This window comes from Chromobacterium phragmitis, assembly GCF_003325475.1.
Classification (GTDB): Bacteria; Pseudomonadota; Gammaproteobacteria; order Burkholderiales; family Chromobacteriaceae; genus Chromobacterium; species Chromobacterium phragmitis.
Genome location: NZ_CP029495.1, coordinates 2,866,664 through 2,921,474 on the forward strand (window position 1 = coordinate 2,866,664; position 54,811 = coordinate 2,921,474).

Below are 54,811 nucleotides of genomic sequence, written 5' to 3' on the forward strand. Positions count from 1 at the left end.
TTCGCCTACCTTCACCGCCACGCGGCGGGCGATGGCGCGGTACAGCTCGGCCGGCTTGCCTTCCGGGTCGGCGGCCACGCTGGGCTTGCCTTCGTCCACCGCCAGGCGGATGGCCAGGTCGAGCGGCAGCGAGCCCAACAGCTCCACGCCGAAGTCCTGCGCCATCTTGGCCGCGCCGCCCTCGCCGAAGATGTGTTCGGCGTGGCCGCAGTGGGAGCAGATGTGGATGGCCATGTTCTCCACCAGGCCCAGGATGGGCACGCCCACCTTCTGGAACATGGTGACGCCCTTGCGCGCGTCCAAGAGGGCGATGTCCTGTGGCGTGGTGACGATCAGCGCGCCGGTGACCGGCACTTTTTGCGACAGCGTCAGCTGCACGTCGCCGGTGCCCGGCGGCATATCGATGACCAGATAGTCCAAATCGTCCCAGCGGGTGTCGTTCAACAGCTGCTGCAGCGCCTGGCTGACCATCGGGCCGCGCCATACCATGGCCTGGTCGGCGTCCACCAGGTAGCCGATGGACATGGTCTGCACGCCGTGATTGGACAGTGGCGTCAGCTTGCCTTCGACCGATTCCGGACGCTGGCCCTGCAAGCCCATCATCAGCGGTTGCGACGGGCCGTAAATGTCCGCGTCCAACAGGCCGACGCGCGCGCCCTCTGCGGCCAGCGCCAGCGCCAGGTTGGCCGCGGTGGTGGATTTGCCGACGCCGCCCTTGCCGGAGGCGACGGCGATCACGTTCTTCACGCCGGGCAGCAGCGGCACGCCGCGCTGGGCGGAGTGGCTGGCGATCTGGCTGCTCACCGCCACCTTGACGGCGCGGCCTTCCGCCAATGGCGCCAGCGCCGCCTCGAACTGCTGGCGGACGGCGTCGAACTGGCTCTTGGCCGGGTAGGCCAGCACCACGTCCAGGCTGATCTCGGCGTCGCCGCACTTGAGGTTCTTGACGTTTTTGGCCGCTACGTAGCTTTTGCCGGTATTGGCGTCGATCAGCGGCTTCAGGATTTCGAGGATCTGGTTTTCGAGCTGTGCCATGGTTTCGTTCTGGGTGGCCCGGTCGGCTTGGCCGCCGAACAGGCGGGTGAGTTTGGAGAACATGCGAGGGTCCGGATGGATATTTCCGACAATTTTAATCGGATTTCGTCTCGGGCGCACCGCGCTCCGCGATGTCCGCATCTTACTCCTGCGGGCTCCCGTCGGTCAGGGAATTTATTGTGTATCAGGGCTTGGTTTATAAGTTTTTTTTGATAAAAGTCTTTGAAAAGCGTAGTATTACCGGTTCTTTACGCAATGCGCGACGCTTGCGTTCCAAGGCTCGGCCCCGTCAGGCCGCGGGCCCTGCTCTTTGATCGAAAGGCTTTCTCCGCTTTATGCAGTCCAAACACGCCAAGCTTACCTGGGCCAATCTGCTGTTCCCGCTGGCCCTGGTCCTGTTCGAATTCGCCGTCTACATCTGCAATGATATGGTCCAGCCCGCGATGCTGGCCGTGACCCGCGAGTTCCTGGTCGACGCCTCCTGGGCGCCGACGTCGATGACCGCCTTCCTGATTGGCGGCGCGCTGCTGCCGTGGCTGACCGGCCCGCTGTCCGACCGCATCGGCCGCCGTCCGGTGCTGCTGTTCGGCGTCGCTTATTTCACCGTCGCCTGCCTGGCCACCTATCTGGTCAGCTCGATCGAGGCCTTCATCGCGCTGCGTTTGCTGCAGGGCGTGGGCCTGTGCTTCATCAATGCGGTGGGCTACGCCTCGCTGCAGGAGTCGTTCGAGGAAACCGCCGCGGTGCGCGTCACCGCGCTGATGGCCAATGTGGCGCTGATCGCGCCGCTGGTCGGCCCGCTGGCCGGCGCTGCGCTGCTGGAACTGGCGCCGTGGCGCAGCGGCTTCCTGTTCATCGCCGGCCTGTCCTTCCTGGCCTTGATCGGCCTGTTCCTGCGGATGCCGGAAACCGTCGCGCCCAGCCATGAGAAGCTGCCGCTGTCCAGCATGGGCCGCGACTACCTGAAGGTGTTCGGCCACAACCGCTTCGTGCTGGCCGCGCTGTGCATTCCGCTGCTGGCGCTGCCGCTGATGGGCTGGATCGCGCTGTCGCCGGTGCTGCTGGTGCGCGACTTGCATATGAGCACCGTCGAATACGGCCTGATGCAGCTGCCGGTGTTCGGCGGCTTGATCGCCGGCAACCTGGCGCTGGCCGTGATCGCCGATCGCTGGCCGCTGGGCCGTTCCGCGCTGGTGGGCATGTGGCCCATCGTTGGCGGCCTGGCCGTGATGGTTGGCGGTGTGCTGTTTTCGTCGGTGCCGCAGTACTGGATGGTGGCCGGCATGAGCCTGATGGCCTTTGGCGAGGGCATGGCCTTTGGCGTGCTGTACCGCTTCGCGCTGATGTCCTGCGACCTGGCCGGCCGCGGCACCATCTCCGCCAGCATGAGCATGATCTCGATGGCCGGCTATGCGGTGGGCATCGAGCTGTTCCGCCAGGTGTACCAGGCTAGCGGCCTCACCGGTTTCGCGGTGCTGTCCTTGTGCTTCTCGCTGGCCTACGTGCTGCTGGGCCGCAAGATGGTGGGCGTTGCGATGGCCGAGCGCGCCGCGCCGGCCGAGCCTAAGGGCGAATGGGCGAATCAGGGCGCCTGAGCCGCCGTTTTCTCCGCCGCGAGCCCGGACGCCCAGCGTTCCGGGCTTGTGTTTTTTGTGCGCGGCAATAAGGGCGGCGCGGCGCGATGGCCGCCCGTCCGTTCTGTCTCTATAATCGATCGCTTGAGATTGCCTGATTAGGGAATGATTCGAATGACCAAACGCAAGATTCTGGTGACCAGCGCGCTGCCTTACGCCAACGCGGGGCTGCACCTGGGCCACATGCTGGAACAGATCCAGACCGACATCTGGGTGCGCTTCCAGAAGATGCGCGGACACGAGTGCTACTATGTGTGCGCCGACGATACCCACGGCGCCCCCATCATGCTGGCCGCCGAGAAGCGCGGCATCACGCCCGAGCAGCTGGTGAACGAAGTGCGCGAGCTGCACGTCGCCGATTCGCAGGGCTTCCTGATCGGCCACGACAACTACTACAGCACCAACAGCCCGGAAAACAAGGCGCTGGCGGAGCAGGTCTACCTGGCGCTGAAGGCCGACGACAAGATTGCCTGCCGCACCATCGAGCAGTTGTTCGACCCGGAAAAGCAGATGTTCCTGCCGGACCGCTTCGTCAAGGGCGAATGCCCGAAGTGTTCCGCCAAGGACCAGTACGGCGACAACTGCGAAGTGTGCGGCGCCACCTACGCGCCGACCGAGCTGAAGAACCCGTACTCGGCGGTGTCCGGCGCCAAGCCGGTGCTGAAGACCTCCGAACACTACTTCTTCCGCCTGGGCGATTGCGCCGACTTCCTGAAGGCCTGGACCAGCGGCTCCAGCCGCCGCGCCGACGGCGCCGTGCAGCCGCACCTGCAGCCGGAATCGCTGAACAAGATGAACGAGTGGATCGGCGGCGGCCTGCAGGACTGGGACATCAGCCGCGACGCGCCGTACTTCGGCTTCGAGATTCCGGGCGCGCCGGGCAAGTACTTCTATGTGTGGCTGGACGCGCCGATCGGCTACATGGCCAGCTTCAAGAATCTGTGCGAGCGCCTGAACCTGAATTTCGACGAGTGGTTCGCCAAGGACAGCCAGACCGAGATGTACCACTTCATCGGCAAGGACATCCTGTACTTCCACGCGCTGTTCTGGCCGGCGATGCTGAACTATTCCGGCCTGCGCGCGCCGACCGGCGTGTTCGCGCACGGCTTCCTGACCGTGGACGGACAGAAGATGTCCAAGTCGCGCGGCACCTTCATCCAGGCCAAGAGCTATCTGGATTGCGGCCTGAATCCGGAGTGGATGCGCTACTACATCGCCGCCAAGCTGAACGGCCGCATCGAGGACATCGACCTCAACCTGAACGACTTCGTCGCGCGGGTGAACTCGGACCTGGTGGGCAAGTTCGTCAACATCGCCAGCCGCTCCGCCGGCTTCATCGCCAAGCGTTTCGACGGCATGCTGGCCGCTCAGGTGTCCGATGGCGACATTCTGGTCAAGCTGCAGGCCGCGGCTGAAGAGCTGGCCGCCGCCTACGAGGCGCGCGAATACGCGAAGGCGCTGCGCGACGTGATGGCGCTTGCCGACGTGGTCAACGGCTACGTGGACGCCAACAAGCCGTGGGAGCTGGCCAAGCAGGAAGGCCAGGACGCGCGCCTGCAGGACGTCTGCACCGTGCTGGTCAACGCCTTCCGCCTGTTGGCCATCTACCTGAAGCCGGTGCTGCCGAAGCTGGCCGAAGGCGTGGAAGCCTTCCTGGACGTGGCGCCGCTGTCCTGGAGCGACGCGGAAACCCTGCTGTTGGGCAAAAAGATCAATGCCTACCAGCACCTGATGCAGCGCATCGACCCGGCGCTGATCGACAAATTGATAGAAGCGAACAAACAGAATATGCAAGCTACCCAAGACGCGCCGGCCGCAGCCGCGCACGAGCCGCTGGCCGAAACCATCAAGATCGACGACTTCGCCAAGGTGGACCTGCGCGTAGGCAAAGTGCTGGAGTGCAACTTCGTCGAAGGCTCGGACAAGCTGCTGCAGTTCAAGGTGGATCTGGGCTTCGAGACCCGCAATATCTTCTCCGGCATCCGCAAGGCTTACCAGGAGCCGGAAAAGCTGGTGGGCCGCCACGTGATCGTGGTCGCCAACCTGGCCGAGCGCAAGATGCGCTTCGGCGTGTCGCAGGGCATGATCGTCTGCGCGTCCGGCGTGGACGACAGTGAAGGCTTGTTCCTGCTGGACGTGGATGCCGGAGTGAAGCCCGGCATGCGCGTAGGCTGATGCTGCTGTCAGGTATTGATCTAGATCATGGCGGTTAAGTAGTATCACCAGGTATCTTGATGATGCTTGGTTATCTGAACCCTGGTTGCCATATTGGTAGCTGGGGTTCTTGTTTTAGGCGGGTGGCGGCTAGACTTGCCCTGACAACGCTTGTCAGGTTTACTGACGAAAGTCTTGCTGAAGCGGCGGGAGAACTGCTTTAGCATGGACGATTGGTCTGATGGAGCATCCCCTGTCTGAATGAGCGTGACGGCGGTTTTCGGTCACGGCGCTGTCATTCTTGCCTGCTAGATTGACGCAGGCGGCTGTTTGAACATGAGCTGGCTGGAACTTTTTCTGGCAGCTACGGACAAATAGCAAATATCCATCTGTTTTTTATCGAGAAAAAGAATAAGGATTGAATTATGAAAATCTCGCAACTGAAGCCAGGCTACAAAGTTTTCGAACATAAGGACTGCGGTGGCGTGGTCCATTATGAAGTGATCAGCGTACGCCAGGTTGGCAAGATGTTTGAAGTGACTTTCAAGTCGGCGCTGGGTTTGGCCAGCGCGATGTATCCGGCAAACGGATTCATTCAGGCCGCTGCCTGAGTCTTCCCGATTCAACCGATTGCCGGCTAGGTGTGTCGGCGTCAGAAAACCCCGCCTCGCGCGGGGTTTGGCTTTTCCGGCGGCGCCATGTTGGTTTACATTTCATTGACAATGGCATGATTGCCCGGCACCTTAACGTTTTCCCTCAGAGTGCTTCCCATGTCCCGACGCGTCTCTCTATTGGCGGAGTTAATCGTCAATTTCTTGTTGCCTTGGCTTTGCTATCGCTGGGGCAAGCCGCATTGGGGCGAGATGGGAGGTTTGCTGCTATCCGCCGCTCCGCCTATCGTCTGGAGCTTGTGGGAGCTCTGGAGAAATCGGCGCGTGGACGCCTTGAGCATGCTGGTATTGCTGGGCATCGCATTATCGTTGCTGGCGATGTTGTTGGGTGGCAGCGAAAAAATGATGCTGCTGCGGGAGTCGTTGTTGAGCGGTTTGTTTGGCGGGGCGTTTCTGTTGTCTCTGCTGTTTCCTCGCCCGCTGGTGTTTTATCTGGCTCGCGCCACGATAGAGCGACGAGAGGAGGGGGGGCGAGAGCGATGTGATCGGTTGTGGGGGCAGGCGGAGTTTCGGCGGGTGATTCGGTTTATGACGGCGATGTGGGGTGTGGGGCTTTTGGCCGAGATGGCGCTGCGCAGCTGGTTGGCTTGGCATTGGCCGGTAGAGCGTTCGCTGTTGCTATTGCCGTGGATCAGCTATGGTGTAATGGGCCTGCTGACGGCAGCTACTTGGTTGATGCGCAAGCGCTTGGCGCGCGCTATCCCGCGCGAGGCTGCGGGATAGCGCATTCGGCTAGCGTGCGGGGAGTGGTGGAATGACAGGCGGGCATTGTCGAAGGGGAAATCATGCAAGGAAGACCATGAGGCAATCCCGGATGCGGCGGCGCTAGCGCCTGTACTATGCCCGGCACTGGATCAGCAGGGCATGGCGTTCCGCAGCTTAAGACATAAAGAACTGGTATCTCATTGGCATTTTATATTTACTTGGTATAGACTTGAGCCAATTCTATAAAAAAAGAGGGCCGCGCTAGGCGGCCCGAAGTTCCGTGATGAACACTTAGGAGAACAGGCACCGCCATGACTGTTTGCGCTGGCAGTCGCATTCAGTTTGCAATACCTGTCAAAATGCACAGGCCGGTTGGCTCTCCACCAGGTTGGCAGACCTGAATGCAAAGCTGGCCGCCTTTGCTTACGCATCGGCGCCGACCACGATGTCAATGTAGCGGTTTTTTGTTGATCGCTTATGTTTTTGCTACTGGCATCTGTTAAAGATTATGAAGTGCGTCGGACGGCATGATGAAAATAAAAATTCATAAAACTATTGACGCGTGATGCGTGATGTCTTATAGTTCACTCCTCTGCACGAAACGCAGAGCAGAACACAGACGCGGGGTGGAGCAGTCTGGTAGCTCGTCGGGCTCATAACCCGAAGGTCGTAGGTTCGAATCCTGCCCCCGCAACCAATATCAAGAAGCCAACTTCACAAATGAAGTTGGCTTCTTGTATTTTTAGTCTTGGCGCGCGCCCGAATCCGGGATGGCATACGCAATTACATGCGTCGTCCGCTAGGCAGCGGGTCAGTTCGCTAGCGTTCGGGCTTCAACTCGCTTCTCTAGTTTTTGCCTGTCCTCCAGCTTGCTGGCCGGTTTATTGATGGCCGGATTGTCATTCTTATTTCGGAATTTCACTGGACTTCAATTCGTCCAGGAGTTCGATTTCATCGGTAGTCACGTGTCCTCCTTTTCATCGGCAGATGGCCGAGAGCCTATAGCTTGGCATAAGTCGCCAGCTGCGAAGCGGGTCAGGGCGGTACCGTCGATTCGATAGTAGATTTTGTCCTCGACGATGCTTGCGCCCTGACGGTGATAAAACGCCACCGCTTCGGCGTTGCCCCTTTCCGCCGTCCAATCCAATCGCGTGCAGCCAAGCACCAGCGCATGGCGGGCCAGTGCTTGCAGCAAGGCCTTGCCGGCGCCGCAGCCGCGGGCTTCGGGGATGGTGAACAAATCCTTCATGAACACTTGGCCGCCGTAGTCCGGCGCAGGGTAGAGCAGCGCAAATGTCGCCAGGCCTACGGCTTCCCGATTGCGCTCCGCCAGCATGACGCGCACGCCGCAATGCGGCTGGAACAGGTTGGCCGCGGCATAGCGGGCGGATGCCTCGCGGCTGGCTCGCGCCGGGCCGAAGTAATGCAGGTCTATCCGATAGAAGAGCTCTGCCAGGACGGCGGCGTCGTCTGGCGTGGCGAGGCGGGTGGAGATCATGTCAGGCGCCACTGCGCAAAAGACATGATCATAATGATGAAGGTATGCTTTGGCCAGAGCGCTCAGGCCGGCTCGCGGCGGAATACCCAATGGGTTTCGCTGGAGGCTGCGGGATCGAAAGCGTAGCCTTCGCTATCGAAGCCGCGTAGTTGCTCCGGATCGACGACGCCGCGCTCGGCGGCCCAGCGCGCCATCAGGCCTCGCGCGCGCTTGGCGTAGAAGCTGATGATCTTGTACTGGCCGTTTTTCTTGTCCTGGAACACCGGGGTCACGATTGCGGCGTTCAGCGCTTTCGGCTTCACCGACTTGAAGTACTCGTCGGAGGCCAGGTTGACCAGCGCGCGTTGGTCCAGCGCTTCCAGCTGTTCGTTCAACTTGGCTGTGACGGTTTCCCCCCAGAATTCATACAGATTCTTGCCGCGGGCATTGGCCAGGCGAGTTCCCATTTCCAGCCGGTACGCCTGCATCAGGTCCAGCGGCCGCAACACGCCGTACAGTCCGGAGAGGATGCGCAGACGGTCTTGCAGGTAGTTGATGGCCGGGCGCGGCAGGCTGGCGGCGTCCAAGCCTTCATAGACATCGCCCATGAAGGCGTAAACTGCCTGCTTGGCGTTGCCGGGAGTGAATGGGCGCTGCCAGTCGGCGTAGCGGCCGACGTTGAGATTGGCCAGCGCATCGCTGATCGACATCATTTGGGAGATGTCCAGCGGGCTCTTTTGGCGGAGAACGTCTATCAGCTCCGCGCTATGGTCCAGCAGGTCCGGCTGGCTGTATTGGTCGACGGCGGGCGGTGTTTGGTAGTCCAGCGTTTTGGCCGGCGAGATGACCATCAACATGCGGCGATTCCTTTCCTTGAACAGGCGCTATTGTACCGAAGCGCGGCGGCTCGCGCCCGCGCAGGCGGATTGGATAGAATGAAGCCAGTCTTACGATGAGGAACATTCGAATGCGGGTATTGGTGCAAAGGGTCAGCCAGGCAGCGGTGACAGTGGAGGGCGTGGTCAGTGGGGAGATCGGCGCGGGCGCGTTGCTGCTGGTGGGCGTGGAGGAGGCGGATGGGCCGGACGACATCGCCTGGCTGGTGCGCAAGATCAGCCAGTTGCGCATCTTCAACGATGAGGCCGGGGTGATGAACCGCAGCCTGCTGGATTGTGGAGGCGAGGCGCTGGCCGTCAGCCAGTTCACGCTGCACGCCAGCGTGAAGAAGGGCAACCGGCCATCGTATTCGCGGGCCGCGCGCGGCGAGATCTCGCAGCCCGTATTCGAGCGCTTCGTGGCTGAGCTGGCGGCCGCATTGGGCAAACCCGTTCCGACGGGCGTGTTCGGCGCGGACATGCGGGTCAGCCTGGTCAACGACGGCCCGGTCACCATCTGGCTGGACAGCAAGAATCCGGAGTAAGCGGCATGTCTGGAAAATGGCAACATCCCTGGCGGGTTCTGGTGGTGCCTTACTATTTGAACCGCTATGCGCGCCAGGTGCATGTGTTGAGAGTGGCGTCGGCTTTTCTCGCCGGCTTGATGCTGGTGTTGGCCAGCCGCATTCCGCATGGCGGCTGGGCGCTGGTGACGATCTTGATCGTGCTGGGCGGGGCGCCGCACTGGGGTGGTGTGAGGCGCAAGGCGATGGAACGCATGGGTGGCTCGCTGCTGGGCGCGCTGGCTGGCTTGGCCGCCATCGTTTTGCACGGGGCCTCTCCTTGGCTGTGTTATGCCTGGATGCTGGCTGTGGTGGCGCTCAGTAGCTGGCACGCGCAAGGAAGGGGCGGTTATCTGGCGTTGCTGACTGGGATCACGCTGGTGATCGTAGGCGGGGTGGGCGACGAGCCGATCAACGAGGCATTGTGGCGCAGCTGCAATGTGCTGATCGGCTCGCTGATCGGCATGGCAGCCGCCGCGACGTTGCCATTGCGGGCGCTGGATAGCTGGCGTTTTTTGCTGGCGGACAATCTGCGCGAGGCTGCCATGTTGTACAACCGCATCGCGCGGCGCTTGCCGGTGGACGGCGACGCGGCGCTGGATCAGTTCAATGCTCGACTGATCCGTCTGCGAGGCCTTTTGGCATCGGTCACCCAGGAGTCCGCTTTGACTCACCGCGAGTTGGACCAAGTGCAGCGTTGTCAGCGCGGCATCTGGACTTTGCTGGACCGGATGGGCGAGGTGTCGGCCAGCACGCCGGCTTTGGCCGAGGACGCTTCTCCGCGGCGAGCCATCGTTCGCACGCTGCTGCGCGCTTCCCATGCATTGCGCTTCAACCAGCCGCAGTTGCTGGCAGAGTCGCTGCCGGCGGCGGACAACCCGGCGCGCATGCGCGAGCCGACGCATTGCCACTGGCTGGTCGCGGAGCTGTCTCTAACTGTGGAGGATTTGAGGACGCAACTGCACGCCATCCTGCCGCGTTTGATTGAAGCGCCTCCGCCTGCTCGCGGCCTGGTGAGGGCGATGCGCGACGGCGGCCGGCGGCGCTGACCGAACAAAGAAGCGACCCGACGAGTGCCGGGCCATTTTCGTATGCTGGGAGTTGATTACAGGCCGACGATCTTGACTTTTTGGCCCGGTTGCAAATGGCTGGTCTGGCGTCCGCCGTTCACCTGCTGGATGTCGTGGTGGGTCACCCCGAAGCGGCGGGCGATGCTGAACAGGGTATCGCCGCGGCGAACCACGTATTCGGTGCTGTGGCGGGGCTGAGTGGCGGCGGGGCGGCGCTCGGCGACCTGAACCAGCGCAGAATCGGCGTTGCCGCCATCGCTCGCGGTGGCAATCGCATCCGCAGAGGAGTCGGCTTTCAGCCTCAGTTTCTGGCCTACCTGAACCAGATTGCCATCCAGCTGATTCAGAGATTTCAGATCGCTGACGCTGAGATTGCTGCGGCGGGCGATGCTGAACAGCGTGTCGCCGCTGGCGACGGTGTAGCTGCCCAAGTCTCGGGTAGCCAGCGACTTGGCTGCGGCGCCGTCTTCTCCTGGCGCGGTAGCGCTGGCAAGCAGCACGGCTTGGCGAGCGGCGAGGCCTGCGTCGGCCAAGGGTTGGGAGGCTGCCGGAGCCGGCGGGGCCGCAGAGGCGATTGGTTGCGGGGCTTGAGCTGGGGCCTGGGCGATCTGGACAACGGAGGCTTGCGGCGCGGTGGACTGGGAGGGCGCTTCCGCCTGGGCGATCATGGTGGCGCCTGCGCTTGCCGGGGCGTCGCCTATCGGCGTATCTACCGATTCGACCGGCTGACCATCGTTCAGCGGCTTGTTCATCGCCACCAGCACAGGCTGGCCAGCCTTCAGAGTGCCGCCGCCTATGCGATTGGCCGCAATCAGCTGGCTGGTGCTCATGCCATGCTGGTTGGCGATTTCGCTGGCGCTCTCGTCACCCTTGGGAATATAGACTTCCCAGGTCAGCAAGGGCTTGTCCCACTTGTTCAGGTTGGCTTCGAATCTATCCACCTTGGACGCGGGCAGCAGCATCTGGCGCCCGGCCTTATAGGCGAAGACCGGCAGGTTGAACGCGGGGTTCAGCTCCTTGAACTCGGACACGGAGATGCCGGCCAGTTTGGCGGCGATGTCGATATTCATGTGCTTGCCGGTGCTGACGGCCACGAAGTAGGGCTTGTTGGGGAACTTGTCCAGATGGACGCCGAAGCGCTCCGGATGTTCCAGAATATTACGAACCGCCAGCAGCTTGGGCACGTAGTTGCGCGTCTCGTTGGGCAGGCGGATGTTTTCGTAGGTGGGTTCCAAGCCGCTGGCCTGGGCCTTGGCGATGGCTCGGGACAGATTGCCTTCGCCCCAGTTGTAGGCGGCCAAGGCCAGGTTCCAGTCGCCGAACTGAGCGTACAGGTTCTGCAGGTAATCGAGCGCGGCGCGGGTGGCGTCGGTCACGTCGCGGCGGCCGTCGTACCACCAGGTCTGTTCCAGCCCGTAGTGTCGGCCGGTGGCGGGCATGAATTGCCACAGCCCGGCGGCGCCGACGCGCGAATTGGCAGTGGGCACGAAGGCGCTCTCCACCATCGGCAGCAGTGCGATCTCCGTCGGCATGCCGCGGCGTTCGACTTCGTTCATGATGTGGAACAGGTATTTCCGGCTACGGTCCAGCGTGCGTTTGAAGTATTCGGGGCGGCTGGCGTAAAGGCGTTCCTGGCGGCGAACCACGTCGGCATTGACTTCGTCCAGCTGAAACCCTTCCCGCGCGCGCTTCCACACATCGTCGCCGTTGCGCAGCAGACTGGAGTTCAGCAGCATCATGTCGAGGCCGGCGGCCATCGCTTCGTCGACGCCGGACGAAGGCGTTGGGGCCGCCTGGGCCGACGATGCGAAAAGCAATGCGAGCGACACGGCGAGTGTCAATGGAGTGAAGCGTTTCATTCAGACGGGCCCGTAATTCTGATTCCGGCTGATGCTAAACATGCGCCAGGGGGGTGTCAATCGAAAAAGGCAAACCATTTCATGCGCTTTTATTGCTTATAGCTCATTTCACCAGCAAGTGAAGGGCTTTGCGAAAGCACCTCGGAAACTTACGTATCTCGCATGCCTTTTCAGCGAAAATCGTTCTTCCATTCCCTCAGCCGCGCGAAACAGGCTTCCTCGCTGTCTCCCGATTTGCCGCCGCGCGGTTCCAGCGTTTTTCGCAATGCAGGCTCGCCGCTGCGCAGGAAGGGATTGCTGGCGGTTTCCAGCGCGATGGTGCTCGGCAGAGTCGGCAGTCCGCGCTGGCGCAGCGCGCTATCCCGGCTCAGGCGCATCGCGAGTATCGGATTATGCTGATCGGCGGCCAACGCGAAGCGCAGGTTGGAAAGCGTGTATTCGTGAGCCGGGTAAACCTTGGTTTGCGGCGGCAATCTGGCCAGTTTTTTCAGAGAGGCCAGCATCTGCCACGGGGTGCCTTCGAATACCCTGCCGCAGCCCGCCGCGAACAGCGTGTCGCCGCAAAACAGCACGTCTTCTATCAGGTATGCAAGGTGATCGAGCGTGTGGCCCGGCACTTCCAGTACGCTGGCTTGTCCCATGCCGAGCGCGATGACATCGCCTTCGCGTACGGGGTGGCTGATGCCGGGGATGCCTGCCGGTCCGTAGACGGGTGTGTCCGGCCAGACTTGCAGCAGTTCCGTCAGCCCGCCGCAATGGTCGGCGTGGTGATGGGTGATCAAGATGGCTTCCAGCGCCAGTTTTTCCGACTCCAGATGGCGCAGCAACGGCGCGGCGTCGCCGGGGTCCACGGCGACTGCGCGAGCGTCCTGGCTCAAAACCCAGATATAATTGTCTGAGAATGCCCCCACGGGGGCGATGCTAAACGTGGCTGCCATAAGGCTTTTCTCCATGAAAAATTCGTTTGGCGCCTGGCTGACCGGCACCGAGCTCGGGCGTTATCTGCTGGAGCGGGAGCAGGACTATTTCGAACGCGCGGTGACAGACGCCTTCGGTTACCACGCGGTGCAGGTCGGCGTTCCGGAAATGGATTGCCTGCGCGGCAACCGCATCCCCTGGCAATGCAAGGCCGCGGAGGCCGGAGCGGTGGACGTGCGCTGCGATCCGGCTTTTTTGCCGTTCGAAACCCGAAGTCTGGATCTGCTGGTGATGCCCCATGTGCTGGATTTTACCACCCAGCCGCACCAGGTATTGCGCGAAGCGGATCGTGTGCTGATGCCGGAGGGCCGGCTGGTCTTGACAGGCTTCAACCCGCTGTCGCTATGGGGCGTGCGCCGTCTGATCCAGGGGAAAGAGTCGGCGCCGTGGAACGGCAACTTCTTCACCCAGTTGCGAATCAAGGACTGGCTGGCGTTGTTGGACCTGGAGCTGGATGACGGCGCCTTCATCGGCTACGCGCCGCCTTTCGCCCGGCAGGACTGGCTGGCACGCTGCGACTTCCTCGAGGATGCCGGCGAGCGCTGGTGGCCGCTGGCCGGCGGCGTGTATGGCATCGAAGCGGTCAAGCGCCAGCGCGGCATGCGGCTGATCACACCCAACTGGAAGCAGCCGGTCAAGAAGAAGGGCGCGTTGGGCGTGGTGGCGGGCAATGAGCGGCAGCGCGCGCACAGGAAGACGGAAACAACCGAGCGGGACGGCGTATCGTCCTGCCAATAAATGAGACAGCATGACGACAGAAGACAAGGTCGAGATTTACACCGATGGCGCTTGCAAGGGCAACCCCGGTCCCGGAGGCTGGGGCGCTTTGCTGCGTTACAAGGGCAAGGAAAAGGAACTGTTCGGCGGCGAGCGAGGCACCACCAACAACCGCATGGAAATCATGGCGGTAATCCGGGGCCTGGGGGCGTTGAACCGGCCGTGCCGGGTGGTGGTCTACACCGACTCCCAGTATGTGCAAAAAGGCATTTCCGAATGGATACACGGCTGGAAGGCGCGCGGCTGGAAAACCGCGGCCAAGGAGCCGGTGAAGAACGCCGACCTGTGGCAGGAACTGGACGCCGCGCGCAATCGCCATCTGGATGTGGAGTGGCGTTGGGTCAAGGGCCACTCTGGCCACGAATTCAACGAGAGAGCCGATCAACTCGCCAACAAGGGCGTGGAGTCGGTCTGACCAGAAGACACGCCGCGGCGCCGACGATTCGGCTTCGCGGGCAGGACGCAGCATGAGACAAATTATCCTCGATACCGAAACCACCGGTCTCGATCCGCAGCAGGGCCATCGCATCATCGAATTCGCCGGCCTGGAAATGGTCGGCCGCAAGCTGACCGGCAAGCACCTTCATCTATATATACATCCGCAGCGCGCGATCGACCCCGAGGCGCAGCGCGTGCACGGGATCTCGCTGGAGTTTCTGGAGGGCAAGCCGGCGTTCGCCGCGGTGGGGCGGGAGATCGCCGATTTCCTGCGCGACGCCGAGCTGATCATCCACAACGCGCCGTTCGACGTCGGCTTCCTCAACGCCGAGTTCGCCAAGGTGGGCATCGAGCCGGTGGGCCAGCTGTGCGCCAACGTGATCGACACGCTGGCCGAGGCGCGCGACATGTTCCCCGGCAAGCGCAACAGTCTGGACGCGCTGTGCGACCGTTTCGAGATCGACCGCTCCAACCGGACGCTGCACGGCGCGCTGGTGGACTGCGAGTTGCTGTCCGAAGTCTACTTGTGGATGACGCGCGGCCAGGAAAGCCTGGCGATGGACATCGAGGTGGAGCTGCCCGGCGGCGACGCCGGCGCCATCCAGTTCGAACGCAAGCCGCTGAAGGTGCTGGGCGCGAACGAGGCCGAAGAGGCCGAGCACCGGGCGTATCTCGACGCGCTGGACAAGACGGTGAAGGGCGCCTGCGTGTGGCGCGTCCTGGAACAAGCCGCGCAGGCGGAGGGCTGAGGCGATGGCCAGAATGATAGCGCTGGTGCCGGCAGCCGGCACCGGCAGCCGTTTCGGCGCGCCCAGCCCCAAGCAATACCTGCAATTGAACGGCAAGCCGCTGATGTGGCACACGCTGGCCGCGCTGGCGGCGACGCCGGGCGTGGACGAGGTGGCGGTGGTGATTTCGCCGCAGGACGAGTGGTTCGACGATTTCGATTGGGATCTGCCCAAATTGTCGGTCCACCGCGTCGGCGGCTCCTGCCGCGCCGAAAGCGTGGCCAATGGCCTGGGGGCGCTGGCGTGCGAGGCGGAGGACTGGGTGCTGGTGCACGACGCCGCGCGCTGTTGCGTGCCGGTGGCCGCGGTGGAGCGGCTGATCGCCGCGCTGGCCGGCCACGAGGTGGGCGGGCTGCTGGCGCTGCCGGTGCCCGACACCGTCAAACGCGCCGACGCCGACGGTCAGGTCGCGGTCACCGTGCCGCGCAAGGGGTTGTGGCTGGCGCAGACGCCGCAGATGTTCCGCGCCGGCCTGCTGGCCAAGGCGCTGCTGGGCATGGCGGCCGAAGACATCACCGACGAGGCGTCCGCGATCGAGCGCTTGGGGCTGAAGCCCTTGCTGGTTGAGGGCGACGCCCAGAACTTCAAGGTCACTTATCCGCGCGACCTGGCGCTGGCACGCGCCATCCTGGCCGCGCGCGAAGAACGCTGAAAGACAAGGAATCCTATGTTTCGCATCGGACAAGGCTATGACGTGCACCAGCTGGTGGAAGGCCGGCCGCTGATTCTGGGCGGGGTGGACGTCCCGCACGACAAGGGCCTGCTCGGCCATTCCGACGCCGACGCGCTGCTGCACGCGATCACCGACGCCTTGCTGGGCGCGGCCGCGCTGGGCGACATCGGCCGCCACTTCCCGGACACCGCGGCCGAATTCAAGGGCGCGGACAGCCGCGCGTTGCTGCGCGAGGCGGCGGCGCGGGTGCGGGCCGCCGGCTGGCGGCCGGTCAATGTGGACAGCACGTTGATCGCGCAGCGGCCTAAATTGGCGCCGCACATCGACGCGATGCGCGCCAACATCGCCGCCGACCTGGGCCTGGACGTCGGCGCGGTCAACGTCAAGGGCAAGACCAACGAGAAGCTGGGCTATCTGGGCCGCTGCGAGGCGATAGAGGCGCAGGCCGTCTGCCTGCTGATGCCGGCCTAGCGCCCTGGGCATGCCGGTTCGGCACGCTTGTGGGATAATCGCGCATCATCGCCCATGCCGGCCATGGGCGGCACAACACCAACAGGAGGCCTCATCATGCTGACTCAGGATCAACTGAAACTCGCCGTCGCCAAGAAAGCGCTGGAATTCGTACCGGAAGACGCCGTCATCGGGGTGGGCACCGGCAGCACCGTCAACCTGTTCATCGAAGAGCTGGCCGGCATCAAGGGCCGCATCAAGGGCGCGGTGTCCAGCTCCGAGGCCTCCACAGCCCGGCTGAAGGCGCACCATATTCCGGTGTTCGACCTGAACGAAGTGGAAAAGCTGCCGATCTACGTCGACGGCGCCGACGAGATCAACCACCACCTGCACATGATCAAGGGCGGCGGCGCGGCGCTGACGCGCGAGAAGATCGTCGCCGGCGTGGCCGACGAATTTATTTGCATCGCCGACGAAAAGAAGTACGTGGCCATGCTGGGCGCCTTCCCGCTGCCGATCGAGGTGATTCCGATGGCGCGCAGCTACGTCGCCCGCGAACTGGTGCGTTTGGGCGGCCATCCGGAACTGCGCCAGGGCGTGACCACCGACAACGGCAACGTGATCATCGACGTGCACGGCCTGCAGATCATGAAGCCGGTGGAGCTGGAGGAAACCATCAACCACATCGCCGGCGTCGTCACTTGCGGCCTGTTCGCCCGCCGCCGCGCCGACGTGCTGCTGCTGGGCAAGCAGGACGGGGTGGACGTGCTGCGCTAAGCGTTGCCGGAAGCATCTTGAAGCCGCGCCGCGGCCGGATGGCGCATTCGGCCCGCGGCGCGCGGGGCGGAAAGATGGCATGTCACGCGGCTGTCATCTGACTGTCTTACAATCCACCATTTTCGCAAGACCCCGAGGCAAACATGGCAGAACACATTTCCAAGCAGTTCGATCTGGAACTGGAAACCATCCGGACCCGTGTGCTGCAGATGGGCGGCCTGGTGGAGCAGCAAATCCTGTCCGCCATCGATGCCCTGATGGCCGGCGACGTGCCGCGCCTGGACAAGGTGATGGCCGAGGACGCGCTGGTCAACGCGATGGAAGTGGGCATCGACGACGACTGCCTGCACATCATCGCCCGCCGCCAGCCGGCGGCCAGCGACCTGCGCATCGTCTTCACCGTGATCAAGATCATCACCGATCTGGAACGCATCGGCGACGAGGCCTCCAAGATCGCGCGCATGGGCAAGACCATCCACCAGTCCGAGCGCTTCCAGATGCCGCGCTTCCGCGAGATCGAGAAGATGGCCGACGCGGCGCTGGCGATGCTGCGCCGCGCGCTGGATGCCTTCGCCCGGCTGGACACCAGCGCCGCGCTGGAGCTGGCCGAGGAAGACCAGTTGCTGGACGAAAACTTCGCGTCCGAACTGCGCCAACTGATCACCTTCATGATGGAGGACCCCCGCACCATCAGCATGTCCATCGACACCCTGTTCATCTCCAAGGCGATCGAACGGATCGGCGACCACGCCAAGAACATCTCCGAATACGTGGTGTACCTGGTCAAGGGCAAGGACATCCGCCACACCACGCTGGAAGACATCAAGCGCGAAACCATGGGGCGCTGAGCGGCGCGGTCCGGACATGACGCTGAGCGCAAAATGGCGGTAACATCTCGCGGTTACCGCCATTTTGCTTGCCGGGCGCGCCGGGCGTTGTTCGCTCCGCTGCGGCCCCGCGGGCGCAACCGAACAAGAAAAGGGGTGTCCTTGACACACGCCGCGCCCCCGCACACCGTGCTGGCCACCATCGATCTGGGTTCCAACAGCTTCCGGCTGCAAGTGTCCCGCGTGGTGGACGACCAGCTGTACGCCCTGGACGTGATGAAAGAAACCGTGCGCCTGGGCGCCGGCCTCACCGCCGACAAACACCTGAACGACGACACCCAGGAGCGCGCGCTGGCCTGCCTCGCCCGCTTCGGCGAGCGCTTGCGCGGCTTCGTGCCGGCCCAGGTGCGGGTGGTGGGCACCAATACCTTGCGCGTGGCCAAAAACGCGCCGTCCTTCATCGCCGAGGCCGAGGAGCGCCTGGGTTTTCCGATCGAAGTGATCGCCGGCCGCGAAGAGGCCCGTCTGATCTATCTGGGCGCCGCCCACTCGCTGCCGGACACCAAAGAGCGCCGGATGGTGGTGGATATCGGCGGCGGCTCCACCGAGTTCATCATCGGCAGCCATTACAAGGCGCTGGTCACCGAGAGCCTGCCGCTGGGCTGCGTCAGCTACACGCTGCGCTTCTTTCCGGACGGCAAGCTGACCCGCGCCAACTTCCGCGACGCCACGCTGGCCGCGCGCAATGAGATCCAGCGCATCCGCCACGAATACCGCCCCAGCGAATGGCAGCTCGCCGTCGGCACCTCCGGCACCGCGCGCTCGCTGCGCGACGTGCTGGAAATCAACGACTGGAGCCGGGCCGACATCACGCTGGCCGGCATGGAGCAACTGCGCGAGGTGCTGATCAAGCAGGGCAGCATAGACGCGGTCAAGGTCAACGGCCTCAAGGCCGATCGCGCGCCGGTGCTGGCCGGCGGCCTCGCCATCATGATCGCGGTGTTCGAGGAGCTGGAAGTCGAGAAGATGATCGTCACCGAGGGCGCGCTGCGCGACGGCGTGCTGTACGATCTCCTGGGCCGCCAGCGCGAGAAGGACATGCGCGACAGCACTGTCGCGCTATTCAAGCGCCGCTACCATGCCGACACTCAGCAGGCGGAGCGCGTCAACCAGCTGGCCGAGCGCTTATACCGGATGCTGGCCGGCGAGGACGTCGACCAGGACATGCTCAAGCGCCTGTCGTGGGCGGCCAAGCTGCACGAGATCGGTCTGACCATCGCCCACACCGCTTACCACAAGCATTCCGCCTATATTCTGCAAAACGCCGACATGCCCGGTTTTTCCAAGCGCGAACAGGCGACGCTGGCCGCCATCGTATTGGGCCACCGCGGCGACATGGGCAAGATGGCGCAATACATCAGCCAGCCCGCGCTGTGGCAGGCGGTGGTGGCGCTGCGCCTCGCGGTGCTGTTTTATCGCAGCCGCATCAACGCCGCGCTGCCGGCCGAGCTGGACCTGCGGCAGCACGCGCGCGGCTTCACGCTGTCGCTGAGCGGGGACTGGCTGGAAGCCAATCCGCTGTCGGCCAGCAGCTTCCGCCAGGAAGTGGGCCAGTGGAAGAACGTAGGCTTCCAGCTGGACATCGTGCAAAAGTGACGCCATGCGCCATCCGGAACTGAAGGAAAGATTGCCCACGCTGGGCGAGCAGCCGGGCAGCCTGCTGTCGGTCGGCGAGGCGAAGCACGCAGGCACCTCGCTGGCGATGTTCGACTTCGGCCCGGAAGACATGGCCGAGGTGGAGGATTTCCCCATCGCCGACCTGGCCGCCTACCGCCGCCGCGGCGATGTGCTGTGGCTCAATGTCTACGGGCTCAGCGATGCCGCCGCCATCCAGGCGATAGGCGAGCGCTTCGGCCTGCACCCGCTGGTGCAGGAGGATATCCTCAACGCGCGGCAGCGGCCCAAGCTGGAAGATTACGACGACTACCTGTTCCTGGCCTGCCGCGTGTTCGACTATCACCAGGGCGGGCGGCTGCAGTCGGACCAGATGTACCTGGTGCTGGGCGACGGCTTCGTGCTGACCTTCCAGGAAAAGCCCACCGGAGTGTTCGAACCGGTGCGCGAGCGGCTGCGCAAGGGCAGGGGCGCGCTGCGCCGGCGCGGCGCCGACTACCTGGCCTACTCGCTGCTGGACGCCATCATCGACGACTACTTCGGCGTGCTGGGCCAATTCAACGACAGGGTGGAGCGCGCAGACGGCCAGCTGCTGGCCGGCCGCGACACCGGCGTGCTGCGTCAGATCCAGAGGTTGAAGCGCGATTGCCTGAAGCTCAGGCGGGCGCTGCTGCCGCTGCGCGAGGCGCTGTTGTCGCTGAACCGCGGCGACGACGAGCGCTTCGGCGACGATACCCGCGTTTATCTGCGCGATGCTTACGACCATGTGGTGCATGTGCTGGAATCGCTGGAAATGAACCGGGAAATGGTGGGGGACATGATGGATCTCTACCTGTCCACCCAGTCGCATCGGCTCAACCTGCAGATGCGGGTGTTGACGGTCATCACCATGATCTTCATGCCGCTGACGCTGATCGCCGGCATCTACGGCATGAATTTCGAGAACATGCCGGAGCTGAAGTGGCACTACGGCTACTATATCGTGCTGCTGGCGATGGGCGGCATTTCCGCCGGCATGGGCTGGTGGTTCTGGCGGCGGCGGTGGATTTGAAGCTAGGTCTTGGCAGGCTATTGATTCGAATGAGAATGGCGGGAGAGCGACATGAAGCCGTTTTCGGTTCATGCGATCTGGGATGGCGAAGCCGGGGTCTGGGGCGCAAGCAGCAAAGATGTGCGCGGGCTGGTTGCAGAAGCGTCGACTTGGGAGGCACTGGTCGCCATGCTAAAGGCGCGCATTCCGGAGCTGCTGGAGTTGAATGGTCAACTATTGCCCGAGGGAGAGATTCGTTTTCGTCTGAAATCAGAACAAGTCTCGACCGAGGTCATTTGTGACTGACTTTACCGCTGCGGTAAAGAAAAAGCTGAAAGAGCATGGCTGCAGCTTTGATCGCCAAGGGAAAGGCGATCATGAAATCTGGCACAGCCCTCATCACGCAAACGAAATTTCCAGTGGATGGCAGCATCAGATCCTGGCATGCCGCCAGTGAGATCATCAAGCAGGCCGGAATCTTCTACCATTTCTGAGCGAGATCCATGCAAATCAGCCGGCATTGTGCCGGCTGATTCCATTTCACACCTCGTCCGAGCGCAGCCGCTTGACGCCGGCCTGGCGCATTTGGGCCCAGGCTTCTATGAGAGAGCCGTTTATGTCTATCGCGCGGCAGGCATCCTCCACCACGAAGGTTTCGAGGCCGGCGGCGCGGGCATCGATGGCGCTCCAGGCGACGCAGAAATCGGTGGCGAGGCCCGCCAGCCATACTTTTTTCACGCCCAGCGCGTTCAGGCAGCCGGCCAGGCCGGTCGTGGTGGCGCGGTCGGCTTCGACGAAGGCGGAGTAGCTGTCCACCTTGGCGTGGATGCCCTTGCGCACGATCAGCCGCGCATGGGCGGTTTCCAGCTCCGGGTGGAAGTCGGCGCCGGGGCTGCCGGCCACGCAGTGATCGGGCCACAGCGTCTGCGGGCCGTAGGGCAAGTCCACGCTCTGGAAGGGCCGCACGCCGGCGTGGCTGCTGGCGAACGAGATATGCCCGGCCGGGTGCCAGTCCTGGGTCAGCACCACGTTTTCGAACAGCAGCGACAGGTGGTTGATCAAGGGCGCCACCTCGTCTCCGCCCGGCACGGCCAGCTCGCCGCCGGGACAGAAACTGTTCTGCACATCCACCACCAGCAATGCGCAGTCGGCACCATAACGTTTCAGGGGCATGGGACTACCTTGTTGTTGACTTCATCCACCTTGTTAACACGGCGGCAGTCTCCGGTAAAGCGGGAAGCGATTGCCGCCGCTTGCTTTTGATACCCATGGGGGGTATAAAGGGCGAAGGAGGATGCGATGACACAATCCCTGCTGACCCTGCCGGTCGCCGGCATGAGCTGCGCCGCCTGCGCCGCGCGAATCGAAAAGCAGCTGAACCGAATGGACGGCGTGGAAGCCGCGGTGAGTTTCGCCAATGAAAGCGCCCAGCTGCGCTACGACCCGGAGCGAACCGACCCGGGCAAACTGGTGGACGCCATCGTCCGTTGCGGTTTCGACGTGCCGCGGCAAACGCTGGAGCTGGCGATAGGCGGGATGAGCTGCGCCGCTTGCGCCGCCCGGCTGGAGAAGGCGTTGAACCGCTTGCCCGGCGTGGAGGCCAGCGTCAATTTCGCCGCCGAATCGGCGCGGGTATCCTATCTGCCGGGCGTGATCGGTCGCGAGCGGGTATGGGAGGCGGCGCGCAAGGCGGGCTTCCAGCCTTCGCTGCGGGAGGAAGGGCATGGCGAGGCCGAAGCGGCCGCGCGGTATCGGCGCGAGCTGGCCTGGTTCGCCGCGTCCGCGTTGCTGACGCTGCCGTTCATGGCGGAGATGGCGATGATGTTCGCCGGCGGCCACCACGGCTGGCTGCCCAGGATGTGGCAACTGGCGCTGGCGACGCCGGTGCAGTTCGTCGTCGGCTGGCGTTTCTATCGCGGCGCCTGGCAGGCGTTGCGCGGCGGCGTCGCCAATATGGATGTGTTGGTGGCGCTGGGCACCAGCATGGCCTGGTTGTTGTCGGCGGTGGTCACGCTGTGGAATCTGGAGGACCAGCACGTGTATTTCGAAGCCAGCGCGGCGGTGATCACGCTGGTGTTGCTGGGCAAGCTGCTGGAGGCGAGGGCCAAGGGCAAGACTTCGGCGGCGATCGCCGCGCTGGTGAAGCTGGCGCCCAGGACCGCCCGCGTCGAGCGCGGCGGCGAGCTGATCGAGGTGGCGGTGGACCAACTGCAACGCGGCGACGTGGTGGTGGTTCGCCACGGCGACAGCTTGCCGGTTGACGGCGAGGTGGTGGAAGGCCAGGCCTGGCTGGACGAGAGCATGCTGACCGGCGAGAGCCGGCCGGTGGCCAAGCAGGCGGGAGACAAGGTGTACGCCGCCACCCGCAACCAGGACGGCATGCTCAAGGTGCGCGCCACCGGCGTGGGCGAGGAAACCCAGTTGGCCGAGATCGTGCGCATGGTGGCGGCGGCCCAGGGCAGCAAGGCGCCGATCCAGCGGCTGGCCGACCGCATTTCGGCGGTGTTCGTGCCGGCGGTCAGCGCGGTGGCGCTGCTGACTTTCCTGCTGATGGGCTGGCAAGACGGAGACTGGGCGCGGGCCTTGATCCACGCGGTGGCGGTGCTGGTGATCGCGTGCCCGTGCGCGTTGGGATTGGCCACGCCGACCGCGGTGATGGTGGGCGTGGGCAACGGCGCGCGCCGGGGCATATTATTCCGCAACGCGGCGGCGCTGGAGCAGGCGGGCAAGGTGGGTGTGCTGTTGGTGGACAAGACCGGGACCTTGACCGAGGGGCGGCCCACGCTGCGCCACGCGCTGGCGCTGGATGGCGGCGAAGACCGGCTGATCCAGCTGGCGGCCAGCGCCGAGGCCGGTTCCGAACATCCGCTGGCCCATGCCTTGTTGCAGCGAGCGAAAGAATTGGAACTGCCGCTGCTGACTTGCGAGCGCTTCCGCGCCGACGTCGGCAACGGCGTCGAGGCGGCTCTGCCCGGCGTGGGCGTCATCAGGGTGGGCGTGCCGTCCTGGATCGGCCTGGATCTGCCGGCAGAGGCGGCGGCCTGGCCGCTGGAGGGCAATACGGTGGTAGCGGTCAGTCTGGACGACCAGCCGTTGGGCCTGCTGGCCTTGGCCGATCCCCTGCGCGACAGCTCCAAGGCCGCGGTGGCCGCGTTGCGAGGCCTGGGCGTCAAGGTGGTGATGCTGACCGGCGACCATGAGGCCACCGCGCGCAGCATCGCCGCCGAAGCCGGCATCGCCGAGTGGCGCGCCGGCATGAAGCCGCAAGACAAGGCCGATGTGGTCAAATACTGGCAACAGCAAGGCTGCAAAGTGGCGATGCTGGGGGACGGCGTCAACGACGCGCCGGCGCTGGCGGCGGCCGACGTCAGCCTGGCGATGGGCGCCGGCTCCGACGTGGCCATCGCCGCCGCCGACATCACGCTGATGCACGGCGATCTGGCGCACGCGGTGGACGCTATCCGCTTGTCGCGAGCCAGCTTGGCCAAAATCCGCCAGAACCTGGCCTTCGCTTTCGTCTACAACGTGCTGGGCATTCCCTTGGCGGCCGTCGGCATGCTGAATCCGGTGATCGCCGGCGCGGCGATGGCGGCGAGCTCGGTGTCGGTAGTGTCCAACTCGCTGTTGTTGCGCCGCTGGCGCTGAAACACTCAACCTAACCTTACCCGAACGATGGAGATGAACATGGCGGACGTGATCCTGAATATTGACGGCATGACCTGCGGCGGCTGCGTGAAGAGCGTGACCGGCCTGTTGAGCGGCATGGCGGGCGTCAGCGACGCTCAAGTCAGCCTGGAAGACAAGCAGGCGCGCGTGGCTTATGACGCCGAGGTGGTGTCGCCGCAGGAGCTGGCGGCGGCGGTGGCGGACGCCGGCTTCGATGTGACGTTCTGACGAGGTCGGCCGCGGCCGGCGCCGATCCGGCCGTCGGCCGCGCCTGGCTCAGTTTTCGCCCAGCATGCCGTACTCCACCGGCGTTTTCACGTAGAACACCTTGACGCCTTCGCCGCGCAGCCGGTCCAGCAGCATGTCCGCTTCCGCCGCGCTGAGGGCCATCGTCACCTCCTCAGGCTGGTCGGCCAGCTCGAAAAAGCGTGCGGCGTGGATGCGGCGGTCGCCGCCGAAGCCTTCGCTGGCGGCGAACAGCGTCGCGCCGCCTATGCCCAGCCGCCGGGCTTCCTGCAAGATCCATTCCGCCAGCGGCACGCCGTGGTGGCGATGCCCCTGCTGGGTGAAGAAAGACAGTTGGTAGCCTTGCATTGTTTTCCCCCCGATTGATTCAAAGTTCGATCAGCGCGCCTTCCTTCAGCCTGGCGACATGCAGTCCGGGCGGCGCCTGCCGCAGCATCTGCTCGATCAGGGCGTCTCTGCAGCCGGGATCGCCGTGAGACAGCCACAGATGGGCGTTGGGCGGCAGGTCGGCCAGCAGCGGCGCCAGCAGGGACGGGGTCATGTGCCCTTGCCGCATCGCCTCCTGCAGATGTTCGTCGCTATAGGTCACTTCGCAGATCACGTCGGTCAGCGAAGGCACGCCGCATACCCAGTGCCAGAAGGCCGGGCAGGGGCCGGAGTCGCCGCTGAAGGCCATCGCCCGCCACGGGCCCTCCACCAGCCATCCCAGAGCCGGCACGCTGTGCTGGGCCGGCAGCGCGGTGGCCATGCCCTCTACCAGCGGCACCGCGTCGCCCACCTCCACCGGAACCAGTTTTACCCAGGGACGGTCGGAAGAGGGCGTTTGGGTGTAGTCGGGCCATAGCTTGCCGTTGAACAGGTTCTGGCGCAGCGCGTCCAGTGTTTCGGCCAGGCCGTAAACCTCGATGCCGGGCCCTTGGCGGCAGGCATGGGCGTCGGCCAGCAGCGGCAGCAGGCCGCAATGGTCGATGTGGCCGTGGCTGAGCAGCACGCGCCGCACGGCCAGCAGCTCTTCCTCGGCCAGGCTGGCGCAGCCGGTGCCGCAATCGATCAGCGTGTCGCCGCCTATCTGGAAGCAGGTGGTCTGGCCTGGCTGGCCGATACAGGCGGACGCGCCCAATATCCGGATGTGCATGAGGGTCTCCCGGACCGCTTTGGCTGAATTGTAGCCCTTGGCCGGCGTGTCGGGCTGGCATTTGTTTGGCATGTTGATGGTCCGGCATGCCGGTTTTATGATGTCGCGACGCCTGCCGGCCGCTTGCCGGCCAGGCTCGATCAAAGGGGGTGGCAATGAAAGTGCAGATGCTGGCGGCGGCGACCGCCGCGGTTTTGGCGAGCTCCGCCTCGGCGGCGGAGATACCGTTGCGCGACTTTTTCCGCAATCCGGAGCAGAGCCATTTCACCGTGTCGCCAGGCGGCGGCAGCGTGGCTTTCCTCGCGCCGTGGGCGTCGCGCCGCAACATCGTGGTGCGCCGTCCGGGCAAGCCGGATCAGCGCGTCACTTCGGTGAAGGACCGGGATCTCGCCGGTTATTTCTGGAAGGGCGACAAGCGTCTGGTTTACGTCAAGGACAACGGCGGCGATGAGAACTTCCACCTGTACAGCGTGGATCTGGACAGCGGCAAGACCCGCGACCTGACGCCGTTTCCCGGCGTGCGCGCGGAGATTGTCGACGGCTTGATCGACAACGACGACCAGCTCTTGATCAGCCTGAACAAGCGCGATCCCGAGGTGTTCGACGTTTACCGCATCGATCTGAAAACCGGAAGGATGAAGCTGGAGGCGAAGAACCCGGGCAGGGTGACCGGCTGGGAAACCGATCATGCCGGCAATGTCCGCATCGCCATCGAAACCGACGGCGTCAACAACACCGTGCTGTACCGCGACAAGCCGGGCGGCAAGTTCCGCAAGCTGCTCACCACCAATTTCCGCGAAAGTTTCTCGCCGCTGTTTTTCACTTTCGACAACCAGCGTTTCTACGCCGCCAGCAATCTGGGCCGCGACAAGACCGCCATCGTCGAATACGACCCCAAGACCGGCAAGGAGGTGAGGGAGGTCTACGCCCGCGCCGACGTGGATGTGGACGGTTTGAGCTACTCGCGCAAGCGCAAGGCGATCACCTGCGCCAGCTATGAGACCGACAAGCCGGGGCGGGAATGCTTCGACCCCGTCTCGCGCGAGCTGTACGCCAGGCTGCAGTCCCATTTCCCGGGCTACCAGGTGGATATCCAGTCCGCCGATCGCGACGAAAGCCGTTTCGTGGTGGCCGCGTGGAACGACAAGACCCAGGGCAAGCGCTACCTTTACGACAGCAAGACGAGGCAGTTCGCGCTGTTGGCCGACATCGCGCCGTGGCTGCCGGAGGACAGGATGGCCTCGGTCAAGCCCATCCAGTACCAGAGCCGGGATGGTCTGACCATACACGGCTACTTGACGCTGCCCAAGGGCAAGGAGGCGGCCAAGGGGCTGCCAGTGATCGTCAATCCGCACGGCGGGCCGTGGGCGCGGGACAGCTGGGGTTTCAATCCAGAGGCGCAGTTCTTCGCCAGCCGGGGCTGGGCGGTGCTGCAGATGAATTTCCGCGGCTCCACCGGCTACGGGCGCCAATTCTGGGAGGCTTCGTTCAAGGAATGGGGCGGCAAGATGCAGGACGACGTCACCGACGGCGTGAGCTGGCTGGTCAAGGAAGGCGTGGCCGATCCCAAGAGAGTGTGCATTTACGGCGGAAGCTACGGCGGTTACGCCACGCTGGCCGGCATCGTCAAGACGCCTGAGCTGTACCGCTGCGCGGTGGATTATGTCGGGGTGTCCAACCTGTTCACTTTCATGACCACCATTCCGCCGTACTGGAAGCCGATGCTGGACTCGATGTACGAGATGGTGGGCCATCCGGACAAGGACAAGGCGCTGTTGCGCGAGCGCTCGCCGGTATTCCATGTCGACCGCATCCAGGCGCCGTTATTGGTGCTGCAGGGGGCCAAGGACCCGCGCGTCAACATCAACGAATCCAACCAGATCGTGGACGCGCTGAAGAAGCGCGGCGTGGAGGTCGAATACCTGGTCAAAGAGAACGAAGGCCACGGTTTCCACAACGAGGAGAACCGGTTCGACGCCTACGCCGCGATGGAGCGTTTTTTCAAGAAGCACCTGGATTGAGCGCGATGCTTCGCGCCGCCAGCGGCCCGCGCGAAAGCGCGGGCTTTTTTCATGCCGGCGCGGGCCGCCAGCGCCGCGCCCCCCAATGCCCCAGCCACTGCAGCAGGCCGCACAGCAGCAGGTAGCCCGCGGCGATGGCGCTGAAGATTTCCAGCGGATACACCTGCTCGCGGTTGTTGACCTGGGTGGCGACGAAGGTGAACTCGGCGACGCCGACGATATAGGCCAGCGAGCTGTCTTTCAGCAGCGATACCCACTGGTTGACGAAGGAGGGCAGCATGATGCGCAGCGCCTGCGGCAGGATCAGCCAGCGCAGCGTCTGCCAGCGGGTGAAGCCCAGCGCCAGCCCAGCCATCCATTGACCGCGGCCCACCGCCGTCAGGCCGGCCAGCACCGCCTGGCCCAGATAGGCCGAGTGGATCAGCGCCAGCGCCAGGATCACCGTCAGCATGCCGGGGATGTCGACGCCGAACAGCAGCGGCAGCAGGAAATAGCACCAGAAGATCAGCATCAGCACCGGGATCGCGCGCAGCACGGCGGTGGCGGCCATCAGCGCGCGGCGCAGCGCCGGCCCGCCCATCAGTTGGGCGATGCCCAGCGCCAGGCCCAGCCCGCTGGCCAGCAATGCCGCGGCCAGGCTCAAGAAAGCGGTCAGCAGCAGGCCGCCCGGCTCTCCGCCAGCCGCATTGCCCCAAAGCAGATAGTCCAGGTTGTCCAGTATCACGGCCGGAATCATCGCAGCGTCCTCCAGGCCGGTTCCGGCCGCTGGGCCAGCAACTGGGTGATCAACACCAGGATCAGATACAGCGCGGTGGCGGCGGCGAAGGACTGGAAGGCCAGCAGCGTCTCGGTCTCCACCTGGCGAGAGGCGTAGGAGAGCTCGGCCAGGCCGATGGCCATGGTCAGCGAGGTGTTCTTGACGATGGCGGTGTACTGGCCGACCAGCGGCCGCTTCACCAGCTGCCAGGCTTGCGGCAGCACCACCAGGCGCAACGCTTGCCAGCCGCTCATGCCCAGCGCGCGCGCCGCCAGCCGCTGGCCCTTGGCCACGGCGTTGAGGCCGGCCTGCAGCTCGCCGCTGATGAAGGCGGCGCTGTACAGCGTCAGCGCGGTGAAGGCGGCCAGGAATTCGAACGACGGCCAGGGCAGGGTCAGATCGAACAGCAAGGCCAGCGCGCGCGGCGTGTTCAGCCAGATTTTAGCCTCGTCCGGCAGCAGGCCGGACACGCCGAAATACCACAAGAGCAGCTGCACCATCAGCGGCGTGTTGCGGTGCAGGCCCTGCCAGGCGCGGACGGCCAGCCGCAGCGGCCGCCACGGCGAATCCAGAAAGGCGGTGAGCGCGATGCCGAGCAGGCTGGCGGCGAATATCACCAGCAGCGACAGCCAGCCGGTGAGCAGCGCGCCCTTGCCCAGCCAGACGAGGTAATGCGGCTCCAGCCAATTGTGGCCGAGCCAGGTGGGTGGGGTCATGCGGAGTTCTCTCTACAGCGTAAAACGGCAAAACCGCCGGCGGGGGCCGGCGGTTGCGGATGGGACGGACCGGCGATCAGGCCGCGTCGCCGATCTTGAAGTCGCGCGGCAGCGGGGCCTTGGTCTTGGGGCCGAACCAGTGGTCGTAGATCTTGGCCGCGTCGCCGCTCTTTTCCAGTTCGCGCAGCGTCTCGTTCACCACCTTGGTCAGCCGCGCCTCGCCCTTGGGCAGGCCGATGGCCTGGAATTCGCGGGTCAGCGTGAACGGCGCCAGTTCGTACTTGGCCTTGTCCGGCGCGTTGGCCAACAGCGCGGCCAGCTTGGAGCCGTCCTGGGTGATGGCCTGGACGTTGCCGTTGCGCAGCGCGGTGAAGGCGAGCGGGGTGTCGTCATACGCCACCACGGTGGTCTTCGGATACTTGTCGCGCAGGTACACTTCCTGGGTGGTGCCCTTGTCCACGCCTACGCGCAGGCCGGCCAGCTGCTCCGGCTTCTGCAGCGCGCCCTTGCGGACGATGAACTGCTGGCCGGAGGCGAAGTAGGGCAGGCTGAAGTCCACTTGCTTCTTGCGCTCGTCGGTGACGGTGAAGTTGGCGGCCACGAGGTCGGCCTTGCCGGACACCAACAGCGGCACGCGGTTGGCCGGGTTGGTCGGGATCAGTTGCAGCTTCACGCCCAGCTTCTTGGCGATGCGCTGCGCCACGTCCACGTCCAGGCCGGAAATCTGGCGGGTTTTGGCATCGAGGAAGCCGAACGGCGGGTTGCTGTCGAAGGCGGCGACGCGCAGCACGCCGGCTTTCTTGATGTCGTCCAGGCGGTCGGCCAGGGCGGCGGTGGAGGTCAGGGCGACCGCGAGAGCGAGTGCGAGTGTGTTTTTCATGGCGAGCCTTGTCAGGATTATTCGAATGGCTGAGGTGGATGGCGGAATAATATCCGAACAGGTTAATTCCGTAAAATTATTAAAAATTTATTCAATATTCTTTTTGTTTGTATCGAAAGGGGAGCGCTTGGCGGGAAGTACCGATTTGCAACAGTCAAAACCAGAAGAGAATCGCAGGCGCGGTTGCTTGGGGAAAGCCGTGAGGCGCTTGATTTTTTTGGGGGTGTGGGAAGACTTGATGAGGCTTATTTAAAAAAGAGCGCGGCGTGGAAAAATACCCGATATGCGGTGAAAATTTTTGCGATATCCCGACAGTCATCTAGAATATCAAGTTTTTATGTTCCGCTAATTTTCCCCCGCCTTTATAGACATTGAGATCCGCCTGTCGGACGAAGAGCACCTTTTCAGATCATGGTCAGCATTTATCAATTGAAGTCCCGCTTTCAGCAGCTGCTGCGCCCCTTGCTCGGCGCGCTGGTCAAACTGGGCATCCGCGCCAATCACGTCACCTTGTTCGCCATGCTGTCTTCCTTCGCTTACGGCTTGTGGCTGTGGCGGGATGTCGGCAGCCCCTTGCCCTGGGCGCTGTTGCCCTTATTCCTGTTCTTGCGCATGGCGCTGAACGCGATAGACGGCATGCTCGCGCGCGAATACGGCCAGCAATCGAGGCTGGGCGGGATGCTCAACGAGGCGGGCGACGTGGTGTCGGACGCCGCCTTGTACCTGCCATTCGCGCTGATCGCGCCGACGCCGCTGCTGGCTGTGCTGTGCGTGCTGTTGGCGTTCCTGACCGAATACATCGGCGTGCTGGGGCCCATGCTGGGCGCGGCGCGCCGCTATGACGGGCCGTTCGGCAAGAGCGACCGCGCTTTCGCCTATGGCTTGTGCGCCTTGCTGCTGGCCTGGCGGCCGCAATGGGCGGCGCATGCCGACGGGGTGTTCGCTGCCGGGCTGGTTCTGTTGTTGATGACCTGCGCCAACCGAGCCCGGGCCATTCTGGCCGAAGGAGAAAACCGTGTTTAAGCCTGTCCTGCCCCCGCCGCTGTTGTACGCGCTGGGCGGAGTGTTCCTGTTGTTGGTGGTCGCCACCGCCGTCATCGCCCTGCTGGAGAAGAGCAAGCCCGAGAAAAACTGGCTGGAGCTGAAGCTGCGGGTGCGCACCTGGTGGTGGATCGTCGGTTTCTTTTCCTTGACGCTGCTGGGCAATGTGACGCTGGCGCTGGCGGTGTTCGGCATCATCAGCTTCCTGGCGCTGAAAGAGTACCTGACGCTGTGCTCCACCCGCAGCGCCGACCACCTGGTGCTGTTCTGGGCCTATCTGAGCATCCCGCTGCAGTACTACTGGCTGAGCATCCACTGGTACGGCATGTTCATCGTCTTCATCCCGGTGTACGCCTTCCTGTTCGTGCCGATGCGCATGGTGCTGATAGGCGAAACCCAGGGTTTCCTGAAGGCCGCGGCTTCGCTGCAATGGGGGCTGATGATCTGCGTGTTCTGCCTCAGCCATATGGCGGGGGTGCTGACGCTGCCGCAACTGACCAAGATCGGCGAGCCGGGCCAGGGCGCGATGCTGCTGTTCTACCTGGTGGCGCTGACCCAGCTCAACGACGTGGCCCAGTATTTGTGGGGCAAGGCGATAGGCCGGCGCAAGGTGGCGCCCAAGGTCAGCCCCAACAAGACGCTGGGCGGCTTCTTGGGCGGCGCGGCCACCACCAGCCTGCTCGGCTGGGCGCTGGGGCCGGCGCTGACGCCGTTCAGCCCGCTGCACGCGGCGATGGCCGGCTTGTTGATCGGCTCCATGGGCTTCATCGGCGACATCGTCATCTCCGCGGTGAAGCGCGACATCGGCGTCAAGGATTCCGGCAGGCTGCTGCCAGGGCATGGCGGGGTGCTGGACCGGCTGGATTCGCTGACCTACACCGCGCCCTTGTTCTTCCATTTCGTCCATTACCTGTATTTCTAAGCCGATGAATCGTTTGCTCCGCATCTTGTTCGCGCTGCTGCTGGCCCGTCCGGTGGTGAGGCTGTGGTTCGGCGTCACCGTGCGGCATCCGCAGCGGCTGCCGTTCAAGGGACCGGCCATCGTGGTGGCCAACCACAACAGCCACCTCGATATCCTGGCGTTGTACAGCCTGTTTCCGCTGGGGTTGATCCCCAATGTCCAGCCGGCCGCCGCCGCCGATTATTTCCTGCGCAACCGCCTGTTCGCCTGGTTCGCCACCCGGGTGGTCGGCATCATTCCGGTGGTGCGCGGCGGCGTGGCCAAGGGCATGGACCCGCTGGAAGGCTGCCGCCAGGCGCTGGCGGACGGCCGCATCCTGATCCTGTTCCCGGAAGGCACGCGCGGCGAGCCGGAAGCGCTGTCCGAGATCAAATCCGGCATCTGGTATCTGTCCCGCGACTTTCCCGATGTGCCGGTGGTGCCGGTCTATCTGCACGGACTGGGCCGGGCGATGGGGCGCGGCCAGTGGCTGCCGATCCCGTTCTTCGTCGACGCGGCGGTGGGGCGGCCGCTGCAATGGCTGGAGGACCGGACCGAATTCCGCCAGCGCATCCGCGATGCGCTGCTGCATCTGAAACAGAAAACTCTGCCGGCCGCAGCCGGGCAGGAAGGACAAGGCTAATCATCATGCGACAGGCTCAGGAGCTCAGTTTCGCCTCTTTCGACGGACAACAACTGTTTTACCGGCATTGGCCGGCTTTGGACGCCGGCCGGCGTCCGCGCGCCATCGTGCTGCTGCATCGCGGCCACGAGCATTCCGGCCGGCTGCAGCACCTGGCGGACGAACTGGGCATGCCGGACACGCCTATGTTCGCCTGGGATGCGCGCGGCCATGGCCGCAACGAGGGGCCGCGCGGCTATAGTCCCAGCCTGGGCGCCACGGTGCGGGACCTGGACGCGTTCATCCGCCATCTGTGCCGCAGCCATGGTTTGAAGATCGACGAAATCGTCGTCATCGCCCAGAGCGTGGGCGCGGTGCTGGCGGCGACCTGGGTTCACGATTACGCGCCGCGCGTCCGCGCGCTGCTGCTGGCCTCTCCCGCTTTCAAGGTGAAGCTGTATGTGCCGCTCGCCCGGCCGGGCTTGAAGCTGCTGTACAAGCTGCGCGGCAATTTCTTCGTCAATTCCTATGTCAAGGCGCGCTTTCTCAGCCACGATCCGGAACGCATCGCGTCTTACGACAGCGACCCGCTGATCACCCGGCCGATTTCCGCCAACATCCTGTTGGCCTTGTACGATACCGCCGAGCGCATCGTCGCCGACGCCGGCGCCATCACCGTGCCGACCCAGTTGCTGGTGTCTGGGGCGGATTTCGTCGTCCACAAGGGGCCGCAGCACACTTTCTTCAATCGTCTGGGCAGCCCGCTGAAGGAGATGCACGAGCTGCCGGGCTTTTATCATGACACGCTGGGCGAGCGCGACCGCGCGTTGGCATTGGACAAGATCCGCGCCTTCATCGCCAGGGTGGAGGCGAGCCCGGCCGAGGCGGATCTGACGCGGGCCGACCAGGGCGGCTACACCGCCGCCGAGTTTCAGCGCTTGCAACAGCCTAGGCCGTGGTGCTCGCCGCGGCGCTGGAATTTCGCGCTGACGCGTTTGACCCTGGCCACGGTAGGACGCTTGTCCGCCGGCATTCGTCTGGGCTGGCAAACCGGTTTCGATTCCGGCAGCACGCTGGATTACGTCTATCGCAATCAAGCAGAGGGCTTGACGCCGATAGGCAGATTGGGCGATCGCGCTTACCTGGACAGCGTGGGCTGGAAGGGCATACGCCAGCGCAAGCTGAATCTGGAGGCGCTGATCGCCGACGCGGCCGGCCGGCTGCGGGAAGCCGGCGCGCCGGTGCGCGTCGTCGACATCGCCGCAGGGCATGGCCGCTACATTCTGGACGCGATAGGCGCTTTGGGCGGCGCGGTGGAGCACGCGCAGCTGCGCGACTACAGCGAGATCAACGTCGAGGCCGGCCGCGCCTTGATACGCGAGCGCGGCCTGGAAGGGAAGGCGCGTTTCGACAAGGGCGACGCTTTCGACCGAGCCGATCTGGCCGCCTTGCAGCCCGCGCCGACTCTGGCCGTGGTGTCAGGCCTGTACGAACTGTTTCCGCAGAACGAGCCGATACGCCAGTCGCTTGCCGGGTTGGCCGAGGCGGTGCCGCCGGGCGGCTACCTGGTCTATACCAACCAGCCCTGGCACCCGCAACTGGAACTGATCGCCCGCACGCTGACCAGCCATCGCGGCGGCGAAGACTGGATCATGCGCCGGCGCACCCAGCAGGAAATGGATCAATTGGTGGCCGCCGCCGGCTTCGAGAAACTGGAGCAGCGGATAGACGAATGGGGGGTATTCACCGTCAGCCTGGCCAGGCGGGCCGGCTCAGCCGACCAGACAGAAGCGCGGGCGGCGGAAAGCGCCGGCGCATGAGCGTGGCTGGGGAGAGGCGTCCCTGGCGGCTGGCCTGCTTGTGGCTGCTGATCCTGGGACCGGGTTTTTTTCTGCTCTACGGCGCGGCCAACGAGTACGCGGCCAGCCTGCCGCCGGAGAGGGTGGGCAATCTCGCCATGGCCTGGGAACGCCATATTCCGCTGTGGCCATGGACCATCGCGCCGTACTGGAGCATAGACCTGCTGTATGGCCTGTCCCTGTTTCTGTGCGCGAGCAGGCGGGAGTTGAATGTCCATGCGATGAGGCTGCTGGCGGTCACCGCGCTGTCTTGCCTGTGTTTTGTTCTGTTCCCGCTGCGCTTCGGTTTCGACAGGCCGCCGCTGGATGGCGTCTTCGGCCAGCTGTTCCAGCTGCTGATGGGTTTCGACAAGCCGTTCAACCAGGCTCCTTCGCTGCACATCGGCTTGCTGACGGTGTTGTGGCTGCGCTACTGGCAACATGTGCCGCCCCGGTGGCGCTGGCTGCTGCATGGCTGGTTCGCGTTGATCGGCGTGTCCGTGCTGACGACCTGGCAACATCATTTCTGGGATGTTCCCAGCGGTTTCGCGCTGGCGGTTCTGGTTTGCTACGCGCTGCCGATGGAGGCGGGTGGCCGGCGGCGCGCGCAGGCGCGACGGCGCAGCCACCGTTTGGCCGCGCGCTACGGACTGGCTGCCGCCGCTTGCCTGGCTGGCGCATGGACGGCGGGAGGCTGGGGGTGGCTGCTATATTGGCCGGCCGCATCCCTGGCCTTGCCTGCCTTGGGATATCTGGGGCTTGGGCCGTCGGTGATGCAAAAACAGGGTGGTTGTCGTCGATTCTCCGCCCGCGTGCTGCTGTGGCCATATAGCCTGGCGGCCGGTCTGTGCCACCGTTATTTCCTGCGCAGCCTGCCTGGCGCGGAGGAGATCGCGCCGGGCGTCTGGCTGGGGCCGATCTCCGCCGCGGAGGAAAAACGTTTTGCCGCCGTGTTGGACCTGGCCGCCGAGTATGATAGGCGAGCGCATGTCCATGCGGCCTACGAGAGCGTGCCGCTGCTGGATTTGCTGTTGCCTTGCGTCGACGATTTGAGCCGGGCCGTCCATGCGTTGGAGCGTTTGCGCGTCGAAGCGCCTGGCCCTTTGCTGGTGCATTGCGCCTTGGGACTGACCCGCAGCGCGACGGTGGCCTTGGCCTGGCTGGTGGCATCGGGCCGCGCGGCATCATTGGCCGAGGCCAGAGCCTTGCTGAGCCAGCGCCGGCAGCGCGTGGAATTGAGCGAGAGCCAATATGCGCAGCTAGCCGAGCTATGCGCGAAACTGGAGCCGCTATGAGCCCGGATGATCTCTCTCAGGCGCGGCTGAGCGCCGCCGCCCTCTCTTCCTGCCGCTGGCTGTGCTGGCCTTCTCCAGTTCTGTTGTTGGTGCTGGCTTTGCTCAAGGGAGGGGCGATCTGGCTGCCTGCCTGCGCGCTCGCCGCGCTATGGCAGGCTTGGTTGAGCTGGCGCCTGCAGCTGGATGCCGGCATTTTGCGGACGATGAGTGGCGAGGCGGACTTGGCGCAACTGGATTGCGCGTTGGCCAGGCTGTTTGGCAAAAGGAACGGCGCCGGGCGCTCGTTCGAGGAAAGACAGCGCGGCATGGCTGGTTTATTGCGCCGAGTGTTGATCGCTACGGCCTTGTGCTGGGGCTTGGCTTTGGCCGGCCTGACGTATTGCGCGTGGCGCGCGATATAGGCGGATGGGGTGGGGCGCTTTCAGCTTTACAAGGAAGGGGAGGGCGCAAAGCCGATGAGCTCGCGCTGGTGGATGAATATCGGCGTTTGCAATGGATGGAGTGGTTGCTGGACAAGAAAGCCGGTTCGATATACTCCGATTTCATGGGTGAGCTGAAGGGCACCGGTTGTGTTGATGGCAGCAGTCCGCCGCCGCAGTCTCCGATTTACATTTACGCCGGCCTGCGCGGCAGCCATTCCGCCTTGGATCGGGTGGGGAGAGCCCTGCTGGCGTCGGAGGATGGCGCGGCCAGGAGCGCGGGGCAACAGATGCGGGACTGCGCGCATCAGGTGATGCCGGAGTTGTTCAGCGAAGAAGGCCGGCCCGCAAAACCGACTGACGCGTTTGCCGATGGAGATGCCCGCTTTTCGCGTCATTCCTGAGCATGAAAAAAGCGCCGCTTCCCTAAAATGGGGACGGCGCTTTTCGCTTCGGCTGGAAACGGGGAAACAGGCCTCAGGCCGCTTTGCGCTTGCCGAAGAACACCAACAGCGCCACGCCGATGACGATCATCGGCAGGCTCAGCCACTGGCCCATGCTGATCACGTCGGACTTGCCGAAAATGCCGGCGTCCGGGTTGCGGAAGTACTCGCTGACGAAGCGGGCCAGGCCGTAGCCGATCAGGAACACCGCCGACACCTTGCCGGTGGCGCGCGGCTTGGCGCTGTAGATCCACAGCGCGCCGAACAGCACGATGCCCTCGAGCGCGAACTCGTACAGCTGCGACGGGTGGCGCAGCAGGCCGCCGTACTGCATCAGCATGTTCATCAGATCGGCCGATTGCTGCGCCTCGCCGATGTCTTCCATGCGCGCCTGCGGGAACAGCATGGCCCAGGGCAGGTCCGGGCTGGCCACGCGGCCCCACAGCTCGCCGTTGATGAAGTTGCCGACGCGGCCGGCCGCCAGGCCCAGCGGCACCAGCGGCGCGACGAAGTCGGTCAGTTGCCAGAAGCCGCGGCCCACCTTGCGGCCGTAGATCGCCACCGCGATCAGCACGCCGAGGAAGCCGCCATGGAAGGACATGCCGCCTTTCCACACCATGAAGATTTCCAGCGGATGGCTGAAATAGTAGCCGGGCTGGTAGAACAGCACTTCGCCCAGGCGGCCGCCGACCACCACGCCGACCGCGCCGTACATCAGCATGTCGTCCAACTGCGGCACGGTGAGCACGTCGTTGCCGTTTTTCAGGCGGTACTTGCCCATGGTGAGGAACAGGGCGAAGCCCAGCAGGTACATCAGGCCGTACCAATGAACGGCCAGCGGGCCCAGGTGGATGGCCACCGGATCGAACTGAGGATGAATCAGCATTTGTCAGTGATGTGCGTTTGCGGTAAAAGAAATGTGACGAGATTATACGGAAAGCGTTCCCCGCCGTCGCGCCGCTCACCCGCGGCGCTGCGGCACCCTGGTTGGTCCACCCGGCACCCGCGGACCGACCGCCGCCAGCTTACCCTGCTGGCGTGACGGAACGACGACCGGTTTTGCTTACAGATCAAGGACGCACCATGCCTCAATACCGATCCCGCACCTCCACCGCCGGCCGCAACATGGCGGGTGCCCGCGCGCTGTGGCGCGCCACCGGAATGACCGACGCCGATTTCGGCAAGCCCATCATCGCCATCGCCAACTCCTTCACCCAGTTCGTGCCGGGCCACGTGCACCTGCAGAATATGGGCCAGTTGGTGGCGAGAGAGATAGAAAAAGCCGGCGGCGTCGCCAAGGAATTCAACACCATCGCCATCGACGACGGCATCGCCATGGGCCACGGCGGCATGCTGTACAGCCTGCCCAGCCGCGACCTGATCGCCGACAGCGTGGAATATATGGTCAACGCCCACTGCGCCGACGCGCTGGTGTGCATCTCCAACTGCGACAAGATCACCCCCGGCATGCTGATGGCGGCGATGCGTCTGAACATCCCGGTGGTATTCGTGTCCGGCGGACCGATGGAAGCCGGCAAGGTGCAGTGGGGCAACGAGGTGCGCAAGCTGGATCTGGTGGACGCGATGGTGGAGGCCGCCAACAGCGCGGTGTCCGACGCCGACGTCGACCGCGTCGAGCGTTCCGCCTGTCCCACTTGCGGCTCCTGCTCCGGCATGTTCACGGCCAACTCGATGAATTGCCTGACCGAGGCGCTGGGCTTGTCGCTGCCCGGCAACGGCAGCCTGGTGGCCACCCATGCCGACCGCAAGGAACTGTTTTTGAAAGCTGGCCGCCTGATCGTGGAACTGGCCAAGCGCCATTACGAGGGCGAGGACTTCTCCATCCTGCCGCGCGGCATCGCCACCAAACAGGCTTTCGAGAACGCGATGAGCCTGGACGTGGCCATGGGCGGCTCCACCAATACCGTGCTGCATCTGCTGGCCGCCGCCAGCGAGGCGGGCGTGGACTTCAAGATGGCCGACATCGACCGCATCAGCCGCGGCGTGCCCTGTCTGTCCAAGGTGGCGCCAGCGACGCAGAAATACCATATGGAGGACGTGCATCGCGCCGGCGGCGTGATCGGCATCCTGGCCGAGCTGGACCGCGCCGGTCTGATCCACCGCGACGTCGCCACGGTGCACAGCCCGACGCTGGGTTCGGCGCTGGAGCAGTGGGACGTGATGCGCCACGGCGAGGGCAGCGAGCCGCACCGCCTGTTCCGCGCGGCGCCGGGCGGGGTGGCCACCACCATCGCCTTCAGCCAGAGCATGCGCTACCCGACGCTGGACGACGACCGCGCCGATGGCTGCATCCGCGATAAGGCCCATGCCTACTCGCAGGACGGCGGCCTGGCGGTGCTGTACGGCAATATCGCCGAGCGCGGCTGCATCGTGAAGACGGCTGGCGTTGACGAGTCCATCCTCAAATTCACTGGCCGCGCCCGCATCTTCGAAAGCCAGGACGCGGCGGTGGAGGGCATCCTGGCCGACCAGATCGTCGCCGGCGACATCGTCATCATCCGCTACGAAGGCCCCAAGGGCGGTCCGGGCATGCAGGAGATGCTGTACCCGACGTCCTATCTGAAGTCCAAGGGCCTGGGCAAGGCCTGCGCGCTGCTGACCGACGGCCGCTTCTCCGGCGGCACCTCCGGACTCTCCATCGGCCACGCGTCGCCGGAAGCGGCCGAAGGCGGCGCGATCGGCCTGGCGCAAGAGGGCGACACGGTGGAGATCGACATCCCCAAGCGCCGAATCCACTTGGCGGTGTCAGACGAGGAGCTGGCCAAGCGCCGTACCGCGATGGACGCCAGGGGCCGCGACGCCTGGATGCCGGTCGGCCGAGAACGCGCGGTCAGCCCGGCCTTGCGCGCCTACGCGGCGATGACCACCAGCGCCGACACCGGCGCGGTGCGCGATGTGTCTCAAGTCGAACGCAAATAAAAAAGTAGGGTGCGTCACCCCGCCAGGGGCGACGCACCTAAGGCGACGCACCTAATAGCAAGGGGAGGCCGAGCGCCTCCCCTTTTTTTGTTCCAGGCGGGCCTGAAAATTTCGCCGCTGTCCCGTTCGGGACGGTGGAATTTTCGGGCCTGGCTGTGTTAGACGGTGGACAAGGTCACCACCGCCGCCGCGACGATGCCGATGCCGGCCCAGCCTATCGGCTTCAGCTTTTGCTTGTACAGCAGGCGGCCGCCGATGGCGGTGCCGAGAATGCCGATGGAGCCCCACAAGGCGTAGGCGATGGCCAGATCCATGCCTTTCACCGCTTGGCCCAGCAGCGCGAAGGCCAGCCACACCAGCAGAATGGCGCCTATGCCCCAGGCGCGGCGGCGGAAGCCATCGGATTTTTCCAGCATCAGGTTGGCGCCCACTTCTATCAGGGCGGAAGCCAGCACGAATAACAGGTAAACGGTTTTCATGCCGCGGCCTCCTCTTCATGGGTTTCGCCCATCGTCACGCAGACCAGGCCCAGCAGCGCGAGGCCCAGGCCAAGCACTTCCTGCGGCACCAGCTTTTCGCCGAACAGCCAGACGCTGACCGCTGTCAGGCCGACCAGGCCCAAACCTTCCCATACCGCGTAGGCGACGCCGACCGAGATCGCGCGCAGCGCGAGGGACAGCAGGTAGTAGGACAGCGCCAGCGCCAGCGACATCCAGACATAGCCCAGATAGCCGCCGCTGCGGGCGGCGACCGCCATGAACGAGGTGCCGACGATTTCACAGACGATGGCCGCCATCAGGATCAGCCAGGCAACGAGCAAAGGAGAGAAGAATTTTTTACACATAGTGTTGAATAAAATAAACAAGACAGGGGTAGGACCTTGACCATATGGCGGGAGTTCCCCGCATATCGCGTTACTGGATTGGCATATGGGTGAAAATCGGCGAATTTTCTTAAAAATGGGATGCAAAAAAGCCGCCTGGAGGCGGCTTGGCCGATGCGAGGGGCGTCAGTCGTCCCGCAGCAGGGTTTCGCCGTCCTGCTGTGTGAGCTGAAAGGTTTTCAGCGGCCGGTGGCGGCGGATTCGCTCGGCCAGTTCCGGCGAGTGGCTGGTCACCCACAGCTGGCTGTGACGGCTAGCCTCGGCGATCAGCCGCGCCAGCGCCGGCAGCAAGGCCGGGTGCAGGCTGTTTTCCGGTTCGTTCAAGGCCATGAAAGCGGGCGGCCGGGGGCTGAGCAGCGCCACCGCCAGGCACAGAAAGCGCAGCGTGCCGTCGGACAGCTCGGCGGCCTCCAGCGGCCGCAGCAGGCCATCGCGCTGCATCAGCATCTGGAAGCGGCCTTGCTGGGTATCCACCAGGAAGCGGCAATCGGGGAAGGCGTCGGCCAGCATGCTGTCCAGCAGCTCATGGTCGCCGATCTCGACGATGGTCTGGAACGCGGCGGCCAGGTTGGCGCCGTCGTGCGCCAGCACCGGCGAACGGATGCCGACCTGGGGCGCGCGCAAGGGCGAGCCGGGCCAGACGGCGAACTCGTGGTAGAAGCGCCAGTTGCGCAGCGTCTCGCGGACCTGAGACAGTTCCGGGTAGCGATGCGGCTCGGCCAACTGGCCGAAGAGGGACTCCTCGGCGCGCAGGCTGGCCGGGTAGCTGTTCCGCTCGCCTTCCACGCCGCAGAGAAAGGCGGCCTGGTTGCGGCGCTCCAGCAGCAGCGTGGATGGCCGCCGGCCGCGCCCGGCCAGCCACAGGCTTTCCTCCTTCACCAGCGGGTCCAGCGAGAACAGGCTCAGGCTGGGCTCCGGGTAGCCCAGCTGCAGTTCGTAGTCGTAGTCGTCCAGGCGAGCGGACAGGATCATCCGCTTCGGCGCGCGCGCCTTGTCGCCGCGGCGGGCGCCGCCGGCCCACATGGCCTTCTGTACGCCGCCTTCCTCCGCCAGCGCGGCGGACAAGCGGCCTTCTGCGGCGGCGTGCAGCAGGTGAATGGCTTTGTATAGATTGGATTTGCCGCAGCCATTGGCGCCGACGACGATATTGAGCGCGTCAAGCCCCAGCGTCAGTTTGCGTATCGAGCGGAAGCCGGCGAGGCTGAAGCTGTGTATCGGCATGGAATTCGGGTGGGAGAAAAGAAGATCAGACTCTGTTCGCGGCGGCGGGTTCCGGCGCGAGACGCGGGCCGATGAAGCGAGCATGCCTTGAGCGGGGGCTTGTGAAAATGGCCGAGGACTCAATATGAGAAGGTATTGATCATTGTCATAATTAAGCAGCTCGACCCTGTTAGCATATAACTTCGCTGTCAGACGGCAGGCAAGCCGTCAAGCTCGCCCGGGCCGATATTCAGCGTTCCGCCCCCTGTTTTCTCTCCTGAATTGGTTCGTTTCGTGAAGAAACGAACAATTACATCCGATGTAGGTTCGTTTTGTTTCGTAAGTGAAATATTCATGAAATTCATATGGAATGAATATATCTTCATGTAAATCCCAATGTAATTTTTATGGACTGCATTCGACGGACCTGGCAGCGCGAGGTTCGCGTGGCGGCGGCCATGGGGCCAGGCGCGGAGGGCGGCGTGGTTGTGTGACGGAATGTCCGTAGCGCAATGTTTTTTAATAGTTTTGGAGAGGGTCTGGCGGGAGAGGGCAAAAAAAATGCGCGGTGCCTTGCGGCCCGCGCCAAGTCTACAAAGGAGAAATAGAGGAGAAACTATCAAGAAGCAATTGCTGCATCTCAACGAGAACGGATTATCCGGATTGCGGTACCGAGTGTCAACATGTGCGTTTTCGAAAATGTCGAGAAATGTAAGTTTTTGTCGCTCCTTGATACATCGCGTTTTGAAACCCCTTATTTTTCGGGGCCTCAGCGCGTTGGCATGCGGCATAGACGGCCGCGCAAGTTCGTGGCGGCTGTGCCACAATAGGCGTTTTCGATAGTTGCAGGATGTCAGCACCATGGACGCCGTCCGCCATATTCTTCCCGATCCGCGCCAATACCACCCCCAAGTCGCATTGACCAACCGGCTGATCCATCATGCGCAAGCGGCGCTGGACGCGCCGACTGCGGACGACCGCGAAATGTGGAAGCAAGCGCTGGTGGGCGCGATGGACGAGATGCTGCAGCGCGAAGAGCTGTTGTCGATCTCGGTGGCGTTGGCGATGGTGCCGTCGCAGGCCTGCTACCAAGTGGTGTGGGACGCGTTGCGGCAGACGGTGGAGGGCGGCGACGCCAAGACGGCGCTGTTCGCGCTGCCGCTGGTATTGGTGGCCGGCAGCCGCGATCAGACGACGCTGCCAGGCGAAATCGCCGACATCGATGGACTGAACGCCTTGTTGCGCCAGCACGGCGTGCTGGGCGGCGACGCGGCTCTCGGCGGCGCGCTGTTGCATCCGGACAGCCTGATCGGCTTGGACGCGGCCAAGCTGTACCGCATGTCGCGCCAGGATGGCGCGCGCGCGGCGTTGCCGGACCTGCCGGCGCCGGTCACGGTGAAGGAGGAGGGCGTGTTTCTGCGCTACTTGCTGGGCGCGGCGACGCTGGAGGGCGGAGAGCCGCCGGTGAGGCTGGGCGGCTCGGTCGGCGCCTGGGGCATGCCGGTGATGAAGTTACTGGGCGAGCAACTGAAAGCCGACGGCGTCACGCTGTTCCCCATCGCCCGGCCACCGCTGCCGGCGATGCAAGCGCTGGTGGCGGGCAACTTCTCCCGTTTCGAGGTGGCGCTGCAGGTTTTCGCCAGCAGCCAGATCCGCCGCCTGCGGGAGCTGGACAAGGAGCCGGTGGCCATTCTGTCCGCCCACGACAACGGCGAGCTGCATTTCACCCTGTCGGCCAAGGACGATGATCGAAATTGGGAGGGCTTCGTCTGGCCGCTGGCGTCGCTGGACAACGTCAAGCTGATCGAAGAGAACTTCCGCGAGCTGATGCGCGAGTGCCATGTGCGCGACGTGCATGTGCTGGCGGCGCTGCAGCAGGAGAGCCGAGACGGCATTCCGCTGTTCTTCACCGCCGACGATCTATAAGCGTCTGCGCCGCGCCGTCCAAGCCCCGCCGAGAGCGGGGCTTTTCGTTTCATCCCCCTGCCCGCGCCCAGGGCGAACCGGCCAGACGCTGGGCCAGGTAGTCGATCAAGGCCTGCACCCGCGCCGGGCGGCCGCGTCCCGGCGGGGTCAGGATGTAGAGCGCGATGGAGTCGACCCGCCAATCCGGCAGCGCCGTTTCCAGCAGGCCGGCTTGCAGATCCTGCCAAGCCAGGAATTCCGGCTGCAGGGCCAGCCCCAACCCGGCCCGCAGTGCCGGAGCCAGCGCGTCGGCGTTGTTGACGCGCAGCGGCGCGCGCATTTCCAGCGCGAATTCGCCTTCGTCGGAGTGGCGAAAGCGCCAGAAGCGACCGTCTTGCGAATGGCTGTACTGCAAGGCGCGGTGGCCTGCCAGCTCGGACGGATGGACGGGCCGGCCATGGCGCGCGAAGTAGGACGGCGCGCCCACCAGCAGGATGCGCACCGCGCACAGTCTGCGCGCCAGCAGGCTGGAATCGGCCGGGGAGGCGATGCGCAGCGCCAGGTCGATCTTGTTGGCGACCAAGTCCACTTGTTCGTCGCTGAAGTGCAGGTCGAGCTCCACCTCGGGGTGGCGCTCCATGAAATCCGGCAACAGCGGCGCAAGGTGGGACAGGCCGAAGGACATCGGCGCGGCCATGCGCACCCGGCCGCGCAAGGCGCTGGATTGTTCGGCGATGTCGGCTTCCACGGCTTCGCCTTCGGCCAGGATGCGGGCGGCCCGCTCCAAGGCAGCGTCGCCGGCCTCGGTCAGCGATAGCCGGCGCGAGGTGCGATGCAGCAGCACGGTCTTCATTCTCGCTTCCAGGCGTGATATCGCCTTGGACACCGTGGCCTGGGATAGGCCCAGTTCGTCGGCGGCGCGGGCGAAGGCGCCGCATTCGGCCACCTTGGCGAAAATGGCCCAGGCTTCCAGATCGGGCAGTCGTTTCATGCAGGCTCCGCGAGGGGAATCATTCCAATTCTATCATCATGTCAAGAAGGGATTGGCATGATCATCTCAATAATGGAAATCATGGTATTCGATATATTCCGTTAACATGAAAGCGGCGGCTGTTTATAGTGGCTGCATCACGATTCGAGAGCAGCAGGAGAGCGCCATGATCGAACGCCGTCACTTCGCCAGCCTGGGCGCCGCCCAGCATGGCTGGCTGGATGCCAAGCACCATTTTTCCTTCGCCGATTACCGCGACGCCGAGCGCATGCGCTGGGGGCGGCTGCGGGTGTGGAACGACGACACCATCGCCGCCGGCGCCGGTTTCGATCCGCATCCGCACGCCGACATGGAAATCATCACCTATGTCCGCGAAGGCGCGATCAGTCATGCCGACAGCCTGGGCAACCGCGGCCGCACCGAGGCCGGCGATGTGCAGGTGATGAGCGCCGGCAGCGGCATCGTCCATTCCGAATACAACCTGGAGCCGGTCGCCACCCGCATTTTCCAGATCTGGATTTATCCGGACCGCCACGGCGGCGAGCCGTCTTGGGGCAACAAGCCTTTTCCCAAGATTGACCGTTCCGGCGCTTTCGTCGCGCTGGCCAGCGGCATGGGCGACGAAGACGCTCTGCCCATCCGCGCCGATGCCCGCGTGCTGGGCGCCACGCTGAAGGCGGGCGAGCGCGCGGATTATCGTTTCGGCGAGGGGCGGCGCGGCTACCTGGTGTTGTCCAGCGGCGCGGCGCAGGCGAACGGCGTCGCGCTGCAAGCCGGAGACGGCGCGGCCATCGCCGGCGAAGAAACAATCCAGGTATTGGCCAGCGAGGACGCCGAACTGATCCTGGTGGACACCCGCGAGTGAGCCGGCGCTGGCGGCGGGCCGGCGGCCCTCAGCGCCAGCCGCGATGGACGCAGGCCGCCGCCGCCCGAATCATTGGAGAGTTCCACGATGAAACCAACTGCATCCGCTACGCCCAGCCCCTTGTTGCTGACCCCGCGCGACCATACGCTGATCCTGATCGACTTCCAGTCGCAGATGGCTTTCGCTACTCATTCCATCGATATTCCGACCTTGCGCAACAACGCCGGCCTGGTCGCCAGCGCCGCCGCCGGCTTCGGCGTGTCCGCCATTCTCACCACCGTGGCCGAGAAGAGTTTTTCCGGGCCGATGTTCGAAGAGGTGACCGCGCCGTTTCCCGACCATAGATTGCTGGACCGCACCTCGATGAATACCTGGGAAGACGCCGCGGTGATCGACAAGGTCAACCAGATCGGCAAGGGCCGCATCGTGCTGGCTGGCCTGTGGACCAGCGTCTGCATCGTCGGCCCGGCGCTGTCGGCGCTGGCCCAGGGCTTCGAGGTCTATGTGATCGCCGACGCCAGCGGCGATGTGTCGACCGAGGCGCACGAGCGCGCGATGGCGCGCATGGAGCAGGCCGGCGCGCGGCCGATGACCTCGCTGCAATACCTGCTGGAGTTGCAGCGCGACTGGGCGCGAATCGACACCTACGAGCTGACCACTGGCATCGCGGCCAGGCTGGGCGGCGGCTATGGCCTGGGCATCCAGTACGCCAAGACCATGTTCGGCGGCCGCGAGGGCTGATTCATCCGTTCTTTCGGATTGGCTCCGGCGGCTGCGCCGCCGGCCATCGCGCTCATCGGTTTGCTGGGCATGCTGATCGGCGAGCAATTGATTCCGCGATGCCTGGCGTTGCGGCATCCGGCACCGGCCGTCGCCAGCCTGTTCGCCGCGGCCGACATACGACAGGAGAAACAACCATGAGCGCAGCCGACCTCATCTTGCGCAACGGCCGCTTTACTACCTTGGACCGGCGGCGTCCGCGCGCCAGCGCCGTCGCCATTCAAAACAAACGCTTCGTCGCGGTGGGAGAGGACGAAGACGTCATGGCGCTGGCCGGCCCGGCCACTCGCGTGATCGACCTCAAGGGGCGCGGCGTTTTGCCCGGCCTGATCGACAACCATACCCATCTGGTGCGCGGCGGCCTCAACTTCAATATGGAGCTGCGTTGGGACGGCGTGCGCTCGCTGGCCGACGCGATGGACATGCTGCGGCGGCAAGTAGCCGTCACGCCCGCGCCGCAATGGGTGCGGGTGGTGGGCGGCTTTGCCGAGCACCAGTTCGTCGAGAAGCGTTTGCCGACGCTGGATGAGATCAACGCCGCCGCGCCGGACACGCCGGTTTTCCTGCTGCATTTGTACGATCGCGCCTTGCTCAATGGCGCGGCGCTGCGCGCCGTGGGCTACGGCCGCGACACGCCGGCGCCGCCGGGCGGCGAGATCATCCGCGACGGCAACGGCAACCCAACCGGCCTGCTGTTGGCCAAGCCCAACGCCGCCATCCTGTACGCGACGCTGGCCAAGGGCCCCAAGCTGCCGTTCGACTACCAGCTCAACTCCACCCGCCACTTCATGCGCGAGCTGAATCGGCTGGGCGTGACCGGCGTCATCGACGCCGGCGGCGGCTTCCAGAACTACCCGGACGATTACGCGGTGATCCGGCAACTGGCCGACGCCGGGCAGATGACGGTGCGGCTGGCCTACAACCTGTTCACCCAGAAGCCGAAGGCGGAAAAAGAGGATTTTCTGACCTGGACCGCCAGCGTCAAATACAAGCAGGGCGACGATTATTTCCGCCACAACGGCGCCGGCGAGATGCTGGTGTTTTCCGCCGCCGATTTCGAGGACTTCCGCCAGCCGCGGCCCGACATGCCGCCGGAAATGGAGGGCGAACTGGAAGAAGTGGTGCGCATCCTGGCGCAGAACCGCTGGCCGTGGCGCTTGCACGCCACTTACGACGAAACCATCTCCCGCGCGCTGGACGTGTTCGAGAAGGTGGATCGCGACATCCCCCTGCAAGGGCTGAATTGGTTCTTCGACCACGCCGAGACCCTTTCCGAGCGCTCGATGGACCGCATCGCCGCGCTGGGCGGCGGCATCGCGGTGCAGCACCGGATGGCCTACCAGGGAGAGTATTTCGTCGAGCGTTACGGCGCGGCGGCGGCCGAGGCGACGCCGCCCATCGCCCGCATGCTGGACAAGGGCTTGAAGGTGTCGGCCGGCACCGACGCCACCCGCGTCGCCTCCTACAATCCCTGGGTGTCGCTGGCCTGGATGATCACCGGCAAGACTGTCGGCGGCCTGCGGCTCTACCCGCAGCGCAATTGCCTAGACCGCGAAACCGCGCTGCGGATGTGGACCGAGAACGTGGCCTGGTTCACCAACGAGGAGGGCGGGCGCGGCCGCATCGAAGTGGGCCAGCTGGCGGATCTGGTCGTGCCGGACCGGGATTTCTTTTCCTGCCCGGAGGACGACATCTCTTTCCTGGTGTCCGAGCTGACCATGGTGGGCGGCCGCGTCGTCTATGCTGCGGGCGGCTTCGCCGAGCTGGACGACAATGCGCTGCCGCCGGCGATGCCGGATTGGTCGCCGGCGCGGACCTTCAAGGGCTACGCCGCCTGGGGCGATCCGCAAGGCGCCGGCCGCCATTCGCTGCATCGCCAGGCCGCCGCCGCTTGCGGCTGCGCCAGCGCCTGCGGCCTGCACGGCCACCAGCATGCGCGGGCCTGGGGCGCGGAGCTGCCGGTATCGGACGCCAAGGGCTTTTTCGGCGCTTTGGGCTGCTCCTGCTGGGCGGTGTGAGTCTGCGCCGGCGCGGGCGGGAAAACGCGCCGGCGAGCTTGCTTCACGTTAAGGTTTCGATCCGGGCATTTCGTGTAGAATGGCCGCATCGTTAACCCTTTGATGGATGAGTCAAAGATGTTCGCTGCTGACCAGACGATCGCCAAATTCGACCCCGAACTCGCCGCCGCCATTGCCGCGGAATGCCAACGCCAGGAAGATCACATCGAGCTGATCGCCTCGGAAAACTACACCAGCCCGGCCGTCATGGAAGCCCAAGGCTCCCAGCTGACCAACAAGTATGCCGAAGGCTACCCGGGCAAGCGCTTCTACGGCGGTTGCGAGCACGTCGACGTCGTCGAGCAACTGGCCATCGACCGCGTCAAGCAGCTGTTCGGCGCCGAATACGCCAACGTCCAGCCGCACTCCGGCTCCCAGGCCAACCAGGCGGTGTACTTCTCCATCCTGAAGCCGGGCGACACCGTGATGGGCATGAACCTGGGCCACGGCGGCCACCTGACCCACGGCTCTCCGGCCAATCTGTCCGGCAAGATGTTCAACATCGTCGCCTACGGCCTGAACGACAAGGAAGAAATCGACTACGACGACATGGAGCGCGTGGCGATGGAAACCAAGCCGAAGCTGATCATCGGCGGCGCGTCCGCCTACGCCTTGCGCTTCGACTTCGAGCGCATGGGCCAGATCGCCAAGAAGGTCGGCGCTTACTTCATGGTCGACATGGCTCACTATGCCGGCCTGGTGGCCGCGGGCCTGTACCCGAACCCGGTGCCGCACGCCGACTTCGTGACCTCCACCACCCACAAGACCCTGCGCGGCCCGCGCGGCGGCATCATCCTGGCCAAGGCGGAGTTCGAGAAGAGCATCAACAGCAATGTGTTCCCGACGCTGCAAGGCGGCCCGCTGGAGCACGTGATCGCCGCCAAGGCCGTCGCCTTCAAGGAAGCGCTGCAGCCGGAATTCAAGGCGTATCAGGAACAAGTGATCAAGAACGCCGCCATCATGGCCAAGACCCTGGCCGAGCGCGGCCTGCGCATCGTGTCCGGCCGCACCGAGAGCCACGTGTTCCTGGTCGACCTGCGCGCCAAGGGCCTGACCGGCAAGCAAGCCGACGCGTTGCTGGGCCGCGCCCACATCACCGTCAACAAGAACGCGATTCCGAACGATCCGGAAACCCCGTTCGTCACCTCCGGCATCCGCATCGGCTCCCCGGCCATCACCACCCGCGGCTTCAAGGAAGCCGAGGCCATCGAAGTGGCCAATCTGGTCGCCGACGTGCTGGACAACCCGAACGACGACGCGTTGATCGCTCGCGTCGCCGAGAAGGCCACCGCGCTGTGCCATCGCTTCCCGGTGTACGCCAAGTAATCAAACCGGTTCGCCGGATGCAGAAAAGCCGCCCTTGGGGGCGGCTTTTTGTTGGCGACGGCCCATATGCGGATGGCGGCCGGCGGTGCGGGCGGGCGGCATTGCTGATAACATCCAACTATTGCAACCCACAGGATTATTGTCATGAAATGCGCGTTCTGCGGCAACCCGGACACCCAGGTGATCGATTCCCGCGTCAGCGAGGACGGCAGCAGCATCCGCCGCCGCCGGCGCTGTCCCGTCTGCGACAAGCGTTTCACGACCTTCGAAACCGCCGACGTGCGCATGCCGCAGGTGGTGAAAGCGGCCGGACACCGCTCCGAGTTCGACATCGAGAAGGTGCGCACCAGCTTTTTGCGCGCGCTGCACAAGCGGCCGGTGTCCACCACCCTGGTGGACGAGGCGATAGACCGCATCTGCCACAAGCTGCTGCAGCTGGGCGAGCGCGAGGTGAGCAGCCGGCAGATCGGCGAGATGGTGATGAACGAGCTGGCGCGGCTGGACAAGGTGGCCTATGTCCGCTTTGCCTCGGTTTACCGCAGTTTTCAGGATATTTCCGAATTCACCGACGCGATCAAGGAAATCCAGAAGTCCTCGCATTGACAGTTCGTTGGCCGCTTGATTAATTTTGGCAATTTAATTGTCATTTTCGAAACGCCATGACCGCTATCGCCCAGACACGCATTGCCCTGCTGCCGCCCGACGTCATCCACGCCGAGCGGCTGTTCGCATTGATAGACGAAAGCCGCGAGACGCTGCGCGCCTGGCTGCCCTGGGTGGACGCCACCCTCAGCGCGGAGGACAGCCGGCAGTTCCTGGCCGGCGTCGCGGAAGGCGCGCGCAGCGGATCGGCCTGCGCATCCTGGCTGGTCGCGCTGGATGGCGAACTGGCCGGCTGCATCGATATCCACGGCATCAGCAAGCTGCACCGATCGGGCTTCCTGGGCTATTGGCTGGCGGACCGTTTCGTCGGCAAGGGCGTGATGGGCGAGGCGGCGGCGCAGGCTTTGGATGCGGGTTTCGGCGCGCTGGAGTTGAACCGGATCGCCATTCTGGCGGGGATGGAGAATGCCCGCAGCCGCGCGCTGGCCGAGCGCCTGGGATTCGTCCGCGAGGGCGCGCAGCGCGAGGGGCTCCATCTGCATGGCCGGTATCATGACGCCTGCCAGTACAGCATGCTGGCCGGCGAGTGGCGGGCGCGGCGATGAGCGTGGTGGAGATCCGCCCGCCCGATCCGGCGGGCGACGCCGAGCGGATTTATGCGCTGATCGACCGCTACCGCGCCACGCTGTCGCAATGGATGGCCGGCATCGTCAGGCCTCAGTCGGCGGCGGAGACGGAGGCCTTTCTCCGGCTGCAGGCCGAGGGCAACGACGAAGGCCGTAGCGCGCATCGGGTGATTCTGGCGGATGGCGAAATCGCCGGCATCTGTTCGCTGCACGGCATCAGCGCCGTACACCGCTATGCCCGCCTCGGCTACTGGCTGGCCGACAGCCACGTCGGCCGGGGCGTGATGTCGCAGGCGTTGGCGTTGCTGTTGCGCCACGCCTTCGAGGATCTGGGCCTGCACCGGCTGGAACTGGGCTGCGCGCCGGAGAACCTGCGCAGCTGCCGCGTCGCCGAACGGCTGGGCTTCCGGCTGGAGGGCGAACTGCGCGACGCGCAGTTTCTGGGCGGCCGTTTCTGGAATATGCGTTGTTACGGCCTGCTGGCCGATGAGTGGAAGAATCGAACATGACGGACTACCGCGCCGACGACTACCTGTACATGCAGCGCGCGCTGCGCCTGGCCGAGGGGGCGACGCGGCGGGCCGCGCCGAATCCCGGCGTCGGCTGCGTGCTGGTGAGAGGCGGCGCGGTGATCGGCGAGGGCGCGACGCTGGCGGTGGGAGGCGACCACGCCGAGATCCAGGCGATCAAGGACTGCCTGGCGCGCGGCCAAAGCCCGCGCGGCGCCACCGCTTACGTGACGCTGGAGCCGTGCAGCCACCACGGCCGCACGCCGCCGTGCGCGGAGCGGTTGATCAAGGAGGGCGTCGCGCGGGTGGTGGCGGCGATGGTGGACCCCTATCATGAAGTGGCGGGGCGCGGCATCGACAGGCTGCGCGCGGCCGGCGTCGAGGCGTCGGCGGGCTTGATGGAGGCCGAGGCTCGCCGCGTCCACCGCGGCTTCCTGTCGCGCGTCGAGCGCGGCCGGCCGTGGGTGACGCTGAAGGCGGCCGCCACGCTGGACGGCAAGACCGCGCTCTTGAACGGCAGCAGCAAATGGATCACCGGGCCGCAGGCGCGGCTGGACGTGCAGCGGCTGCGCGCCGCGCATTGCGCGATCCTCACCGGCAGCGGCACCGTGCTGGCGGACGATCCGCAGCTGACGGTGCGCGAATTGCCCATCGCGGTCCAACCATGGCGGGTCGTGCTGGACGGCGAGCTGCGAACGGACCCGGCCGCCCGCGTTTATCAGGACGGACGCGCGTTGCTGGCTGCCTGCGCGATGGACGCGGGCAAGCTGGCGGCCTTCGGCGCGCGCGGAGTGGAGACGCTGGCGCTGGCTCGCCGCGACGGCAAGGCGGATCTGGCCGATCTGCTGGCGCAACTGGCCGGGCGCGGCATCAATGAATTGATGGTGGAGGCCGGCGCTGGACTGAACGGCGCGATGCTGCGCGCAGGGCTGGTGGACGAGATCGTCCTCTATCTCGCGCCGTCGCTGGCGGGCGACGCGGCGAGGGGACTGTTCGCCTGGCCGGCGCTGACCGACCTGGCCGACAAGGTCGCGCTGGACATCGTCGACGCCGGCAAGGTGGGCGCCGATCTGAAGCTGGTGCTGCGTCCGCGCGGCGCGTAGCGCCAGCCGGTACTCTCCTGGGCCGCGGCTGCGTTATCGCTATCTGAGGCGGATCGGTTCCGCCGAAATGGAGGCGGCTATGGCAGGGAGGCGTGCAGCATGAGCCACCGAGAAGCGATGGTGGATGCGTATCTGAAGCTGATCGGCCGGCTAGGCGCGACGGAGAGGGTGCGGGAGGCGCGGCGGGCGATGTTGCTGCGACTGCTGGCCAGCCTGGCTGACGCGAAGCGCACCGCAGAAGACTACCACGCCCGAGTGGACGCCTTCGTCTCCGGCTGCCCGCCGGAGGATAGGGTGCTGGCGATTACCTGCGTGCGCGAGTTCTATTATTTCTGGTTGGACGACATGAAAAAAATGGTGGAGATGACCGCGCGCGCCGGTTTTTCCACCGAGAATCCCTCCTTTCCCTGGCATGAAACGATGGACGCCTTGCTGGATGCGATGCAGGTGGCGGCGTTCGACCGTTTCCCTCCCTCGCTGGCGCTGTATCTGGGCAAATCGTTCGAGGACGGCGCCGACGAGGACGACATCCAGCAACGCGAGCGGCTCTTGAAGGCGCTTCTGTATCTGCTTGATCCCCATCCGCCGACTTCCAAGCATTACCGGATGGCGGTGGACGCTTTGCTGCAGCATTTGCCGGACGCGGCCGCCAGGCAGCGCCTGCTGGCGTTGGTGCGCGAGTATTTCGGCTACTGGCAATCCTTTCCCTTCTCCCATCATCGCAAGAGTTCGCCGTAGCGAAAAATCGATGAGAGATACTCATTGATAATGGCTGGCGGCTATGCCTGAGAATGGCGTGATTTTAAGGAAATCCATGCGGTTGACGGGATAGAAAACCGATGTGAACATGCATTTTCTACACAAGGGAGAATGTCATGGGAAATCAGACGGCCTATCAGAGCCTGACCCGAACCTTTCAGAAACTGCACCATTTTGCCCATTTGGGCGCCATCGCCAGCTGGGACCAGGCGGCGATGATGCCGTCCAAGGGCAATGACGCGCGCGCCGCCGCCCAGGCCGAGTTGCAGGTGCTGATGCACCAACTGATCACCGCGCCGGAACTGGAGCGGCAGCTGCGGGAGGCGGAGCAGGAGGCGCTGGATGCCTTCCAGCGCGCCAACTTGCGAGAAATGCGCAGGGAGTGGGCATCGGCCAACTTGCTGCCGGCCGAGCTGGTGGAGGCCAAGACGCTGGCGGCGGCCCGCTGCGAGCACGCCTGGCGGGACCAGCGCAAGAACAACGACTGGCAGGGTTTTCTGCCCAATTTCCGCGAGGTGCTGCGGCTGGCGCGGCAAGAGGCGGCGCTGCTGGCGGAGGCCTGCGGCGGCAGCCGCTACGACGCCTTGCTGGACAAGTACGAGCCGGGGATGAAGAGCGCCGACATCGCGCGCATCTTCGACGACGTCAAATCCTGGCTGCCGGGCCTGATCGAGGCCGTTCGCGCCAAGCAGGCCGCCGAGGCCGTGATCGCGCCGAGCGGGCCATTCCCGGTCGAGCGGCAGCGCGAGCTGGGGCTGGAGGCGATGAAGCTGCTGGGTTTTGATTTTGACGGCGGCAGGCTGGACGTCAGCACCCATCCGTTCTGCGGCGGCGTGCCGGAAGATGTGCGCATCACCACCCGCTACCGCGGCGACGATTTCGCGCAAAGCCTGATGGGCATCATCCATGAAACCGGCCATGCCCGCTATGAACAAGGCTTGCCGCGCGACATGGTGTCGCAGCCGGCGGGGCGCGCCCGCTCGATGGGCATACACGAGAGCCAGAGCCTGTCGTTCGAAATGCAGCTGGGGCGCAGCCGCGGCTTTCTGCAGTTGCTGGCGCCGATGCTGCGCCGCCATTTCGGCGATCAGCCGGCCTTCGACGCCGACAATCTGGCCAAGTTGTTCACGCGGGTGGCGCCGGGCTATATCCGGGTCGACGCCGACGAGCTGTGCTATCCGGCGCACGTGATCCTGCGTTTCGAGATCGAGCGCGCGCTGATCAATGGCGAGATCGAGGCCGAGGATGTGCCGGCGCTGTGGGACGAGAAGATGATGGCTTATCTGGGCGTCGATACCCGCGGCAATTACCGCGACGGCTGCCTGCAGGACATCCACTGGACCGATACCTTCGGCTACTTTCCCAGCTACACGCTGGGGGCGATGTACGCCGCGCAGTATTTCGCGGCGATGCGGCGGGCGATGCCTGGCCTGGATGCCGGGATAGGCCGCGGCGAGCTGGAGCCGGTGTTCGGCTGGCTGCGCGAGAACATCTGGAGCCAGGGCAGCCTGTGGCGCACGGATGAGCTGGTGAGCCGCGCCACCGGCGAGGCATTGAATCCCGCCCATTACCGCGCGCATCTGGAGGCGCGCTATCTGGGCTAGCGGCCGGGGGCCGGTTTTTTGCCGGCCCGTTCAGCTTTTCCGCAGCAGGAAGCGTTCGGCTTCGGCCGCCATCTGTTCCGGTTTTTCCCACTGCAGCATGTGGCCGGCGCCGGCTATCGTCTCCTCGCTGAGCTGGGCGAAGCAGGCGCGGCGCTCATCCAGCGTGGCCAGCACGCCGCTGACCAC

59 protein-coding genes and 1 tRNA gene (2 of these 60 cut by a window edge) are annotated in these 54,811 nt (G+C 64.7%); 42 read left to right on the forward strand and 18 right to left on the reverse strand.

Going from position 1 to position 54,811, the window contains the following annotated elements:
- Positions 1–1,098 carry the 5' portion of an iron-sulfur cluster carrier protein ApbC gene (apbC, locus tag DK842_RS13715; RefSeq protein WP_114061942.1) on the reverse strand. The gene continues 54 nt to the left of window position 1, outside the view, so 1,098 of the gene's 1,152 nt are visible here — the first part of the coding sequence; its start codon is at positions 1,096–1,098; its stop codon lies beyond the left edge, outside the window.
- A 272-nt stretch (positions 1,099–1,370) separates the two neighbouring features.
- On the opposite strand from apbC, the gene DK842_RS13720 reads away from it, so the two are divergent.
- The 5 genes from DK842_RS13720 to DK842_RS13740 all read left to right on the forward strand — a co-directional run bounded on the left by DK842_RS13720 (position 1,371) and on the right by DK842_RS13740 (position 6,896).
- On the forward strand, positions 1,371–2,630 hold the full coding sequence (locus DK842_RS13720; protein ID WP_114061943.1) for an MFS transporter: 1,260 nt from the start codon (positions 1,371–1,373) through the stop codon (positions 2,628–2,630).
- 153 nt (positions 2,631–2,783) lie between these two features.
- Positions 2,784–4,844, forward strand: coding sequence for a methionine--tRNA ligase (metG, locus tag DK842_RS13725; protein WP_114061944.1), 2,061 nt, complete (start codon positions 2,784–2,786; stop codon positions 4,842–4,844).
- Positions 4,845–5,248: 404 nt separating this feature from the next.
- The gene (locus tag DK842_RS13730; protein WP_114061945.1) at positions 5,249–5,434 is read left to right on the forward strand and encodes a hypothetical protein; all 186 of its coding nucleotides are present in this window, start codon (positions 5,249–5,251) and stop codon (positions 5,432–5,434) included.
- 159 nt (positions 5,435–5,593) lie between these two features.
- Positions 5,594–6,217, forward strand: a complete 624-nt coding sequence (locus tag DK842_RS13735; protein ID WP_114061946.1) for a VC0807 family protein — start codon at positions 5,594–5,596, stop codon at positions 6,215–6,217.
- Between the two features lie 602 nt (positions 6,218–6,819).
- Positions 6,820–6,896, forward strand: a tRNA-Met gene (locus DK842_RS13740).
- 264 nt (positions 6,897–7,160) lie between these two features.
- On the opposite strand, the gene DK842_RS13745 is transcribed toward DK842_RS13740, so the two are convergent.
- Both DK842_RS13745 and yaaA read right to left on the reverse strand, forming a co-directional pair.
- Positions 7,161–7,697, reverse strand: coding sequence for a GNAT family N-acetyltransferase (locus tag DK842_RS13745; RefSeq protein WP_114061947.1), 537 nt, complete (start codon positions 7,695–7,697; stop codon positions 7,161–7,163).
- A gap of 62 nt (positions 7,698–7,759) precedes the next feature.
- A complete protein-coding gene (gene yaaA / locus DK842_RS13750) occupies positions 7,760–8,533 on the reverse strand; it encodes a peroxide stress protein YaaA (RefSeq protein WP_114061948.1) in 774 nt (257 codons plus the stop codon).
- Between the two features lie 110 nt (positions 8,534–8,643).
- Here yaaA and dtd point away from each other — a divergent pair, with 110 nt between their 5' ends.
- Both dtd and DK842_RS13760 read left to right on the forward strand, forming a co-directional pair.
- Positions 8,644–9,096, forward strand: coding sequence for a D-aminoacyl-tRNA deacylase (dtd, locus tag DK842_RS13755; protein ID WP_114061949.1), 453 nt, complete (start codon positions 8,644–8,646; stop codon positions 9,094–9,096).
- 5 nt (positions 9,097–9,101) lie between these two features.
- Positions 9,102–10,163 carry an FUSC family protein gene (locus DK842_RS13760; RefSeq protein ID WP_114061950.1) on the forward strand — a complete coding sequence of 354 codons (1,062 nt, stop codon included), beginning with the start codon at positions 9,102–9,104 and terminating at the stop codon, positions 10,161–10,163.
- A gap of 56 nt (positions 10,164–10,219) precedes the next feature.
- Here the strand turns inward: DK842_RS13760 and DK842_RS13765 are convergent, their stop codons facing one another.
- Positions 10,220–12,043 (reverse strand): lytic transglycosylase, encoded by a 1,824-nt coding sequence (locus DK842_RS13765; protein ID WP_114061951.1) that lies wholly within the window; start codon positions 12,041–12,043, stop codon positions 10,220–10,222.
- Positions 12,044–12,213: 170 nt separating this feature from the next.
- Entirely contained in the window at positions 12,214–12,981 is a 768-nt protein-coding gene (gene gloB / locus DK842_RS13770) for a hydroxyacylglutathione hydrolase (RefSeq protein WP_232538483.1), read from the reverse strand.
- A 13-nt stretch (positions 12,982–12,994) separates the two neighbouring features.
- Here gloB and DK842_RS13775 point away from each other — a divergent pair, with 13 nt between their 5' ends.
- The 11 genes from DK842_RS13775 to DK842_RS13825 all read left to right on the forward strand — a co-directional run bounded on the left by DK842_RS13775 (position 12,995) and on the right by DK842_RS13825 (position 20,949).
- A complete protein-coding gene (locus DK842_RS13775) occupies positions 12,995–13,759 on the forward strand; it encodes a class I SAM-dependent methyltransferase (protein ID WP_114061953.1) in 765 nt (254 codons plus the stop codon).
- Positions 13,760–13,769: 10 nt separating this feature from the next.
- Complete coding sequence (gene rnhA, locus DK842_RS13780) at positions 13,770–14,213, forward strand: ribonuclease HI (protein ID WP_114061954.1); 444 nt, start codon at positions 13,770–13,772, stop codon at positions 14,211–14,213.
- Between the two features lie 52 nt (positions 14,214–14,265).
- Positions 14,266–14,985, forward strand: coding sequence for a DNA polymerase III subunit epsilon (gene dnaQ / locus DK842_RS13785; protein WP_114061955.1), 720 nt, complete (start codon positions 14,266–14,268; stop codon positions 14,983–14,985).
- Positions 14,986–14,989: 4 nt separating this feature from the next.
- Positions 14,990–15,676, forward strand: a complete 687-nt coding sequence (ispD, locus tag DK842_RS13790; protein ID WP_114061956.1) for a 2-C-methyl-D-erythritol 4-phosphate cytidylyltransferase — start codon at positions 14,990–14,992, stop codon at positions 15,674–15,676.
- Between the two features lie 15 nt (positions 15,677–15,691).
- On the forward strand, positions 15,692–16,168 hold the full coding sequence (gene ispF / locus DK842_RS13795; protein ID WP_114061957.1) for a 2-C-methyl-D-erythritol 2,4-cyclodiphosphate synthase: 477 nt from the start codon (positions 15,692–15,694) through the stop codon (positions 16,166–16,168).
- Between the two features lie 96 nt (positions 16,169–16,264).
- Positions 16,265–16,924: a ribose-5-phosphate isomerase RpiA gene (rpiA, locus tag DK842_RS13800; RefSeq protein ID WP_114061958.1), complete on the forward strand. Its 660-nt coding sequence runs from the start codon at positions 16,265–16,267 to the stop codon at positions 16,922–16,924.
- A gap of 143 nt (positions 16,925–17,067) precedes the next feature.
- Positions 17,068–17,772, forward strand: a complete 705-nt coding sequence (phoU, locus tag DK842_RS13805) for a phosphate signaling complex protein PhoU (protein WP_114061959.1) — start codon at positions 17,068–17,070, stop codon at positions 17,770–17,772.
- Between the two features lie 141 nt (positions 17,773–17,913).
- Positions 17,914–19,407 (forward strand): exopolyphosphatase, encoded by a 1,494-nt coding sequence (gene ppx, locus DK842_RS13810; protein WP_232538681.1) that lies wholly within the window; start codon positions 17,914–17,916, stop codon positions 19,405–19,407.
- A 4-nt stretch (positions 19,408–19,411) separates the two neighbouring features.
- Positions 19,412–20,476, forward strand: coding sequence for a magnesium/cobalt transporter CorA (gene corA, locus DK842_RS13815; protein WP_114061960.1), 1,065 nt, complete (start codon positions 19,412–19,414; stop codon positions 20,474–20,476).
- Positions 20,477–20,527: 51 nt separating this feature from the next.
- Positions 20,528–20,761, forward strand: coding sequence for a DUF1902 domain-containing protein (locus DK842_RS13820; protein ID WP_114061961.1), 234 nt, complete (start codon positions 20,528–20,530; stop codon positions 20,759–20,761).
- A gap of 35 nt (positions 20,762–20,796) precedes the next feature.
- Entirely contained in the window at positions 20,797–20,949 is a 153-nt protein-coding gene (locus tag DK842_RS13825) for a hypothetical protein (RefSeq protein WP_198414540.1), read from the forward strand.
- 46 nt (positions 20,950–20,995) lie between these two features.
- Here DK842_RS13825 and pncA read toward each other — a convergent pair whose 3' ends face one another.
- Positions 20,996–21,628 (reverse strand): bifunctional nicotinamidase/pyrazinamidase, encoded by a 633-nt coding sequence (pncA, locus tag DK842_RS13830; RefSeq protein WP_114061962.1) that lies wholly within the window; start codon positions 21,626–21,628, stop codon positions 20,996–20,998.
- A 126-nt stretch (positions 21,629–21,754) separates the two neighbouring features.
- Between pncA and DK842_RS13835 the strand changes: the two genes are divergently transcribed.
- The gene (locus DK842_RS13835) at positions 21,755–24,100 is read left to right on the forward strand and encodes a heavy metal translocating P-type ATPase (RefSeq protein ID WP_114061963.1); all 2,346 of its coding nucleotides are present in this window, start codon (positions 21,755–21,757) and stop codon (positions 24,098–24,100) included.
- A 39-nt stretch (positions 24,101–24,139) separates the two neighbouring features.
- Positions 24,140–24,349 (forward strand): heavy-metal-associated domain-containing protein, encoded by a 210-nt coding sequence (locus DK842_RS13840; RefSeq protein WP_114063743.1) that lies wholly within the window; start codon positions 24,140–24,142, stop codon positions 24,347–24,349.
- Positions 24,350–24,397: 48 nt separating this feature from the next.
- Here the strand turns inward: DK842_RS13840 and DK842_RS13845 are convergent, their stop codons facing one another.
- Both DK842_RS13845 and DK842_RS13850 read right to left on the reverse strand, forming a co-directional pair.
- Complete coding sequence (locus DK842_RS13845; RefSeq protein ID WP_114061964.1) at positions 24,398–24,715, reverse strand: DUF190 domain-containing protein; 318 nt, start codon at positions 24,713–24,715, stop codon at positions 24,398–24,400.
- A 19-nt stretch (positions 24,716–24,734) separates the two neighbouring features.
- Positions 24,735–25,502, reverse strand: a complete 768-nt coding sequence (locus tag DK842_RS13850) for a 3',5'-cyclic-nucleotide phosphodiesterase (RefSeq protein WP_114061965.1) — start codon at positions 25,500–25,502, stop codon at positions 24,735–24,737.
- Between the two features lie 155 nt (positions 25,503–25,657).
- Here DK842_RS13850 and DK842_RS13855 point away from each other — a divergent pair, with 155 nt between their 5' ends.
- Entirely contained in the window at positions 25,658–27,523 is a 1,866-nt protein-coding gene (locus DK842_RS13855) for a S9 family peptidase (RefSeq protein WP_114061966.1), read from the forward strand.
- A gap of 49 nt (positions 27,524–27,572) precedes the next feature.
- On the opposite strand, the gene DK842_RS13860 is transcribed toward DK842_RS13855, so the two are convergent.
- From DK842_RS13860 to DK842_RS13870, 3 genes are all read right to left on the reverse strand, one after another.
- Positions 27,573–28,259: an amino acid ABC transporter permease gene (locus DK842_RS13860; RefSeq protein WP_114061967.1), complete on the reverse strand. Its 687-nt coding sequence runs from the start codon at positions 28,257–28,259 to the stop codon at positions 27,573–27,575.
- Positions 28,256–28,996 (reverse strand): amino acid ABC transporter permease, encoded by a 741-nt coding sequence (locus DK842_RS13865; protein ID WP_114061968.1) that lies wholly within the window; start codon positions 28,994–28,996, stop codon positions 28,256–28,258. Before DK842_RS13865 ends, DK842_RS13860 begins: the two co-directional genes overlap by 4 nt.
- 76 nt (positions 28,997–29,072) lie before the next feature.
- Positions 29,073–29,876: an ABC transporter substrate-binding protein gene (locus DK842_RS13870; protein WP_114061969.1), complete on the reverse strand. Its 804-nt coding sequence runs from the start codon at positions 29,874–29,876 to the stop codon at positions 29,073–29,075.
- Positions 29,877–29,901: 25 nt separating this feature from the next.
- Here DK842_RS13870 and DK842_RS23040 point away from each other — a divergent pair, with 25 nt between their 5' ends.
- From DK842_RS23040 to DK842_RS13905, 8 genes are all read left to right on the forward strand, one after another.
- Positions 29,902–30,129 (forward strand): hypothetical protein, encoded by a 228-nt coding sequence (locus DK842_RS23040; RefSeq protein ID WP_145964038.1) that lies wholly within the window; start codon positions 29,902–29,904, stop codon positions 30,127–30,129.
- A gap of 158 nt (positions 30,130–30,287) precedes the next feature.
- On the forward strand, positions 30,288–30,899 hold the full coding sequence (locus DK842_RS13875; protein WP_114061970.1) for a CDP-alcohol phosphatidyltransferase family protein: 612 nt from the start codon (positions 30,288–30,290) through the stop codon (positions 30,897–30,899).
- Positions 30,892–31,839 carry a phosphatidate cytidylyltransferase gene (locus DK842_RS13880; RefSeq protein WP_198414541.1) on the forward strand — a complete coding sequence of 316 codons (948 nt, stop codon included), beginning with the start codon at positions 30,892–30,894 and terminating at the stop codon, positions 31,837–31,839. Before DK842_RS13875 ends, DK842_RS13880 begins: the two co-directional genes overlap by 8 nt.
- Before the next feature lie 4 nt (positions 31,840–31,843).
- On the forward strand, positions 31,844–32,500 hold the full coding sequence (locus DK842_RS13885) for a lysophospholipid acyltransferase family protein (RefSeq protein WP_114061971.1): 657 nt from the start codon (positions 31,844–31,846) through the stop codon (positions 32,498–32,500).
- A gap of 5 nt (positions 32,501–32,505) precedes the next feature.
- Positions 32,506–34,299, forward strand: coding sequence for a bifunctional alpha/beta hydrolase/class I SAM-dependent methyltransferase (locus DK842_RS13890; protein WP_114061972.1), 1,794 nt, complete (start codon positions 32,506–32,508; stop codon positions 34,297–34,299).
- The gene (locus DK842_RS13895; RefSeq protein ID WP_114061973.1) at positions 34,296–35,612 is read left to right on the forward strand and encodes a phosphatase PAP2/dual specificity phosphatase family protein; all 1,317 of its coding nucleotides are present in this window, start codon (positions 34,296–34,298) and stop codon (positions 35,610–35,612) included. Before DK842_RS13890 ends, DK842_RS13895 begins: the two co-directional genes overlap by 4 nt.
- A complete protein-coding gene (locus DK842_RS13900; RefSeq protein WP_114061974.1) occupies positions 35,609–36,013 on the forward strand; it encodes a hypothetical protein in 405 nt (134 codons plus the stop codon). Before DK842_RS13895 ends, DK842_RS13900 begins: the two co-directional genes overlap by 4 nt.
- The gene (locus DK842_RS13905) at positions 35,998–36,435 is read left to right on the forward strand and encodes a hypothetical protein (RefSeq protein WP_145964039.1); all 438 of its coding nucleotides are present in this window, start codon (positions 35,998–36,000) and stop codon (positions 36,433–36,435) included. Before DK842_RS13900 ends, DK842_RS13905 begins: the two co-directional genes overlap by 16 nt.
- A 73-nt stretch (positions 36,436–36,508) precedes the next feature.
- Here DK842_RS13905 and lgt read toward each other — a convergent pair whose 3' ends face one another.
- Positions 36,509–37,360 carry a prolipoprotein diacylglyceryl transferase gene (gene lgt / locus DK842_RS13910; RefSeq protein WP_114061976.1) on the reverse strand — a complete coding sequence of 284 codons (852 nt, stop codon included), beginning with the start codon at positions 37,358–37,360 and terminating at the stop codon, positions 36,509–36,511.
- A gap of 197 nt (positions 37,361–37,557) precedes the next feature.
- Here lgt and ilvD point away from each other — a divergent pair, with 197 nt between their 5' ends.
- Positions 37,558–39,414, forward strand: coding sequence for a dihydroxy-acid dehydratase (gene ilvD, locus DK842_RS13915; protein WP_114061977.1), 1,857 nt, complete (start codon positions 37,558–37,560; stop codon positions 39,412–39,414).
- Between the two features lie 158 nt (positions 39,415–39,572).
- On the opposite strand, the gene DK842_RS13920 is transcribed toward ilvD, so the two are convergent.
- The 4 genes from DK842_RS13920 to DK842_RS23460 form a co-directional block, all read right to left on the reverse strand.
- Entirely contained in the window at positions 39,573–39,893 is a 321-nt protein-coding gene (locus DK842_RS13920) for an SMR family transporter (protein ID WP_021476982.1), read from the reverse strand.
- Positions 39,890–40,258, reverse strand: coding sequence for a DMT family transporter (locus DK842_RS13925; RefSeq protein ID WP_114061978.1), 369 nt, complete (start codon positions 40,256–40,258; stop codon positions 39,890–39,892). Before DK842_RS13925 ends, DK842_RS13920 begins: the two co-directional genes overlap by 4 nt.
- Positions 40,259–40,423: 165 nt before the next feature.
- Positions 40,424–41,518, reverse strand: coding sequence for an AAA family ATPase (locus DK842_RS13930; protein ID WP_114061979.1), 1,095 nt, complete (start codon positions 41,516–41,518; stop codon positions 40,424–40,426).
- A 188-nt stretch (positions 41,519–41,706) separates the two neighbouring features.
- Complete coding sequence (locus DK842_RS23460) at positions 41,707–42,120, reverse strand: hypothetical protein (protein WP_168194885.1); 414 nt, start codon at positions 42,118–42,120, stop codon at positions 41,707–41,709.
- A 238-nt stretch (positions 42,121–42,358) separates the two neighbouring features.
- Between DK842_RS23460 and DK842_RS13935 the strand changes: the two genes are divergently transcribed.
- The gene (locus DK842_RS13935) at positions 42,359–43,423 is read left to right on the forward strand and encodes a hypothetical protein (RefSeq protein ID WP_114063745.1); all 1,065 of its coding nucleotides are present in this window, start codon (positions 42,359–42,361) and stop codon (positions 43,421–43,423) included.
- A 49-nt stretch (positions 43,424–43,472) separates the two neighbouring features.
- On the opposite strand, the gene DK842_RS13940 is transcribed toward DK842_RS13935, so the two are convergent.
- Positions 43,473–44,393, reverse strand: coding sequence for a LysR family transcriptional regulator (locus DK842_RS13940; protein WP_114061980.1), 921 nt, complete (start codon positions 44,391–44,393; stop codon positions 43,473–43,475).
- A 166-nt stretch (positions 44,394–44,559) separates the two neighbouring features.
- On the opposite strand from DK842_RS13940, the gene DK842_RS13945 reads away from it, so the two are divergent.
- From DK842_RS13945 to DK842_RS13995, 11 genes are all read left to right on the forward strand, one after another.
- On the forward strand, positions 44,560–45,258 hold the full coding sequence (locus DK842_RS13945) for a pirin family protein (RefSeq protein ID WP_114061981.1): 699 nt from the start codon (positions 44,560–44,562) through the stop codon (positions 45,256–45,258).
- Positions 45,259–45,345: 87 nt separating this feature from the next.
- Positions 45,346–45,999, forward strand: coding sequence for a hydrolase (locus DK842_RS13950; RefSeq protein WP_114061982.1), 654 nt, complete (start codon positions 45,346–45,348; stop codon positions 45,997–45,999).
- Between the two features lie 18 nt (positions 46,000–46,017).
- Positions 46,018–46,179: a DUF1427 family protein gene (locus tag DK842_RS24260; RefSeq protein WP_406849996.1), complete on the forward strand. Its 162-nt coding sequence runs from the start codon at positions 46,018–46,020 to the stop codon at positions 46,177–46,179.
- Entirely contained in the window at positions 46,176–48,056 is a 1,881-nt protein-coding gene (locus DK842_RS13960; RefSeq protein WP_114061983.1) for an amidohydrolase, read from the forward strand. The genes DK842_RS24260 and DK842_RS13960 overlap by 4 nt, the downstream gene beginning before the upstream one ends.
- A 117-nt stretch (positions 48,057–48,173) precedes the next feature.
- Positions 48,174–49,421, forward strand: a complete 1,248-nt coding sequence (glyA, locus tag DK842_RS13965; RefSeq protein ID WP_114061984.1) for a serine hydroxymethyltransferase — start codon at positions 48,174–48,176, stop codon at positions 49,419–49,421.
- A 144-nt stretch (positions 49,422–49,565) separates the two neighbouring features.
- Positions 49,566–50,024, forward strand: a complete 459-nt coding sequence (nrdR, locus tag DK842_RS13970) for a transcriptional regulator NrdR (protein ID WP_114061985.1) — start codon at positions 49,566–49,568, stop codon at positions 50,022–50,024.
- A gap of 56 nt (positions 50,025–50,080) precedes the next feature.
- On the forward strand, positions 50,081–50,629 hold the full coding sequence (locus DK842_RS13975; protein WP_114061986.1) for a GNAT family N-acetyltransferase: 549 nt from the start codon (positions 50,081–50,083) through the stop codon (positions 50,627–50,629).
- Positions 50,626–51,159, forward strand: a complete 534-nt coding sequence (locus DK842_RS13980) for a GNAT family N-acetyltransferase (RefSeq protein ID WP_114061987.1) — start codon at positions 50,626–50,628, stop codon at positions 51,157–51,159. Before DK842_RS13975 ends, DK842_RS13980 begins: the two co-directional genes overlap by 4 nt.
- Positions 51,156–52,262: a bifunctional diaminohydroxyphosphoribosylaminopyrimidine deaminase/5-amino-6-(5-phosphoribosylamino)uracil reductase RibD gene (ribD, locus tag DK842_RS13985; protein WP_114061988.1), complete on the forward strand. Its 1,107-nt coding sequence runs from the start codon at positions 51,156–51,158 to the stop codon at positions 52,260–52,262. Before DK842_RS13980 ends, ribD begins: the two co-directional genes overlap by 4 nt.
- A gap of 99 nt (positions 52,263–52,361) precedes the next feature.
- Positions 52,362–53,000, forward strand: a complete 639-nt coding sequence (locus tag DK842_RS13990; RefSeq protein WP_114061989.1) for a hypothetical protein — start codon at positions 52,362–52,364, stop codon at positions 52,998–53,000.
- A 137-nt stretch (positions 53,001–53,137) separates the two neighbouring features.
- Positions 53,138–54,625, forward strand: a complete 1,488-nt coding sequence (locus DK842_RS13995) for a carboxypeptidase M32 (protein WP_114061990.1) — start codon at positions 53,138–53,140, stop codon at positions 54,623–54,625.
- Positions 54,626–54,655: 30 nt separating this feature from the next.
- Here DK842_RS13995 and DK842_RS14000 read toward each other — a convergent pair whose 3' ends face one another.
- Positions 54,656–54,811, reverse strand: the final stretch of a protein-coding gene (locus DK842_RS14000; RefSeq protein WP_114061991.1) for an alpha/beta fold hydrolase. Its footprint extends 723 nt past the window's final position; only the last 156 of its 879 coding nucleotides appear in the window; its start codon lies off the right edge, out of view; the stop codon is at positions 54,656–54,658.

Excerpts from the sequence above, each read along its gene's own strand:
- DK842_RS13720 (WP_114061943.1), top strand. The coding sequence starts at position 1,371 with ATGCAGTCCAAACACGCCAAGCTTACCTGGGCCAATCTGCTGTTCCCG.
- metG (WP_114061944.1), top strand. The coding sequence starts at position 2,784 with ATGACCAAACGCAAGATTCTGGTGACCAGCGCGCTGCCTTACGCCAAC.
- DK842_RS13730 (WP_114061945.1), top strand. The coding sequence starts at position 5,249 with ATGAAAATCTCGCAACTGAAGCCAGGCTACAAAGTTTTCGAACATAAG.
- DK842_RS13735 (WP_114061946.1), top strand. The coding sequence starts at position 5,594 with ATGTCCCGACGCGTCTCTCTATTGGCGGAGTTAATCGTCAATTTCTTG.
- DK842_RS13745 (WP_114061947.1), bottom strand. The coding sequence starts at position 7,697 with ATGATCTCCACCCGCCTCGCCACGCCAGACGACGCCGCCGTCCTGGCA.
- yaaA (WP_114061948.1), bottom strand. The coding sequence starts at position 8,533 with ATGTTGATGGTCATCTCGCCGGCCAAAACGCTGGACTACCAAACACCG.
- dtd (WP_114061949.1), top strand. The coding sequence starts at position 8,644 with ATGCGGGTATTGGTGCAAAGGGTCAGCCAGGCAGCGGTGACAGTGGAG.
- DK842_RS13760 (WP_114061950.1), top strand. The coding sequence starts at position 9,102 with ATGTCTGGAAAATGGCAACATCCCTGGCGGGTTCTGGTGGTGCCTTAC.
- DK842_RS13765 (WP_114061951.1), bottom strand. The coding sequence starts at position 12,043 with ATGAAACGCTTCACTCCATTGACACTCGCCGTGTCGCTCGCATTGCTT.
- gloB (WP_232538483.1), bottom strand. The coding sequence starts at position 12,981 with ATGGCAGCCACGTTTAGCATCGCCCCCGTGGGGGCATTCTCAGACAAT.
- DK842_RS13775 (WP_114061953.1), top strand. The coding sequence starts at position 12,995 with ATGAAAAATTCGTTTGGCGCCTGGCTGACCGGCACCGAGCTCGGGCGT.
- rnhA (WP_114061954.1), top strand. The coding sequence starts at position 13,770 with ATGACGACAGAAGACAAGGTCGAGATTTACACCGATGGCGCTTGCAAG.
- dnaQ (WP_114061955.1), top strand. The coding sequence starts at position 14,266 with ATGAGACAAATTATCCTCGATACCGAAACCACCGGTCTCGATCCGCAG.
- ispD (WP_114061956.1), top strand. The coding sequence starts at position 14,990 with ATGGCCAGAATGATAGCGCTGGTGCCGGCAGCCGGCACCGGCAGCCGT.
- ispF (WP_114061957.1), top strand. The coding sequence starts at position 15,692 with ATGTTTCGCATCGGACAAGGCTATGACGTGCACCAGCTGGTGGAAGGC.
- rpiA (WP_114061958.1), top strand. The coding sequence starts at position 16,265 with ATGCTGACTCAGGATCAACTGAAACTCGCCGTCGCCAAGAAAGCGCTG.
- phoU (WP_114061959.1), top strand. The coding sequence starts at position 17,068 with ATGGCAGAACACATTTCCAAGCAGTTCGATCTGGAACTGGAAACCATC.
- corA (WP_114061960.1), top strand. The coding sequence starts at position 19,412 with ATGCGCCATCCGGAACTGAAGGAAAGATTGCCCACGCTGGGCGAGCAG.
- DK842_RS13820 (WP_114061961.1), top strand. The coding sequence starts at position 20,528 with ATGAAGCCGTTTTCGGTTCATGCGATCTGGGATGGCGAAGCCGGGGTC.
- DK842_RS13825 (WP_198414540.1), top strand. The coding sequence starts at position 20,797 with ATGGCTGCAGCTTTGATCGCCAAGGGAAAGGCGATCATGAAATCTGGC.
- pncA (WP_114061962.1), bottom strand. The coding sequence starts at position 21,628 with ATGCCCCTGAAACGTTATGGTGCCGACTGCGCATTGCTGGTGGTGGAT.
- DK842_RS13835 (WP_114061963.1), top strand. The coding sequence starts at position 21,755 with ATGACACAATCCCTGCTGACCCTGCCGGTCGCCGGCATGAGCTGCGCC.
- DK842_RS13840 (WP_114063743.1), top strand. The coding sequence starts at position 24,140 with ATGGCGGACGTGATCCTGAATATTGACGGCATGACCTGCGGCGGCTGC.
- DK842_RS13845 (WP_114061964.1), bottom strand. The coding sequence starts at position 24,715 with ATGCAAGGCTACCAACTGTCTTTCTTCACCCAGCAGGGGCATCGCCAC.
- DK842_RS13850 (WP_114061965.1), bottom strand. The coding sequence starts at position 25,502 with ATGCACATCCGGATATTGGGCGCGTCCGCCTGTATCGGCCAGCCAGGC.
- DK842_RS13855 (WP_114061966.1), top strand. The coding sequence starts at position 25,658 with ATGAAAGTGCAGATGCTGGCGGCGGCGACCGCCGCGGTTTTGGCGAGC.
- DK842_RS13860 (WP_114061967.1), bottom strand. The coding sequence starts at position 28,259 with ATGATTCCGGCCGTGATACTGGACAACCTGGACTATCTGCTTTGGGGC.
- DK842_RS13865 (WP_114061968.1), bottom strand. The coding sequence starts at position 28,996 with ATGACCCCACCCACCTGGCTCGGCCACAATTGGCTGGAGCCGCATTAC.
- DK842_RS13870 (WP_114061969.1), bottom strand. The coding sequence starts at position 29,876 with ATGAAAAACACACTCGCACTCGCTCTCGCGGTCGCCCTGACCTCCACC.
- DK842_RS23040 (WP_145964038.1), top strand. The coding sequence starts at position 29,902 with ATGGCTGAGGTGGATGGCGGAATAATATCCGAACAGGTTAATTCCGTA.
- DK842_RS13875 (WP_114061970.1), top strand. The coding sequence starts at position 30,288 with ATGGTCAGCATTTATCAATTGAAGTCCCGCTTTCAGCAGCTGCTGCGC.
- DK842_RS13885 (WP_114061971.1), top strand. The coding sequence starts at position 31,844 with ATGAATCGTTTGCTCCGCATCTTGTTCGCGCTGCTGCTGGCCCGTCCG.
- DK842_RS13890 (WP_114061972.1), top strand. The coding sequence starts at position 32,506 with ATGCGACAGGCTCAGGAGCTCAGTTTCGCCTCTTTCGACGGACAACAA.
- DK842_RS13895 (WP_114061973.1), top strand. The coding sequence starts at position 34,296 with ATGAGCGTGGCTGGGGAGAGGCGTCCCTGGCGGCTGGCCTGCTTGTGG.
- DK842_RS13900 (WP_114061974.1), top strand. The coding sequence starts at position 35,609 with ATGAGCCCGGATGATCTCTCTCAGGCGCGGCTGAGCGCCGCCGCCCTC.
- lgt (WP_114061976.1), bottom strand. The coding sequence starts at position 37,360 with ATGCTGATTCATCCTCAGTTCGATCCGGTGGCCATCCACCTGGGCCCG.
- ilvD (WP_114061977.1), top strand. The coding sequence starts at position 37,558 with ATGCCTCAATACCGATCCCGCACCTCCACCGCCGGCCGCAACATGGCG.
- DK842_RS13920 (WP_021476982.1), bottom strand. The coding sequence starts at position 39,893 with ATGAAAACCGTTTACCTGTTATTCGTGCTGGCTTCCGCCCTGATAGAA.
- DK842_RS13925 (WP_114061978.1), bottom strand. The coding sequence starts at position 40,258 with ATGTGTAAAAAATTCTTCTCTCCTTTGCTCGTTGCCTGGCTGATCCTG.
- DK842_RS13930 (WP_114061979.1), bottom strand. The coding sequence starts at position 41,518 with ATGCCGATACACAGCTTCAGCCTCGCCGGCTTCCGCTCGATACGCAAA.
- DK842_RS13935 (WP_114063745.1), top strand. The coding sequence starts at position 42,359 with ATGGACGCCGTCCGCCATATTCTTCCCGATCCGCGCCAATACCACCCC.
- DK842_RS13940 (WP_114061980.1), bottom strand. The coding sequence starts at position 44,393 with ATGAAACGACTGCCCGATCTGGAAGCCTGGGCCATTTTCGCCAAGGTG.
- DK842_RS13945 (WP_114061981.1), top strand. The coding sequence starts at position 44,560 with ATGATCGAACGCCGTCACTTCGCCAGCCTGGGCGCCGCCCAGCATGGC.
- DK842_RS13950 (WP_114061982.1), top strand. The coding sequence starts at position 45,346 with ATGAAACCAACTGCATCCGCTACGCCCAGCCCCTTGTTGCTGACCCCG.
- DK842_RS13960 (WP_114061983.1), top strand. The coding sequence starts at position 46,176 with ATGAGCGCAGCCGACCTCATCTTGCGCAACGGCCGCTTTACTACCTTG.
- glyA (WP_114061984.1), top strand. The coding sequence starts at position 48,174 with ATGTTCGCTGCTGACCAGACGATCGCCAAATTCGACCCCGAACTCGCC.
- nrdR (WP_114061985.1), top strand. The coding sequence starts at position 49,566 with ATGAAATGCGCGTTCTGCGGCAACCCGGACACCCAGGTGATCGATTCC.
- DK842_RS13975 (WP_114061986.1), top strand. The coding sequence starts at position 50,081 with ATGACCGCTATCGCCCAGACACGCATTGCCCTGCTGCCGCCCGACGTC.
- DK842_RS13980 (WP_114061987.1), top strand. The coding sequence starts at position 50,626 with ATGAGCGTGGTGGAGATCCGCCCGCCCGATCCGGCGGGCGACGCCGAG.
- ribD (WP_114061988.1), top strand. The coding sequence starts at position 51,156 with ATGACGGACTACCGCGCCGACGACTACCTGTACATGCAGCGCGCGCTG.
- DK842_RS13990 (WP_114061989.1), top strand. The coding sequence starts at position 52,362 with ATGAGCCACCGAGAAGCGATGGTGGATGCGTATCTGAAGCTGATCGGC.
- DK842_RS13995 (WP_114061990.1), top strand. The coding sequence starts at position 53,138 with ATGGGAAATCAGACGGCCTATCAGAGCCTGACCCGAACCTTTCAGAAA.